At 43.2% G+C, this 45472-nt stretch carries 42 protein-coding genes and 1 other annotated feature (1 of these 43 cut by a window edge); of the genes, 12 read left to right on the top strand and 30 right to left on the bottom strand.

Translation table 11 applies throughout. The features are described from left to right. Positions 1-101 precede the first annotated feature (101 nt). Positions 102-1976 carry a diguanylate cyclase gene (locus ACQKL0_RS14995; RefSeq protein WP_427688371.1) on the bottom strand — a complete coding sequence of 625 codons (1875 nt, stop codon included), beginning with the start codon at positions 1974-1976 and terminating at the stop codon, positions 102-104. Between the two features lie 481 nt (positions 1977-2457). On the opposite strand from ACQKL0_RS14995, the gene rpsD reads away from it, so the two are divergent. Continuing rightward, entirely contained in the window at positions 2458-3060 is a 603-nt protein-coding gene (rpsD, locus tag ACQKL0_RS14990; RefSeq protein ID WP_402874922.1) for a 30S ribosomal protein S4, read from the top strand. A gap of 94 nt (positions 3061-3154) precedes the next feature. Here rpsD and tyrS read toward each other — a convergent pair whose 3' ends face one another. Further along, on the bottom strand, positions 3155-4411 hold the full coding sequence (tyrS, locus tag ACQKL0_RS14985) for a tyrosine--tRNA ligase (protein ID WP_402874919.1): 1257 nt from the start codon (positions 4409-4411) through the stop codon (positions 3155-3157). A 72-nt stretch (positions 4412-4483) separates the two neighbouring features. Then, positions 4484-4703: a binding site (T-box leader), on the bottom strand. Between the two features lie 140 nt (positions 4704-4843). Here tyrS and ACQKL0_RS14980 point away from each other — a divergent pair. Beyond that, positions 4844-7732: a transglycosylase domain-containing protein gene (locus tag ACQKL0_RS14980; RefSeq protein WP_402957752.1), complete on the top strand. Its 2889-nt coding sequence runs from the start codon at positions 4844-4846 to the stop codon at positions 7730-7732. 77 nt (positions 7733-7809) lie between these two features. Here ACQKL0_RS14980 and acsA read toward each other — a convergent pair whose 3' ends face one another. Continuing rightward, positions 7810-9528, bottom strand: a complete 1719-nt coding sequence (acsA, locus tag ACQKL0_RS14975) for an acetate--CoA ligase (protein ID WP_402986628.1) — start codon at positions 9526-9528, stop codon at positions 7810-7812. A 323-nt stretch (positions 9529-9851) separates the two neighbouring features. Between acsA and ACQKL0_RS14970 the strand changes: the two genes are divergently transcribed. Genes ACQKL0_RS14970 through ACQKL0_RS14960 form a run of 3 tightly spaced genes read left to right on the top strand, consistent with a single transcriptional unit; the run spans position 9852 to position 12334 of the window. Next, a complete protein-coding gene (locus ACQKL0_RS14970; RefSeq protein ID WP_402874910.1) occupies positions 9852-10484 on the top strand; it encodes a GNAT family N-acetyltransferase in 633 nt (210 codons plus the stop codon). Between the two features lie 28 nt (positions 10485-10512). Then, positions 10513-11163, top strand: coding sequence for an acetoin utilization AcuB family protein (locus ACQKL0_RS14965; RefSeq protein WP_402874907.1), 651 nt, complete (start codon positions 10513-10515; stop codon positions 11161-11163). Continuing rightward, a complete protein-coding gene (locus ACQKL0_RS14960) occupies positions 11156-12334 on the top strand; it encodes an acetoin utilization protein AcuC (protein WP_427688368.1) in 1179 nt (392 codons plus the stop codon). Before ACQKL0_RS14965 ends, ACQKL0_RS14960 begins: the two co-directional genes overlap by 8 nt. Before the next feature lie 92 nt (positions 12335-12426). On the opposite strand, the gene ccpA is transcribed toward ACQKL0_RS14960, so the two are convergent. Continuing rightward, positions 12427-13428, bottom strand: a complete 1002-nt coding sequence (gene ccpA, locus ACQKL0_RS14955) for a catabolite control protein A (protein ID WP_402874904.1) — start codon at positions 13426-13428, stop codon at positions 12427-12429. A gap of 342 nt (positions 13429-13770) precedes the next feature. After that, complete coding sequence (locus ACQKL0_RS14950) at positions 13771-14847, bottom strand: bifunctional 3-deoxy-7-phosphoheptulonate synthase/chorismate mutase (protein WP_402874901.1); 1077 nt, start codon at positions 14845-14847, stop codon at positions 13771-13773. Positions 14848-15091: 244 nt separating this feature from the next. On the opposite strand from ACQKL0_RS14950, the gene ACQKL0_RS14945 reads away from it, so the two are divergent. Further along, positions 15092-17233 carry a cell division protein FtsA gene (locus ACQKL0_RS14945; RefSeq protein ID WP_427688366.1) on the top strand — a complete coding sequence of 714 codons (2142 nt, stop codon included), beginning with the start codon at positions 15092-15094 and terminating at the stop codon, positions 17231-17233. A gap of 69 nt (positions 17234-17302) precedes the next feature. Here ACQKL0_RS14945 and ytxJ read toward each other — a convergent pair whose 3' ends face one another. The 3 genes from ytxJ to ACQKL0_RS14930 all read right to left on the bottom strand — a co-directional run bounded on the left by ytxJ (position 17303) and on the right by ACQKL0_RS14930 (position 18884). After that, positions 17303-17629 carry a bacillithiol system redox-active protein YtxJ gene (ytxJ, locus tag ACQKL0_RS14940; protein ID WP_402874895.1) on the bottom strand — a complete coding sequence of 109 codons (327 nt, stop codon included), beginning with the start codon at positions 17627-17629 and terminating at the stop codon, positions 17303-17305. A gap of 117 nt (positions 17630-17746) precedes the next feature. Continuing rightward, entirely contained in the window at positions 17747-18328 is a 582-nt protein-coding gene (locus ACQKL0_RS14935) for a YtxH domain-containing protein (protein ID WP_427688364.1), read from the bottom strand. Positions 18329-18374: 46 nt separating this feature from the next. After that, positions 18375-18884: a DUF948 domain-containing protein gene (locus ACQKL0_RS14930; protein WP_427688362.1), complete on the bottom strand. Its 510-nt coding sequence runs from the start codon at positions 18882-18884 to the stop codon at positions 18375-18377. Between the two features lie 224 nt (positions 18885-19108). Here ACQKL0_RS14930 and ACQKL0_RS14925 point away from each other — a divergent pair, with 224 nt between their 5' ends. After that, the gene (locus tag ACQKL0_RS14925) at positions 19109-20221 is read left to right on the top strand and encodes an aminopeptidase (RefSeq protein WP_402874883.1); all 1113 of its coding nucleotides are present in this window, start codon (positions 19109-19111) and stop codon (positions 20219-20221) included. Between the two features lie 69 nt (positions 20222-20290). Here the strand turns inward: ACQKL0_RS14925 and murC are convergent, their stop codons facing one another. From murC to ACQKL0_RS14900, 5 genes are all read right to left on the bottom strand, one after another. Beyond that, positions 20291-21595: a UDP-N-acetylmuramate--L-alanine ligase gene (murC, locus tag ACQKL0_RS14920; RefSeq protein ID WP_402874880.1), complete on the bottom strand. Its 1305-nt coding sequence runs from the start codon at positions 21593-21595 to the stop codon at positions 20291-20293. A gap of 280 nt (positions 21596-21875) precedes the next feature. Then, positions 21876-24695, bottom strand: a complete 2820-nt coding sequence (locus ACQKL0_RS14915) for a DNA translocase FtsK (RefSeq protein ID WP_427688360.1) — start codon at positions 24693-24695, stop codon at positions 21876-21878. A 380-nt stretch (positions 24696-25075) separates the two neighbouring features. Beyond that, positions 25076-25876, bottom strand: coding sequence for a DUF1444 domain-containing protein (locus ACQKL0_RS14910; RefSeq protein WP_427688381.1), 801 nt, complete (start codon positions 25874-25876; stop codon positions 25076-25078). Positions 25877-25932: 56 nt separating this feature from the next. Further along, positions 25933-26244, bottom strand: a complete 312-nt coding sequence (locus ACQKL0_RS14905) for a thioredoxin family protein (protein ID WP_402874874.1) — start codon at positions 26242-26244, stop codon at positions 25933-25935. A gap of 139 nt (positions 26245-26383) precedes the next feature. Then, positions 26384-26893: a hypothetical protein gene (locus ACQKL0_RS14900; protein WP_407407254.1), complete on the bottom strand. Its 510-nt coding sequence runs from the start codon at positions 26891-26893 to the stop codon at positions 26384-26386. Positions 26894-27022: 129 nt separating this feature from the next. Here ACQKL0_RS14900 and ACQKL0_RS14895 point away from each other — a divergent pair, with 129 nt between their 5' ends. Then, complete coding sequence (locus tag ACQKL0_RS14895; protein WP_427688358.1) at positions 27023-27472, top strand: YtoQ family protein; 450 nt, start codon at positions 27023-27025, stop codon at positions 27470-27472. A gap of 86 nt (positions 27473-27558) precedes the next feature. On the opposite strand, the gene ACQKL0_RS14890 is transcribed toward ACQKL0_RS14895, so the two are convergent. From ACQKL0_RS14890 to ACQKL0_RS14880, 3 genes are all read right to left on the bottom strand, one after another. Continuing rightward, on the bottom strand, positions 27559-28422 hold the full coding sequence (locus ACQKL0_RS14890; RefSeq protein ID WP_427688357.1) for an AraC family transcriptional regulator: 864 nt from the start codon (positions 28420-28422) through the stop codon (positions 27559-27561). Between the two features lie 85 nt (positions 28423-28507). Then, positions 28508-29017, bottom strand: coding sequence for a DUF84 family protein (locus ACQKL0_RS14885; RefSeq protein ID WP_407407250.1), 510 nt, complete (start codon positions 29015-29017; stop codon positions 28508-28510). Between the two features lie 68 nt (positions 29018-29085). Further along, positions 29086-30159, bottom strand: coding sequence for a M42 family metallopeptidase (locus ACQKL0_RS14880; RefSeq protein ID WP_402874859.1), 1074 nt, complete (start codon positions 30157-30159; stop codon positions 29086-29088). 178 nt (positions 30160-30337) lie between these two features. On the opposite strand from ACQKL0_RS14880, the gene ACQKL0_RS14875 reads away from it, so the two are divergent. After that, entirely contained in the window at positions 30338-30655 is a 318-nt protein-coding gene (locus ACQKL0_RS14875) for a PepSY domain-containing protein (protein ID WP_402874856.1), read from the top strand. Between the two features lie 43 nt (positions 30656-30698). On the opposite strand, the gene ACQKL0_RS14870 is transcribed toward ACQKL0_RS14875, so the two are convergent. After that, positions 30699-31544 carry a YtnP family quorum-quenching lactonase gene (locus ACQKL0_RS14870; RefSeq protein WP_402957769.1) on the bottom strand — a complete coding sequence of 282 codons (846 nt, stop codon included), beginning with the start codon at positions 31542-31544 and terminating at the stop codon, positions 30699-30701. Between the two features lie 144 nt (positions 31545-31688). On the opposite strand from ACQKL0_RS14870, the gene ACQKL0_RS14865 reads away from it, so the two are divergent. Then, the gene (locus ACQKL0_RS14865) at positions 31689-32354 is read left to right on the top strand and encodes a sigma 54-interacting transcriptional regulator (protein WP_427688354.1); all 666 of its coding nucleotides are present in this window, start codon (positions 31689-31691) and stop codon (positions 32352-32354) included. A gap of 52 nt (positions 32355-32406) precedes the next feature. Here the strand turns inward: ACQKL0_RS14865 and trmB are convergent, their stop codons facing one another. Further along, the gene (gene trmB, locus ACQKL0_RS14860) at positions 32407-33045 is read right to left on the bottom strand and encodes a tRNA (guanosine(46)-N7)-methyltransferase TrmB (RefSeq protein WP_402874824.1); all 639 of its coding nucleotides are present in this window, start codon (positions 33043-33045) and stop codon (positions 32407-32409) included. A gap of 246 nt (positions 33046-33291) precedes the next feature. Here trmB and ACQKL0_RS14855 point away from each other — a divergent pair, with 246 nt between their 5' ends. Beyond that, complete coding sequence (locus tag ACQKL0_RS14855) at positions 33292-33570, top strand: YtzH-like family protein (protein WP_402986653.1); 279 nt, start codon at positions 33292-33294, stop codon at positions 33568-33570. On the opposite strand, the gene ACQKL0_RS14850 is transcribed toward ACQKL0_RS14855, so the two are convergent. From ACQKL0_RS14850 to ACQKL0_RS14820, 7 genes are all read right to left on the bottom strand, one after another. After that, entirely contained in the window at positions 33567-34349 is a 783-nt protein-coding gene (locus tag ACQKL0_RS14850) for a phosphotransferase (protein ID WP_402874818.1), read from the bottom strand. The two genes, ACQKL0_RS14855 and ACQKL0_RS14850, sit on opposite strands and share 4 nt — an antisense overlap. Positions 34350-35206: 857 nt before the next feature. Continuing rightward, positions 35207-36193: an NERD domain-containing protein gene (locus ACQKL0_RS14845; protein ID WP_402874816.1), complete on the bottom strand. Its 987-nt coding sequence runs from the start codon at positions 36191-36193 to the stop codon at positions 35207-35209. A gap of 24 nt (positions 36194-36217) precedes the next feature. After that, positions 36218-36772 carry an RNA 2',3'-cyclic phosphodiesterase gene (gene thpR / locus ACQKL0_RS14840; RefSeq protein WP_427688352.1) on the bottom strand — a complete coding sequence of 185 codons (555 nt, stop codon included), beginning with the start codon at positions 36770-36772 and terminating at the stop codon, positions 36218-36220. A 263-nt stretch (positions 36773-37035) separates the two neighbouring features. Continuing rightward, positions 37036-38268, bottom strand: a complete 1233-nt coding sequence (locus ACQKL0_RS14835) for an Nramp family divalent metal transporter (protein ID WP_427688350.1) — start codon at positions 38266-38268, stop codon at positions 37036-37038. 209 nt (positions 38269-38477) lie between these two features. Beyond that, the gene (dat, locus tag ACQKL0_RS14830; protein WP_427688348.1) at positions 38478-39332 is read right to left on the bottom strand and encodes a D-amino-acid transaminase; all 855 of its coding nucleotides are present in this window, start codon (positions 39330-39332) and stop codon (positions 38478-38480) included. A gap of 21 nt (positions 39333-39353) precedes the next feature. After that, positions 39354-40766 (bottom strand): dipeptidase PepV, encoded by a 1413-nt coding sequence (pepV, locus tag ACQKL0_RS14825; RefSeq protein WP_427688346.1) that lies wholly within the window; start codon positions 40764-40766, stop codon positions 39354-39356. Between the two features lie 218 nt (positions 40767-40984). Then, complete coding sequence (locus ACQKL0_RS14820; protein ID WP_402874802.1) at positions 40985-41470, bottom strand: DedA family protein; 486 nt, start codon at positions 41468-41470, stop codon at positions 40985-40987. Between the two features lie 219 nt (positions 41471-41689). On the opposite strand from ACQKL0_RS14820, the gene ACQKL0_RS14815 reads away from it, so the two are divergent. Beyond that, entirely contained in the window at positions 41690-42364 is a 675-nt protein-coding gene (locus tag ACQKL0_RS14815; RefSeq protein ID WP_427688344.1) for a VOC family protein, read from the top strand. 35 nt (positions 42365-42399) lie between these two features. On the opposite strand, the gene lepB is transcribed toward ACQKL0_RS14815, so the two are convergent. From lepB to ACQKL0_RS14790, 5 genes are all read right to left on the bottom strand, one after another. Then, complete coding sequence (gene lepB, locus ACQKL0_RS14810; protein ID WP_427688342.1) at positions 42400-42984, bottom strand: signal peptidase I; 585 nt, start codon at positions 42982-42984, stop codon at positions 42400-42402. A 268-nt stretch (positions 42985-43252) separates the two neighbouring features. Continuing rightward, entirely contained in the window at positions 43253-43675 is a 423-nt protein-coding gene (locus ACQKL0_RS14805) for a DUF4064 domain-containing protein (protein WP_402874792.1), read from the bottom strand. Between the two features lie 89 nt (positions 43676-43764). Further along, positions 43765-43941, bottom strand: a complete 177-nt coding sequence (locus ACQKL0_RS14800; RefSeq protein ID WP_402874789.1) for a DUF4083 domain-containing protein — start codon at positions 43939-43941, stop codon at positions 43765-43767. Positions 43942-44020: 79 nt separating this feature from the next. Beyond that, positions 44021-44824, bottom strand: coding sequence for a uroporphyrinogen-III synthase (locus ACQKL0_RS14795; RefSeq protein WP_427688340.1), 804 nt, complete (start codon positions 44822-44824; stop codon positions 44021-44023). Positions 44825-44981: 157 nt separating this feature from the next. Next, positions 44982-45472, bottom strand: partial view of a DsbA family oxidoreductase gene (locus tag ACQKL0_RS14790; RefSeq protein WP_402874783.1) — the 3' portion only. Its footprint extends 214 nt past the window's final position; the window shows 491 of its 705 coding nt (coding positions 215-705); the start codon falls outside the window, past its right edge — the gene reads right to left on this strand; the stop codon is at positions 44982-44984.

Below are 45472 nucleotides of genomic sequence, written 5' to 3'. Positions count from 1 at the left end.
TCAGTAAATTATTATAGAAATAGAAAAACAGGTGGAGAAAAACAACTCGTTTTTCTCCACCTGTTTTATTTTAGGGACTTATTAGACAGCCCCTTCGTCTTTTAAAGTCGCGATTCCTTTACATTCACCCTATTTTTCCCGGAGTTCTTCGCCATATACAACGCTTCATCCGCCCGTTTGAATACTTCCTTAACGTTATCGAACTGCTCTTTTGCCCAGTAAGAGACGCCACAGGAAATGGTCACTTTCGGACTGGATTCCTCCCCAACCTTATCTTTTAAACGTTCCGCAATCTTGACGCCAGTTTCCAAGGGTATGCGTGGGAGGTAAATGGCCATTTCTTCGCCACCCCACCTAGCCCCTATATCTGTATCACGGATGTTATGCTGAATGAGATTGGCAACCTGGATGAGGATATCATCCCCAACTTGGTGCCCATACGTGTCATTCACTTTCTTAAAGTTATCAATGTCAATAAGGATGAATGTCCCTTCTTCATCCACTTCCATCGACTGGGACATCTTATCATCGAGATAACTCCTTGAATATAGCCGAGTCAGATGATCTGTTATGACCATCTTTTCCAATTCTTCACGGAGCATGGAATTCGCCATGGCCAAACTTGAATGATGTATGAGTGATTGCAAAAGTTTGAACATTTCAAAGGAAAAGAAATAGGGTTCTTCGTGTAATACTAAGGCAAAACCCTTAACATCGTTGCTTTCCATCATCGGAACAGCCATCAGGGAGTGATACCTCACATCAACACCCGGGCATTTCACGCTTAAGTCCCCTATAAATAATGATTCCTTGTCTTTATCAATCTTGTCTTTCATGAATGATACATACAGTTCCGATTCCTCTGAATCAAAAAAATCAGAGCTTCCTGTCAATAAATTCACGTTTTCCCCTGGCAGAAGCAAGATAAAACCTGTCTGGTCTGCGTCAAAGGACTTCATGATTTGCTGTTTCATATACTCCATCGTCTCACTTAAGCGTAGATTGGAATTCAAATGGTGAGATGTTTCGTTAATCAACTGCAAATCCGATACGAGACGTTTCGATTGCTGATACAATTGGGCATTTTCCAGGGCACTTCCGGCAGTATTCGCCAATAACGCAATGAACTCGATTTCGCTTTCAGGAAACATGAGCGTGTTAGGCGCAATGACTTGCAAAACCCCATATACCCCCTGTTTACCTTTTAGAGGTGCATATAAGATAGAATGATCGTCAGAGGGGTGATCATCGAATTGTATGGTGCCTGTTACATAAGCTTGCAGGGCCGCCACATTCTCGCTATCATATTCTAGATCCTTAATCGGTAGATTTTCATGACTATCATTATCATGGGAGAGAAGCAGGAAATAATCAAAGGTTGGATACACGGTATGCAAGGTCGAAATGATTTCTCCCAAGACCGCATCCATATTCATCGAAGAATGGAACTTTTCCGTGACCTTGAACAACCGTTTATTCCGTTTCTCCTCGACTGACATCTTGGAAATTGATAAAGCCGATTTCAAGATGGTTGCGAATTCTCCTGCAAAATCAGTCCCTTGCTCCTCTGTCAGACTCCTGAAAGAAATCCCTTGTTCTTTCAGGGCTATCAATCCGTTGACCTTCCCCTGATCCCAAAGAGGAATGATCGTTTGGAAATCTCGGAAATCCTTCGGCATAAATACAAACGATGCTTCGTCATTCTTATTTTCGTTCATTGCCTTCTCAATATGTTCCTGTGCGGGCGCCTTCATAATATAGTCCTCAACACTGCCTGTCGAAGCCTCTTTATAATATTGTAGCTTCCACTCATCAAATTTAAAGAAAGATACCTCTTCCATATAAAGCTGCTCTTTTGTCTCTATTAAAAAAACTTCTAAAAACTTCTGGAAATGGAGGTCCCCTTCCGAACTTTTCATATGCTGAAAGAAAAGTATCCTTAATTCATTCAATAACTGCACTGTTTTAATCTTCATCTCCATCATCCCTATATCACAGCCTATTTTTAAGCAAACTTATAAATACGAAATATTTAAAAATTATTAGTCCAAAAGAACTACATGTAATCAAGATCATACCATATCTCCCTGAAATAATGGAAACGATTGACAATATTCATTTTAGGTTATTACTTTATTATAACGCTTCTACCCTGAAATTTCTCCCTTATTCTAGTATTTTTTATAAGATTTTGAATTTCATTCTCTACCTAAATCATAATTATCATCCGATTCCGCTTGACTCACTTGGCAGAGTATTATACAATATTCCTTGTGTAAAATATTGCAGCCTATGTGACAGCCTTTATGTTCTCATTTTGTTCCTCCATACAGAGGTGTATCTCGTAACTCTCTGCTGCTAGGGCGAAGGTACATGAAAACAAAATGGTCATGATTGTTCATTCACACACGGTTTTTATTTTACCAAAATAAAAACATTCGAAGGAGGAGTCATCCTATGGCTCGTTATACTGGCCCAAGCTGGAAACTATCCCGTCGTTTAGGGATTTCCCTAACAGGTACTGGTAAAGAATTAGAAAAACGTCCTTACGCACCAGGACAACACGGTCCTAACCAACGTAGAAAAATTTCTGAATACGGAATGCAACTACAAGAGAAACAAAAACTTCGTCACATGTACGGAATCACTGAACGTCAATTCCGTTCAATGTTCGACCGCGCTGGCAAAATCAAAGGTGTTCATGGTGAAAACTTCATGGTTCTTCTTGAATCACGTCTTGATAACCTTGTTTACCGTCTTGGTTTAGCTCGTACACGTCGTCAAGCACGTCAACTTGTTAACCACGGTCACATCACTGTAGATGGAAAACGCGTAGACATTCCTTCTTACAAAGTGTCTCTTGGACAAGTAATCAGCGTTCGTGAAAAATCACGTAACTTCTCAATCATCAAAGAATCAGTTGAAGCGACTAACTTCGTTCCTGACTTCCTTACTTTCGATGCTGAGAAATTAGAAGGTACATTCACTCGTTTACCAGAACGTTCTGAATTGCCAGCTGAAATTAACGAAGCTCTTATCGTTGAGTTCTACTCTCGTTAATACCTTCGGAACCTCATCCTTGGATGGGGTTTTTTTTATGCTTGGAATTCAATACAAATAAAAGCCGGCTGGGATTCAGCCGGCTTTCTCTATCTTATTTCACTAATGTGTATTTCTTTTTCCCACGACGTATTAGGATGAATTCCCCTTCAATCTTAGCCTCTTCGTTAACGATATATTGTAAATCAGTGACTTTTTCTCCGTTGATGGAGATGGCCCCATTCTGGATATCTTCACGTGCTTGACGTTTAGATGGAGAAATCTTCGCTTCTACAATTAAGTCCACTAACGAAATATCTTCGTCACTTTCACGTTCAAAACTTGGAAAATCTTTAAACCCGACTTTAATTTCGGCCGCACTTAGATTCTTCACGTCACCACTGAATAAAGCAGCAGAGATTTTGATCGCTTGATCTAGAGCTTCTTGACCATGGATCATCCGTGTCATTTCTTCTCCTAAAGCTTTTTGCGCTTTACGTAAGTGCGGTTCGGTTTCCATGGATTTCTCTAAGTCCTCAATGACTTCACGTGACAAGAATGTGAAGAACTTCAAGTATTTCACGACATCAGCGTCCGCTGTGTTAATCCAGAATTGGTAAAATTCATAAGGCGTCGTTTTTTCTGGATCCAACCAGATTGCTCCGCCTTCCGTTTTCCCAAACTTCGTGCCATCCGCTTTAGTTACAAGTGGAATTGTCATGCCGTAAGCTTTTGTCTCTTCATCATGCGACTTGCGGATCATTTCAAGTCCTGTGGTGATATTCCCCCACTGATCGCTTCCACCAATTTGCAGCTTACAGTTATGATTGTCGTACAAGTGGTTGAAATCAATGCCTTGTAAAATTGTGTACGCAAATTCAGTAAAGGAAATTCCTGTTTCCAAACGAGAAGCAACCGTATCTTTGGCAAGCATGTAATTCACACCAATATATTTTCCATAATCACGCAGGAACGTCACCATATCAATTTTGCCGATCCAGTCATAGTTATTAACCATCACTGCACCATTTTCACCTTCAAATTCGAAGATTTGGGAAAGCTGTCCCTTAATGCAGTCTGCATTATAAAGAACCTTTTCCAACGTTTGCAGCTGTCTTTCTTCTTTCTTACCACTTGGATCTCCGATGAGACCAGTCGCTCCGCCCACAAGCACAACAGGACGGTGTCCATGCTTTTGGAACCGGCGCAATGTTAAGAATGGAAGCAAATGCCCAATATGCATGCTATCTGCAGTTGGATCCACCCCGCAATATAGGGAAATCTTTTCTTTATCCAAAATATCCTTGAGTCCTTCTTCATCCGTTTGTTGGTACATGATTCCCCGCCACTCGAGATCCTTAAGTAATTCCATTCCATTTTTCCTCCTTCATATATATCCTGAAAATTTCCGCAAAAACCATACAAAAACGCCCCTTCATATAAATGAAGGGACGAATAAATTCGCGGTACCACCCAACTTGAGGACAAAAATATGCCCTCCGCTCGAGACGAATAACGGTCGTCACCCGTTTGTCGCTACTAATTTAGGTTCACAACAAATGCTCAAGGAAGTAATTCATCTCACTATTTGTACCGGTTTTCACCAACCACCGGCTCTCTAAAACAGGGATAGCTTAACTACTGGGTCCTATCATCGCTAATTCAATAAAGATAATACTAAATTTTTATCATACCTGCCGTACATTGTCAACAGCACCCTAGCTGAAGCCAGAAAAATGTAGAAGTTTCCTTTTTACCTAGATGTTATATGCTATAATATATGTGATTTCAGGGGGTTGATACGATGAATAATAATCAAAAAGATAGAATTCAATCGGCATGGAAACAAGTGAACCGATTTTTCAAAAGTGAAAAAACAATAAGGAATGCCAGAGTCTCCTACCAAGTGGTTTGGAATTTGACATTGATCGTAATTATTGTTGGAATTCTAGGCTTTTCATTCGCCGGTGGTGTTGGAGCCGGCTATTTCGCTGCCCTCGTCAAGGATGAGCCAGTGCGCTCAAAAGAAGATTTAAAAAAGGATATTTATAATTATGAAGAGACCTCTGAGATATATTTTGCAGATAAAGTATATCTAGGCAAGCTCACAAGCGATCTTGAGCGTGAAGAAGTGTCCATCGATAAAGTTTCCGATCACCTGAAGAACGCCGTCATCGCTACGGAAGACGAGTACTTTTATGAACACGATGGCGTTGTACCAAAAGCGATTCTCCGGGCGGTTTATCAAGAATTTTCGAACGCGGCCGTCCAATCCGGGGGAAGTACGTTAACACAGCAACTCATCAAGAACCAAGTGTTGACAAACGAAGTCTCCTTCGAACGAAAAGCAAAAGAAATTTTACTAGCACTCCGGGTGGAAAAGTTCTTTGAAAAAGAAGAGATATTAGAGACTTACCTAAATGTCTCCACTTTGGGAAGAAATTCATCAGGCAGAAACATTGCTGGTGTCCAAGCAGCAGCGGAAGGGATTTTTGGTAAAGACGCCAAAGACTTGAATCTCGCACAATCTGCTTTCATTGCCGGGTTGCCACAAAGTCCTTTTGGCTATACTCCCTATACGCAACAGGGAGAGATCAAGGATGATCTCGAACCAGGCATCAACCGGATGAAAACCGTATTGAAAAGGATGCACAGCAACGGATACATAACAAAGAAACAATACGAAAAAGCCAAAACATACGATATCACAAAAGACTTTATTGGCAAGAAAACATTACCTACCGAGAAATATCCATGGCTTACCTATGAAATTGAAAAACGATCTATCGATATCCTATCAGTCTACCTTGCAAAAGAAGATGGATATGAAGAAAAAGATTTAAAAAATGATGATTTGCACGAGCAATACCTAGCGCTAGCAGATCGAAACTTGCGTCAAAACGGCTATAAAATCTATTCGACCATCAATAAGAAAATCTATAATAAAATGCAGAAAGTGACGAAAAACTACCCGAACTTCGGATATGATAAAAACCAAACCATCATCGATCCCGATACGAAAGAATCGAAAATCGTTCAGGAACCGGTTGAGACTGGTGCCGTCCTCATCGAAAACAAGACAGGTAAAATCATCAGTTTTGTCGGCGGACGAGACTTTAAACGGGAACAGACCAACCATGCAACCGCAGCACTCCGCCCAAATGGATCGACGATGAAGCCGCTTCTCGTATTTGGCCCAGGCATCGATCTCGGGAAGATCTCACCAGGAAGCGTGACGTCCAATGTCCCTGTCTCCATACCGGATGGAAGCGGAAGGTTATGGAAGCCTAGGAACTACGGCGGTGGAAGCCTTACTGGTATAGCGACAGCCCGGGAGACTCTAAAGAACTCGTATAATATCCCGACCGCGCTATTTTATATGAAAATTCTTAACCAGAATCCTGTTTCCTATTTAGAAAAAATGGGCTTCACAAGCCTATCCAAATCCGATTACAGCAATCCATCCCTGTCTTTGGGCGCAATGACAAATGGCGTAACCGTAGAAGAAAATGTCAATGCCTATACCACTTTTGCCAACTCGGGTGAATTCATCGATGCCTACATGATCGATAAAATCGAATCCAAAGACGGCGAAGTCATCTACCAGCATAAAGTGAAGCCAGTTGAAGTTTTCTCACCACAGGCTGCCTACTTGACACTTGATATGATGCGGGATGTCGTAAACAGCGGTACGGCCGCTTCCGTCAAAAACCGCCTTGCCTTCTCCAGTGACTGGGCTGGCAAGACCGGGACCGGACAGGATTATAAGGATGCATGGTTCGTAGCCACTAACCCGAATGTGACGTTCGGCACTTGGATTGGTTATGATACACCTAAATCTTTGCAAGGAACATACAATGGCCTCCAGTACAATAACCGTAATATCTATTATTGGGCCGACTTAATGAATGCTGCCTATGAAGTGGATTCGAAGCTGGTGGATCCTGACAAACGCTTTGAAATGCCTGGGGGAATCGTCAGTCGTTCCTTCTGTGCAGCAACAGGACTTCTGCCATCAGACTCCTGTCAAAAAGCAGGGCTTGTTAAGACAGACTTATTCATTTCAAACCAAGTCCCAGCTAAAGGCGACGCTAGTTTGATAGATGGTCAATATGTTTCAGTCGGAAGCAGACGTTATGCTGCCCTTTCAGAAACACCAAGTGAATTCACAAGTGGAGGGTTTATGTTGGATCCCAAGTCCATTGATGAAATCGGATTAAAATACGTGGATGATCCCGGCGCCTTGATACCAGGTGGCGAGAAATGGGGAGATATCGCGGGTACAAGTGCGACGCTCAACGATAATGGAAAAGTGCCCGATCCCCTTTCCGTCACGGTGACTGATACGATCATTACCTGGGGTCTCCATCCTGAAGGAGATGTGGTTGGCTATCGCGTTTACCGTAATGGACAGAAAGTCGCCAGCATCAGTGCCGGTTCAGATTTGGTCTATAAGGCAAGTGCTGATGGAGGTTCTTATTACGTAACCGCCGTAGACATTGTCGGGAAAGAATCCGCTCCATCACAAAGCGTTCAGACTGTCGCTAAAAAGTCGAGCACCTTCGTGAATAAGAAGGATACGGAAACTGATTCCAGCGATCAAGAAAAAGACGAAAAAAAAGAAGATACAAAAGATAAAGATCACGACATTACTGATAAAGTCGAAAAGGATATAGCGGAAGAAGAGGAATGAAACACCCCTGCTTCCCATCTGAAAAAGAGGCAACCGGGAAGTTTCCGGTTGCCTCTTTTTTTGATAATGTAGCACTTTTAGTCTTCCATGGATGATAAATCACCAGTCGGCAAATCCAGTTCCCAAGCTTTCAGGACACGACGCATGATTTTACCGCTTCTGGTCTTAGGAAGCTTATCACGGAACTCGATTTCACGAGGTGCTGCATGGGCCGCCAATCCATGCTTCACAAATTGCCGGATTTCATCTATTAATCCATCATTCGCAACATACCCATCACGGAGGGCAATGAATGCTTTAATAATCTCGCCACGGACTGGATCCGGCTTTCCAATGACCCCTGCTTCCGCAACGGCCGGATGCTCAAGCAGCTTACTTTCCACCTCAAACGGACCGACCCTTTCACCAGCTGTCATGATGACGTCATCGACACGACCTTGAAACCAGAAGAATCCCTCTTCATCCATGAAGGCAGAGTCCCCTGATACATACCAGTCACCTGGCATGAAGTACGATTCAAACTTCGACTCATTATTCCAGACCGTCTTCATCATGGATGGCCACCCTTTTTTAATAGCAAGGTTCCCCATTCGATGTGGAGGCAGTACGTTTCCTTGATCATCCACGATAGCCGCCTCCACGCCTGGAATCGGTTTACCCATCGAACCGGGTTTGATTTCCAGGCAGGGGTAATTACAGATAAGCTGGGCGCCAGTCTCCGTCATCCACCACGTATCATGTATGCGTCGATTAAATACTTTCATTCCCCAACGCACCACTTCAGGATTCAACGGCTCCCCTACACTAAGGACATGACGAAGTGAACCCAAATCGAAACGTTTGACGATCTCATCCCCTGCCCCCATCAACATCCTGAAGGCAGTCGGTGCGCTATACCAGACCGAAACCCCGAATTCCTCAAGCGTCTTGTACCATGACTCAGGCTTGAAACGACCACCTACGACCACATTTGAAGTACCGGTTAGCCATGGTCCGAAAATACCATAGGACGTCCCTGTCACCCATCCGGGATCCGCTGTGCACCAATATACGTCATCCTCCTGTAAATCGAGGACCCATTTAGCCGTTTGATAATGCTGGATCATCGCATTATGTACATGAAGCACCCCTTTTGGCTTACCCGTTGACCCGGATGTGTAGTGAAGAATCAATCCATCTTCACGATCCACCCATTCAATGTCAAAGTGCTTGTCGGCTTCTTTTACTTTTTTATTGAAGTTATGGTATTTCCCTTCCTCCTGGATGTTCTCCCCCACTAAGAAAATATGTTTTAAATGGGGCAGGTCGTCTACCGGTACACGAGGCAACAATTCAGGTGTCGTCACCAATACGCTCGCTTCACTGTCTTCAAGGCGATCCCGCACCGCCCCCTCCATGAAGGCTTCGAATAGTGGCCCGACGACAGCTCCCGTTTTGATTGCACCGAGCAACGCAAAATAAAGTTCCGGGGACCGTGGCATGAAAATGAAAACGCGGTCTCCCTTCTTCACTTCAGCAAGGTTCTGAAATACATTGGCCGCTTGGTTTGTGTATTCTTTCATTTCCTTAAAGGTATACTTCTCGTTTCTTTTTTCATCTTTAAAATAAAGGGCGATTTTATTCTTTCTGTATGTCTCAGCATGTCGGTCAATGGCTTCATAAGCAAGGTTCACTTTTCCGGTTTCGGACCAGGAGAATTCCTTCTCCGTTTCAGACCAGTCAAAATGCTTGTACTTCTCATCGTAATTCAATAAATTATAATTGCCCTGCACTGCTGGTAGCGCTTTCATATTCATACAAATAATCCCCCTTCTTTTTGCTTTATAGCTCTTATTATAGTATAAAAAACTATTTTTCTCAATTTTTAAAATATTTACCTTTTTATAAATTCAAGGAAAATATTTCTTGATATTTTTGAACATTCAGGGTAAATCTTGGTATAGTTAGTTAGGAATGGCTTTATCCTTTCATTCTTCAGGCTCAACTGTAACAAAAGGTTCAAAAATGAGAGAGCTTTCATCATCTTGTCACTTGTTTTTTATGTATAATTCATGTAAGGTTTCCATCTATTTGGATGAATCAGTATACAAGATTGGTATTTTACTAGGGCGGTGAAGAAATGGAATATAGCAAGACCTATTACAAAAAAGAACTCCAGACATCAAGCGGAACACTTCTGATTGAAGGGCCCCTAACCGGAGAAATGATGGCCGGATACGATTTTCATGAAGACTTGGTCGCCTTTCGCCCTCCTGCACAACAGCATAAGGCATTGATTGAAATCGCCGATTTACCTGAGGGCCGAATCTTTATAGCCCGCGAGGAACGGACCATCGTTGGTTATGTGACCTATCTATATCCCGACCCATTGGAGCGCTGGTCAGAAATCAAGATGGATGACCTGATCGAGCTTGGTGCAATTGAAGTCATTCCCAAATACCGTGGTGCCGCTGTAGGAAAGAATTTAGTTCAGCTGTCTACGGAGGATGATTCGGTAGAGGACTTCATTATCATCACGACTGAATATTATTGGCATTGGGACTTGAGGGGGACGGGATTGAACGTTTGGGACTATCGAAAGGTCATGGAAAAAATGATGAGTGCTGGCGGGCTGGTTTATTATGCAACGGATGACCCGGAAATCAGTTCACATCCAGCAAACTGCCTGATGGCGCGTATAGGAAAGAGAGTGCCTCCGGAGTCCATCGAAAAGTTTGACCAATTACGTTTCATGAATCGTTTCATGTATTAAAGAGGCGAGTAAAGAGGAGGAACTACGTATGATTGTTGAAAAAATAATGAATGAAGATGTCATTGCCTTAACACCAACAGATACCATTCATAGTGCTGTCTTAATCTTAAAAGAGAAACGGATTCGCCATATACCGATTGTCGATGAAAGCTTTCACCTCGTCGGATTAGTTAGTGACCGTGACATACGAGACGCTTCTCCTTCTATTTTTCGCACCGAAGAATACAAAAAGGATTTAGAAAAATCACTGGGAAGTATCATGAAAACCGATATCATCACAGGACATCCCCTAGACTTTGTAGAAGAGATTGGTGCCGTTTTTTGTGAAAATAACATCAGCTGTCTTCCCATCCTAAAGGAAAAAAGGTTAGTGGGCATCATAACCGGAACTGATTTGCTTCATTCTTTCGTTGAACTGACGGGAGTCAATCAGCCCGGTTCCCAAATTGAAATCAGGATTCCCAATACGGCGGGAACGCTACACGACATTACCTCCATCTTCAAATTGCGCAAAGCGAACATTCTCAGCACGCTTGTCTATCCCGAAAAAGATGAATCCGATTACAAGATTCTCGTTGTCCGGGTACAAACCATGAATCCATTCATGGTCGTGGAAGACTTAAAGAAAGAAGGCTATACCGTTTTATGGCCTTGCCTGCCAGGTGCGTCTCATGACTGATGAATCCTTGTTTGTCTATTCCGATGAATTGCTGACCTACAAATTCAATGACGAGCACCCATTCAATCAAAAACGGCTTCAGCTCACGCTGGACCTCCTAAAAAAACACCATGCCATCCGTGAAGATCAGATCATCAAGCCGCGAATGGCGACCGATGAGGAATTACAACTGGTTCATGACCAGCATTATGTAAACGCTGTCAGACTGGCTGGACAGGGAAAGCTTCTTCCCGAAAAAGCGGGAAACTATGGTTTAGGTACAGAAGATACCCCCATCTTTCCTAATATGCACGAAGCAAGTGCCCTGCTTGTTGGCGGAACCCTTACGGCGGTGGATGCCGTCATGACTGGTCAGTCCCTACATGCCCTTAACCTTGGCGGGGGGCTCCATCATGGTTTTCGAGGCAAAGCTTCAGGCTTTTGCATTTATAATGATAGCTCGGTCGCGATTAAATATTTACAAAAAAAATATGGTGCACGCGTCCTCTATGTCGATACGGATGCCCATCATGGTGATGGTGTACAGTGGTCCTTTTATGATGACCCTGAAGTCTGCACCCTATCCATCCATGAAACGGGACGCTATTTGTTTCCCGGTACAGGCAATATCAATGAACGGGGGCAGGGCAAAGGCTATGGCTATTCGTTCAACATCCCGGTGGATGCATTCACGGAAGATGAATCATGGCTCGAATGCTATACAGCCGCATTCAAGGAAGTGATTGAATTCTTTAAGCCAGACGTCATCTTGACGCAAAACGGTGCTGATTCTCATTATTATGACCCACTCACCCACTTGTCGGCTACCATGAAGATTTATAGGGAAATCCCGAAATTAGCGCATGAAATGGCCCATAAGTATTGTGATGGGCGCTGGATTGCCGTCGGTGGCGGTGGCTACGATATCTGGCGCGTCGTACCACGCGCCTGGTCCAGGGTCTGGCTCGAAATGACCAATAATGATATATCTGGGCCCTTATCAAGGGAATGGATCGACACGTGGCAGCCTGAGGCTCCTGTGACCCTTCCGGATGAGTGGGATGACCTACAGGATATTTATGAACCCATTCCCCGGAAGCCGGCCATTACCGAGAAAAATGCCCAAACGCTCGAAAAAGCGCTCTACCCCATCCGTTCTAACAGACAAACGACCACCAGCACGGAGGATTAAATGGCCAAAAAAAGAGTGTTTCCATTCTCCATTTCAAGACAAGTTTCACCTTATGAAAAAGAGAGTGCCCATAAGGACACTCTCATACTGGATTATTTCGTTGATTGACGTTTTTCGATGCGGTGCGGCAGAATCACTTTTTCTTGCCCCTCCACCAATTCCTGGTTCATCAATTTAGTTAGCAACCTCATGGATACGGCCCCGATATCGTATAAAGGCTGAACGATGGTCGTGATCTGCGGGCGGACCATCAAGGTTAACCGTGTATTGTCGAAGCTGATTACCTCAAAGTCCCCTGGTACATTAAACCCTTTATCCTGAGCAGCATGAACGATGCCAAGTGCCATTTCATCGGCTCCGACTATGATTGCTGTCGGCCGATCTTCGGCTTCAAGAAACTTATCAAATGATTCTATTCCTGAATCATATGTATAATCGCCTTCCACCAGTAAACTTTCATCGAAAGAAAGCCCCGCTTCTTTCAATCCCTGTTTGTAACCAGTTAATTTCTTCTCATTAATAGGCGCGGACAGATTCCCGCTCACATAACCTATTCGCTTGTGGCCATTTTTGGCAAAGGACATCACGGCATCAAACGCTGCCGCTTCATAATCAATATTGACCGATGGCACTTGCCCGCTTTCTTCGACGGAACCGGCCAATACGATGGGAACCGGTGAGTTCTTAAACTCCTTGACATGCTCGTCCGTGATGTTTCCACTCATGAATACGATACCATCTACTTGTTTACCTAGCATCGTATTCAATAAATGAAATTCCTTATCTATGTTTTCGTCAGAACTGCTGAGAATGATATTGTATTTATACATGGACGCTATATCTTCAATACCACGTGCCAACTCCGCAAAAAAGATGCTGGAGATATCCGGAATCACGACACCTACCGTCGTTGTCTTCTTGCTGGCTAGCCCACGTGCGACTGCATTAGGGCGATACCCTAACCGGTTAATCACATCTGCGACTTTTTTCCTTGTCGCAGGTTTAACATTCGGATTCCCGTTTACTACGCGAGAAACGGTGGCCATCGAAACATTTGCTTCGCGGGCCACATCATAAATGGTTATATTATTCATTATTGCATTCCTCCATTTGTTTCATTTTTTCCAATAAAGCATCAAATATTTCAAAGAAGATTCTATTATACGTATTTTTCTTATACGGAAAATTAATCGGTTAACGGAAATCTTTCTATTAATTTTTATATAAGCATAGCTTATATAGATATCTTCATTATGTATGATTCTAACTCAAAACAGTCCTCATCTTTTAACTTATCATACGATAGTAGAATGCTTCCTGCAATCCAATAGTGTCTTTTTCAGGACTTTTTCTGCAAAAACAAGTATTTTACCATTAAAAAAAGCCCTTGCCAAGATGGTAAGGGCCGAATGTACATATATTTCAAATATTCTTTCTTAAACCGTTACCCAGTTCAATCGTTTAATTTCGTTATAGAAATCATCAAATTGCTTGAAGTCCATCTGCTGTGCAGAATCAGATAAAGCAACAGAAGGATCTGGATGAACTTCCGCCATCACTCCATCTGCACCAATGGCAAGAGCTGCTTTAGCCGTTGGAAGAAGAAGGTCACGACGTCCGGTAGAATGGGTTACATCCACCATGACAGGTAAATGCGTTTCTTGTTTCAAGATCGGAACAGCAGAAATATCAAGCGTATTTCTTGTTGCTTTTTCGTACGTACGGATACCACGTTCACAAAGGATGATGTTTCCATTACCCTGCGACATGATGTATTCCGCTGCATGGATGAATTCTTCGATCGTAGCTGCAAGTCCACGTTTTAGAAGGACTGGTTTGTTTACGGCACCTGCCGCTTTCAATAAATCGAAGTTTTGCATGTTACGTGCACCGATTTGGATGACATCGATATGTTCAACCGCTGCTTCCATATCATTTGCACTTACGATTTCACTGATGACTGCCAAACCATATTCATCTGCAACCCGCTTAAGGATCTGTAGTCCCTCTAAACCAAGTCCTTGGAAGTCGTATGGCGATGTACGCGGTTTGAATGCACCACCACGCATAAGCTTCAGGCCTTTTGCTTTGATGACTTCAGCAACTGCAGCCGTTTGTTCATAAGATTCCACGGCACATGGACCGAATACGAAACTAGGAATCCCGTTCCCGATAAGTTCACCTTTGATGTCGATGATTGTATCTTCCGGTTTTTGTTTTCTGGAAACAAGAAGCGTCTTCTTCTGATCATCTTTTTGAAGTTCTAAGCCTAATTTAAAGATTTCCTTGAAGATATGTTTAATCGAACCTAGGTCAAGAGGACCTTGATGATTCGCTTCAATAAGATCCAACATGATTCTTTCACGGACTGGATCGTAGCGGTTTACGCCCTGTTTTTCTTTAACGCGGCCGATTTCCTGTACTAGTCCCGCCCGTTGATTAATCAGTTGCAATAACTGAAGGTTTACATCATCCAATTGATTACGCAATCCATCAAGCTCTCTATTGCTCATTCCAAATCCATCCCTTCGATTTTAAAAATATCAACGATTTCACGATGGAAAACCCGTACTTTTTACCTGTTCGAATTTTCACTCATTTCAATCGATAATTTAAGCTATGAAAATTTTATAATAATTCATGTATAATTAAAAACAATTATAAATGAAATTCTTGTAAATGTCACTACTTTTTTCTTTATTAATTAAACGCTTTTAAGTACTAAAGTAATATATTACATAAAAGAAGGTGTCACTGATGCACGAAAAACTGTTTGCCTTGGACATTGGAACGCGTTCCGTTGTAGGAATTATATTAGAAAAAGAACAGGAAAGCTATAATATTATCGATATTCTATCAGAAGAGCATTCGGAGCGGGCCATGCTGGACGGTCAAATACATGATGTTCTAGCTGTGGCTAAAGTCATCTCTCACATTAAGGGCAAACTGGAGGAAACTCACGGACCCCTAAGAAAGGTTTCTGTCGCTGCAGCCGGTAGGGCCTTGAAAACCGAACGGGCGAAGACGTCTGTCGATATAGTTGGGAAACCGATGCTGACACATGAGGATATCCTCCACCTCGAATTCAGTGCTGTCCAGGAAGCCCAGGCGACCGTGGCAGAACAATCAGACTCCCGGTCCACTTATTATTGTGTTGGTTATTCGGTTTTATACTATCGCCTCGATGGACAGGAAATCGGAAGCCTGATCGATCAGAGCGGGGAAGAAGCGTCAGTTGAGATCATCGCCACCTTCCTGCCCAAGGTCGTTGTTGAATCCCTTTTAGCTGCCTTGAAAAGATCGGGATTGGAAATGCAGGCTCTTACGCTTGAGCCGATTGCGGCCATCAATGTCCTCATCCCGGCCTCCATGCGCCGCCTTAACGTCGCCTTGGTCGATATAGGGGCGGGGACTTCCGATATCGCTTTGACCGATTCAGGGACCGTCATCGCTTATGGAATGGTACCAATCGCTGGGGATGAAATTACCGAGGCCATAAGTGACTACCTGCTCCTGGACTTCCCTCTTGCAGAAAAGGCGAAAAGGGAATTGCTCGATCAAGATTCGATAATGGTCACTGATATTCTTGGATTTTCCACCGAGATTGCCAAGAGTGATATCATCGAACATATTCATCCTGCACTCGATAGGTTGGCTGAAGCCATCCGTTTAGAAATTCTCTCCTTGAATAATGAGTGTTCACCAAAAGCGGTGATGCTTGTCGGAGGTGGAAGCCAAACACCGGAATTATGCCGACTTTTAGCTGAAAAACTAAACTTGCCAAGTAACCGTGTGGCAATCCGGGGCGTCGATGCGATCCAGAACCTAGGCATTTCGTCTGAAATCCAAAAAGGGCCTGAATTAGTAACACCGATTGGGATTGCCATTGCTGCCGATAAAAACCCGATTCAATACATGAGCATCACCGTTGACGGGCACCCCATCCGCTTGTTTGATATGAAACGAACAACAGTGGGGGATTGCCTGCTCACAGCAGGTATTAAGATGAGTTCTTTATATGGAAAACCCGGCATGGCCAAAATCGTCACCATCAACGGAAATCAATTTACCCTTCCCGGAAATCATGGAAAGAAATCGGTGATTACCTTAAACGGAACGGAAGCTTCTTTAGATGATGAAGTGAAGGATGAAGACGTCATCGTAACCTCAAAAGGGGAAGACGGTGAACCGGCCATTTTGCGCATACTCGATGTATTGGATGATATTCCGAGAAAAACCGTGATCCTTAACGGTACAGAGTATACCATCGAAGCCTCCATTACCAGAAATGGCAAAGCCGCCTCCATCCATGAATTAATCGAGGATCATGATCAAATAACTTGCAGGATACCAGTAACGATTGACGAGTTGATCAAAGAGCTTCACTTATCCGAACTTCTTGCTTGCCTTGAACCGTTATCTATTAAATTGAACGGAAAGTCCATTCAGCTTCCCTCGTGGACGGGTAAAATCAGCAAAAATGGACTGGCAACAAAACGGACGTACTCCTTTGAAGATGGCGATGAATTAGAAGTGGTAAATCCAGCCCCCCCTACTTTATTAGAGGTGATGGAAGCTTTACAAATCCAGCATACCTACAACGTCCCTGTTTTTTTTGAAGGCAAACAAGTCATTCTGTCTAAAAATCTGGCAGAATTCAGACGCGGTGACGAGCGATTGAAAGATACGGACATCATCCAGCCAAATGATGACCTCAGTATGATTGAACATAAGGTGGAACCTTTTATCTTTCAAGACCTTTTCCGTCATGTTGAAATCTTTATGCCTACCACAGGGAATAGCCGATTCATTCTCATTAAAAATGAGCAGGAAACTACTTTTCACGATGAACTTGCCCCCGGTGACCAATTAAGAATCCTTTGGCCCACCACTAGTTGACATAGAAACAGTCTCATAAAATGAAAAAGGCAGGCTTGTTGATTCAACAACACGCCTGCCTTTCATCATTTATTGAGAGATTGCTTTGCCTAGAGAGTCTTCTGTAATTCTCCAATGGGATTCATTCCATGTAGGCGTGCCATTTTTAAATAGGATGGCTTGGGGGGATTGATGTTTGATTTCAAAAGTTTCCGCCACATGGTTGGAAAGCGGACGCGCTTCTTGCACGGCCAAGTAGGCCGTCTTTAACTCCGGGTGTTCAGCGATGAACTTTTGATAGTGCTCAAAAGCTTCCGCACTGACTGGGCAAGTAACACTATGCTTAAAAAGTAAAAAAAGATCTTCCGTTACGAGCTCATTGAATTGTTGTTCCGTTTCGATTTTAGTAAGTGTCATGTATATTAACCCCTTTCGATTTCAGAAAAAAGACGATGAAGTCATCGTACCACTTCATCGTCTTTTTTGACAATTATTGTGCATACCTTCGCAAATATTGAGCGATTGAAGCATACATTATTTTTTTAATTTATTTTCGGTTTCATCAAAAGCTTTTTTTGCTTCATCTAATTTTAGCTTTGCCGTATTTTTGTTTCCGCTAGTCGGGTCGGCTTGTGTATTTTTTGACTTATTGTCTTTACTTTCAGGCATATTGGTTTCAACGGATACGATTTTCGAATCGGAAGTTCCCGTTACATCAATATCCTTATTGCTTGAGTTCGTAGTATCATTAGCTGCATCGCCATTTTCTTCTTTGCCCGTTTTTAGGCTCTTCACTTTATTGACGATATCTGAAGATTTACTAGAAACCAATTCAGTAACCGTTCCTGTTTTTTCTTTAGCGGTATCAGCCAAAACCGTACCTTTTTCCATCGCGGTTTGTCTTAGCTTCTCTGTTTTCTCGGAAAGGCTCTTAGCTTGTTCGTTGAAATCATTTCTTAATTCCTTGCCTGTTTTTGGAGCCATGAATAAAGCTGTAGCCGCTCCGATCATTCCGCCGATCAAGGCGCCGATCATGAAGTCCTTCGAATTGATGGAATCGCGTGCTTCCTCGTATGATTTTTGATATTCGCTTGTAGGATATTCTTTTTGCGTCATGTAACATTCTCCTTTCAAATTTGGGAATATTTTTATTTACCTGGTGTTAAGATCTAGATCGTAAAAACCTTTTTTTTGGTAGGTTATCTGTTTCAAGTGCTTCTCTTTCTATCTCTGCCTGTTCATATGCAGTTGGAGCGGATTGCTTGTTTCTGGCCTTCCATTTATCACGGATTTCCATGGCCACGTTACTCCATTGAACGATTTGGGAAATTCGTTCTTGGTTGTTATCGATTTCTGCCTGCACTTTATTAGAAACCTTTTGGACGGATGTATTGAAGCTAGAGATGGAAGTCCCTACATCTTTCACTGCATCCACCACTGTGTTCAGATTTTCAGATTTCTGTTGCAAGTCTTCTGCTAACGAGTTTGTTTTATGTAGTAGCTGGGTAGTTTCAACCGTTATGCCTTGCATTTGGCTTTCAAGTCCCGTCAGCGTCCGGGCCACGCTGTCCAAGGTAGTTTGTAGTGATGTGAGTACCTTTGTTAAGAAGATAACAAGGACCAGGAAAGCGATTGCTGCCACTGCAGCACTTACGTATAATATGATCTCCATTGGAACACCTCCGAAAAAAAATCGACATATTTAGTAACTGTTTAGTTATTAATTACCCCTTCCCCGTTATTATAAACGTATTTAATTTGTGAATATACCCTATCTATACCTGTTTTGGAAATATTGATAGCGAAAAATTTCGACTAATTGGGACCAATGGATGAAATTTCTACAGCTAATCAGGTATGATAGAATAATAAAACTAAATATTGGAGGTATTCTACATGAAAGATCCTAGAATCGAGATACTTGCACATAATCTGATAAATTATTCAGTGAAACTCCAAAAGGGTGAAAAACTCTTGATAGAAAACTTTGGATTGCAACGCGAACTGGTCAACGCCCTTGTAAAAGAAGCGTATGCAGCTGATGGGTACCCATTCGTCCTCTTAAAGGACCATCAAGTGGATCGCGCCTTATTAATGGGTGCACAGGAAGAACAATACAAGATGATGGGTGAATTCGAAGCGAACGTGATGAGCCAGATGGATGCATATATCGGGCTTCGTGCCGGAGATAATATCAATGAGCAATCCGATGTGCCCGCAGACAAAATGGCTATTCATGGTCAAACGATCGGAAAAGTACATAGAAATATCCGCGTTCCGAAAACGAAATGGGTCGTGCTCCGTTACCCGACGAATTCTATGGCTCAATTAGCCAAAATGAGTATAGAAGCTTTCGAAGATTTCTATTTCGAAGTCTGCAATCTCGATTATGGAAAAATGAGCGTAGCCATGGATAGCCTTGTTGATTTGATGGATAAGACCGATAAAGTCCGCTTAACTGGTCCCGGAACAGACTTATCTTTCTCCATCAAGGACATTAAAGCCATCAAATGTGCAGGTGAACTGAACATTCCTGATGGTGAGGTGTACACAGCACCTGTTAAGGACTCGATTAATGGGGTCATTTCTTACAATACTCCATCTCCTTATCAGGGCTTTACTTTCGAAAACGTGAAGTTAACATTCAAGGATGGAAAAATTGTTGAAGCGGTGGCCAATGATACTGAACGCATCAACAAAATCTTTGATACAGATGAAGGCGCCCGTTATGTCGGTGAATTTGCTATCGGTGTAAATCCTTATATTCTACATCCGATGCAAGATATCCTCTTTGATGAGAAAATTGATGGAAGTTTTCACTTCACCCCTGGACAATGTTATGATGACGCCTTTAATGGCAACCATTCGAGTATTCACTGGGACTTAGTCAATATCCAGCGCCCTGAATACGGCGGTGGGGAAATTTACTTTGACGATGTGCTGATCCGAAAAGATGGACGCTTTGTTCTACCTGAACTTGAATCATTAAATCCAGAAAATTTAAAATGACCTACTTCACGCAGATCATGCTTGTGATTCCATAAAAAATGACCAACCCATTTATGGGTTGGTCATTTTTTATTTAACTTGCAGCGACTCCTCATAAGCAGCCTGGAATTTTTGAATATCCCCTGCACCCATGAATAGGACTACACTGTTTTTATGTTTTTGTAATTGCGTTGTTGTTTCTTCTGTAATAAGCTCGGCACCAGGAATTTTCTCCTGAAGATCTTCAATCGATAGTTTTCCATGATGTTCACGGGCAGATCCAAAGATTTCACATAAGTATACTTTATCGGCTAGATTCAGGCTGTCGGCGAACTCATCCAGGAATGCTTGCGTTCTTGAGAAAGTATGCGGTTGGAAGACCGCTACTATTTCACGCTCTGGATATTTTTGACGCGCTGAGTCAATGGTTGCTGAAATCTCTGTAGGATGATGGGCATAATCATCAATGATGATTTGACTCTCCATTTCCTTTTCGGAGAACCGGCGTTTTACGCCTTCAAAAGTGAGTAACTGAGCCTTCACGGCTTCCGTATCCAGGTTTTCATATTTACACAGGGCAATGACACCTAAAGCGTTCAACACACTATGCTTGCCAAAAGTCGGAATGGAGAAAGTATCATAATACGTGTTCCTCACATTCACATCGAATGTCGTTCCCTCCGGAGTGACGGAAACATTTTTCGCCTGAAAATCGTTTCCTTCCGCAAATCCGTAAAAAATGACCGGTACTTTTGCTTGAATATGCGGTAAATGCTCGTCGTCCCCGCATGCAATGATCCCTTTATTGACTTGTAGGGCCATCGTTTGGAATGCCTCGAACACGTCTTCCACATTGGCATAGTAATCTGGATGATCGAAATCAATATTCGTCATGATTGCATAATCAGGATAATAAGAAAGGAAGTGACGGCGGTATTCACATGCTTCAAATACGAAGTAAGTAGAATCCACGATCCCTTTTCCAGTTCCATCCCCAATCAGATAGGATGTTGGTTTGGCACCACCCATGACATGGGCCAGCAAACCTGTTGTCGACGTTTTACCATGTGCACCGGTAACGGCAACACTTGTAAAGGTCTTCATGAAATCACCAAGAAAACGGTGATAACGTATCACTGGTAAACCAAGTTCCATTGCTTTCACGATTTCCGGATGGGTATCCGGGAACGCGTTACCTGCAATGATGGTCATTCCAGGCTGAATGTTTTCCTCGTTGAAAGGAAGGATTTTTATCCCAGCTTTTTCTAACGCTATTTGTGTAAAGAATTCTTTTTCATAGTCGGAACCTTGCACTTGAATATTCATATCATGCAATATTTGAGCAAGCGCACTCATTCCCGAACCTTTGATACCCACAAAATGGTAAGCAGTCATATAACGAACCTCCACCAATCGTCTATCTGTATGACAGTATATGACGTCATGTTTATTTGTTTTTTCATTACGAAAACTTGCTCGAATTGTACTTTTCGCCTAGGTTTTTATACGTACTTTTTATTTATTCATCGACAAAAATATATTATATCACCTTTTTATTCATACATCCATGTCAGGGAGATGCCATTTTATCAAATCATTGGCTTTTCTAATCCATTCGCTTTAGAATTTATATCTCGCCCTTCACATTATATACAGAACCCTAGTATAGGTTCTCTTAATTTACGTGTAAAAATTCAAGTTCTTCCTCGGTAATCAGTACATCCCGTGGCCTGCTTCCCCTCGATTCAGAAACGACGCCCTGCTGTTCCATCATTTCTATCAGACGAGCTGCACGGTTGTATCCTACTCGGAAACGCCTTTGGACACTAGAAGCCGAAGCGGCCTGCTGATGAACGACGAATTCACATGCCTCAAAGAATAACTCGTCCGCTTCTTCCGTCACTTGGGCACGATTCAACAAATCTTCCTGTTCAAATAAATATTTTGGCTTCTGTTCCAGTTTCACATGATTGACCACTTGATCGATTTCTTCATCGCTTACAAAAGTCCCTTGCAGACGGACCGTTTTTGATGAACCGTTTTCCGCAAACAACATATCCCCTTTTCCTAACAGTTTCTCTGCCCCACCGCTATCAATGATGGTTCGCGAGTCGACTTGGGATGAAACGGAAAAAGCGATTCGAGTCGGGATATTCGCCTTGATTAAACCAGTGATAACATCCACGGACGGACGCTGTGTCGCCACAATTAAGTGAATGCCACAAGCACGGGCCTTTTGAGCAATGCGGCAAATCGCTTCCTCGACATCTGCCGGGGACATCATCATTAAATCGGCCAATTCGTCAATGATTACCAAGATATACGGCAGCTTATTGGAATATTGTCCGGCTTTTTCAGCCTGGTCATTAAAACGGCTGATATCCCTAACTCCTGCATGGACAAATAGTTCATAGCGGCGTTCCATTTCCTCCACTGCCCATTTCAAGGCCGCAGTGGCAGCTTTCACATCTGTGATGACCGGACTAACCAAATGGGGAATTTGGTTATATGGAGCAAGCTCAACCATTTTTGGATCAATCAACATCAATTTCAGTTCCTGAGGCGTTGCTTTATACAGTAAACTAACCAACATCGTATTGATGCACACGCTTTTTCCCGATCCCGTTTGCCCGGCAATCAGGCCATGCGGCATCTTTCTTAAATCGGTGATGATCGGCTGGCCGGAAATATCTAGTCCCAGCGCAACAGCGAGCGGTGATTCATGCTCTTGAAACTCAGTACTCTCCAAAACCTCACGCAAAAATACAGGCTTGCTCTTCCGATTCGGAATTTCAATGCCGATGGTATGCTTACCTGGAATTGGAGCTTCCATTCGCATATCCTGAGCCGCCAGACTTAACTTGATATCATCCATGAGGTTCGTCACTTTATTCACTTTCACACCCGGTTCAGGATGGACCTCGAAACGAGTGACCGCCGGACCTTGCGTCACGTTCACGACTTTTGCCCGGACATTGAAGTTTTTCAGTGTCTCGTCCAGCAATACTGTCTGTTCTTCGAGCCACTCATCATCATGTTCGGCATATGTGGGAGGAGTCAATAACTCGATCTTTGGGAATACATAATACGGATTTTCCTCATCTTCTACAGAATCGACTAGTCCCGTACTGACGGGATGGGCTGCTTCCATAGGCTCTGGAACAGCTACCTCCTGTTTTTCTTCATGTTCAACAACTTCCGCTTCTGGAATAACCGGAGAAATGGGAACCTCGTTCGTCTCGAAATGCGATTGTTTCTCGTGCTCAGGTAGCGAAGGAGTTACGGGTTCATACCGAACTTCCTCAGCCCTTTGTGGTTCGGCTGTATCCGTCCGTTCTTGAATGGCTTCTTCCTCAACCTTCACTCCTGTAGCAACGGGTACGGGTTCGCTTTCCAACGTAGTCCATAATGTTACAGGCTTTTCAATGGGGCTCGTTTCAACAGCCACTACTCCCCTTTCGATTTCAGGGCTTTTTTTTTCCGCTTTAAAAGGATTTAGGAATGTAGCCTTTTCTTTATCCTGCTTTAACATCATGACATTAAAGGGGATATGCTTTTTCGGGCGTTTAGGCGATTCCTCGGTTTTGGGTTCCGTCCCCTGATCAAGGACTTCGGAATCAACAGGATCCTCGGCGATATATGCCGGGGCCTCAGGCTTACCTTCTTCGGCTGGAACGACAGTAGGTTCAACGGCTTCCATTATCCCGACCGCCACTTCCTGCCCAAATTCCACTTGCTCCGTTTCTTGCTCTTCAACTTCTTGGTCTACCGGAAATTCTGAAGCAACTGGTTCCTGTTCACTTGTCGCCGCCTTGGGGTCCGTATCCTCATTCCGGCGCATATAGGCAGGAACCTCGGAAATGGCTTCTTCTTTTTTTTCCTCTATCTGTTCTGGTACAAGAACGGAAGGTTCACGGGTCAATTCCTCATAAACCTCTTCCTTTACCTCGTTCGGAATAATCCTTGGAACCTCAGGCTCTTCTTTTTTAAGAACAGGAAATTTGCTCTCTAATTCAAATTCGACCGATTTGACCACTTTTTTTTCCGGTCGCCGAAACCCATAAACAGGTGAGGGGATTTCCGTCGGTCGGAACGGGGTATTGGATGGCAGGATCTTTTGAGTAGCGATCCGTTCAGCGTTCTTCCGTTTCTGCTCGGGACTCTGCTTAGGCCTTTTGGATTCATAAGATTCCGTATCCTGTTTATGCTCCCGCTCCTCTCTTCTCTTTTCCCTAGGCTTTCTCACACGTTGTTCCTTATCAGGTATCAGAGGGAATTTAAATTCCCCTTTTGGATATTGAAACAAGATCTTCGTATCCGGATCTTTCGTTTGGGACATTTTTGCCACCGTTTGATTGTATGCTTCGATTTCTTCCTTCTTTGTCTTGGGAAGTTTAGAAAAGTCCATCTTCTTTAACGTCTCTTTATCGATCGGTTCATCTATTATTATTTCTTCAATCTCAATAATTTCCTCTGCTTGGAACCACTTTTTCATTTTATTTAGCCACTTCAAACCTATCACTCTTTCTACTATCTGTAATTATGTAACTAATTCTACCAGTATTTTTTGAAATATCGAGAGAAATTAAGGTTAATAGGGATATATATGTAGTTTTTTGCAAATTTCCGCAGGAAACATCCCAATTTCACATAACTCTTAACCTATTTAAACCCCTTTTCATATGAGTTTAAACACGTTCTAATTATATAGTCTACTATTTAATTAAAACACCTCTGTTAAACAGAGTTTACAATGAGATTAAGTTTTAATACAAAATATTATATTCCCTAGGGTATAACAAAATAAGCCCCTGCCGAGTTTGGAAATCCATCCAAAGAGACAGGAGCCCTATCATTATTCATCCATCCGCTTACTTATTGTTCACGCTTTTTATTTTTACCCATAATGAAGACCGGCTCTAGCTCATCTTCCTCATAAAGGAAAGATAACGCCGTAATCGGTACGTGGCCACTGGCGAAAAAGCTCATCGCCATTTGTGCGAGTACATCATAGCCAGTATCATTTTGCACATCGGCAATGATGATGACATCTTGATGAGGAATGGCCACTGCCATGGTCCCCAATATCTTTTCCTTCATTTCACGAAGCCATGATTCATTAAGAATCCGGCTCGCATCATAGCCATCATTTGTATTCAAGAAATAAAAGGTGTTCCCCGCTACGATATCCGACTTCAATTTAGTCGAGAGGGAGCGGACGTTGAAACGGGCAATCTCCCGGATCCTATCTCCCTGCCAGTCTTCGCGCTTGAGCATTTTCTCATCGATCAAACGGTAGGTCTTGCCCAAATCCAACGCATAAAAGACACGTGTCTCCGCCGTATGGTCGTCGAACAAGAAGGGATTGCCCTCTTCTGCCTCCATTGGAAATGAAGTCGATCGGATTACAGGAAAAATGAATTTCTCCTTGCCCTCCATGCTATGTTCTTCCCCCATTACATTCAGTGCCTCATCTACGTAATAGATGACTTCATCAATGGCTTTTTCTTGGATATTTTCGTAATTTGCAAGCACCGGTGGAAGTTCAACCGTGATGCCTTTACCGGTCTTTATATTTTCAATCCGTAACGTGTCCTTCTGGCTATCGAATTTGAACGTACGATTTTCATCCGCTAAGCGTTCTTTTAATATGTTCTTCAGCTTTATGCTATCCATTTTCATGGCTGACCCTCCTATCCATTGAAAAATCCCCTAAAGAAGGGGACCTTTCATTATAATGATGAAATGAATTCTTCAATCTGTTCTTGTGTTTTACGGTCCCTGCTCACATATCTGCCTAGCTCTTTACCGTTTTCATATCCGATGAAGCTAGGAATTCCAAAAACATCATTAGCAGCGCATACATCGATGAATTTATCGCGATCCACATGAATGAACGTGAATTCAGGGAACTTCGCTTCTATTTCCGGTAGGATTGGTTCAATCACTCGGCAATCGCCACACCATGTTGCCGAGAAAAGGAAAATATGTTTTCCTTCATTTTTTAATGCATCGTATTGTTCAACAGTTTGTAAGTTTTCCATCTTATTATTCCTCCAGCTCTTATGAAATCCATCTAGTTATTTTATAATTCCATCATACCAGACTCCGCTTCAATCAACCATCAATACGGATTGTAATAGAGAGCACAAAAGGTCCGGTATGGGTACGCCGAACCTTCTTTCACCTCTGTGGAACGGAAGAAACGATTTCCATCATTTTCTCCGCCTCATCCTTTAAATCCTCTTTCCCCGTCTTGGTTGTGAGCTTGACCCCGCCGCTTCCTACGGAAAGCTCATATTTCTCTTCCGATAATTCCATGATGGAAATAAAACCGAACTTATCATCATTCTGAAAGGATTCCAGTGTCAAATAATGAGTTTTCTGCTCCTTTGCTGTCAAAAATAATTGCGAGCTTTCGCTGTTTTCATTTGGATTGACAAATAATATATAAGCCTGTTGACCACTTTTCAGGATCAAGTTATTCTCATGTTCCTCTTCTATCTTGAAATTTTTAGGCAGATACACCTTTATAAGCCCCACTTTTGTATTCGGTTGCGGCGCTTCATCCCGAAAAGCGGAAACCGTTGCTGTCACGGCCTTATCCACCTGCCTTTCAATGCCTGAACAACCGACTGCCAGGATGCTCATCAAAAAGACGATCAGAATTTTTTTTTGGGGTGGGACCTTCAAGACTTCCCCCTCCTTTTCAAAAATCTACCGTTACCCTCTTGTCTTTACTTATATCCTAATTTATGAAATCCATCCATTTTCTTAAAACATGATACAATGTAAGCAAATTAGATAATAAGGAGGATCATCATGAAAGTAACGGTTTACCTGGCTGGAGAAATCCATTCAAATTGGAGAAGTGAATTAAAAGAGAAGGCGGCCGCTTTAAAGCTTCCTTTAGAATTTGTCGGCCCCATGGAAAATCATGAACGCTCCGATAATATCGGGGAAGATATTCTGGGGAAACAGCCGACCCCCGTTTTAAAGGATATGGCAGCTTCTCAAATCAATAATTTGCGTACAGGTCTTTTGATGAAGCAAGCTGACCTTGTCGTTGCCCTATTTGGAGAGAAATATAAGCAGTGGAATACTGCCATGGATGCAAGCACCGCGGTCTCACTTGGCAAACCACTTATCTTGATCCGCCCAGAATCCCATCACCACGCGCTAAAAGAAGTATCTGAAAAAGCAAGCGTCACAGTCGAATCGGTGAACCAAGCCTTAAAAGTCCTTTCTTATATATTCGAAGATGGAAAATGAATGAAGTTATAGGCACTCTTATGGAGTGCTTTTTACATGGATAAAAAAAGCTTGTAGGACACAGTCTTTGCCTACAAGCCCATCCTTTATCTCTTAATAGGGATCCATATCTCGGAGTAATAATCTGCGGCTGAAGCATCATCTTCAACGTATACTTCCATTTCCGGTGTTCCTGCATGTTCATGTCCGCTTGCCGGAAACCATTCGGAAAAGATGTGTTTCCAAACCTTTTGCATTGCCTCGGGCATCGGTCCATTGACCTCGAACACAACCCACTTGGATGCAGGTATCGTCAAGCCCGAATAATCTTTTGGGACGCTTCCGTCATACTCCGTGGCCACCCAATAATCGATTGAATTCCGCTCATCTTCAGGGGAATCGACACATATCCCTAGCAACCCTTTAATTCGGCCGTTATTCAATTTTCCTAACCGATTGCTGGTACCATCCAAGTTCACTTCGTCCCAAAGCTTCGGGATTCCTATCAGATTTTCTTCGTTCTCTAGTGAAAACTCCCGCTTGATACCGACCACTCGAAAAGAATCTCTTTCCACGATATTATACTTCATCGGTTCCGCCCCTTTTAGAAGCACCTGGATAACCAGGCGTTCATAGAATGTCAGCTTTCCCATATACTTTCGGGCTTCGCTAGGAGGTACTCCATGCTGCCGCCGAAAAGCTTTTGAAAAAGCCTCGGGAGTGTCATAGCCATATTTATAGGCTACATCAATGACCTTGCCATTGGTGCTTACAAGTTCCTGGGCAGCCAATGTCAATCTACGGCGCCTGGTGTATTCTCCAACGGAAATGTCCGTCAAGATGGTGAACGTCCGCTGAAAATGAAAGGCTGATGCATTCGCCTGACTAGAAATGTTCTCGATGGTCAAGTCGTCGATTAAATGCTCCTCTATATAGTCAAGGGCCTTCTGAATGGATTCTACCCACCCCATATGGCTTTCCCCTCCCTTGTTTTCTATATTATCAGCACCGATATCCTAAATCCTGTCTGTTTCTGCTTTGTTCTGACAGTCTCTTTTATTGATGGTTTTTCTTATATTCATACTGCCCCGCAAGCATTTCCATGATATTTCCGAACATATCGGCACGGGTAATCCGTTCATTCGTAAATACCCCGATAGCCCCTTCTTTCTTGCGGATATTCGCTTTCTTGGTGAAATCGTCCATAACCGGACCGAGCTCTTCCCCGTCTTCCAAGCGATCCGCAATCATTCCAGGGAGGGGAATTCTCGCGCCTCCGGCAATGAAGATATTGCCATCCTTCGTGGCCATTGCCCCCCAGTTGCATACGAATAAGCCGCGTTCCATTTTAACCACGCCACCTTCGAGACCGATTCCGATATCGGCCCCCTTTTCAAGCAAGCAATTTCTGGCCCGGTTCACAGCCCCGTTCATGGTCTCTTCATCTGAAAATGGTTGTTCCGACACCCCACTTTCCACCTGTAGCGAGATGACTTCTGCTTCTTTATAGATGTTAATCACGGCCTGCACTTTCGCCGGGTTTGTACTGCCTACTACAATTTTCATATGTATGCCCTTCCCTCTATGCAAAAAAAGCTGATGGAAGGGTGTCCCCTCCATTTCAGCTTTCATTATCATCCGTTATTCTTCAATGTCTCAAATGTCGTTTTATCGCAAGCGCGGACCAACTTCCCAATCAATTCACGGGCAGCCGCATAATCATCAATATGGATCATCGATGCATGGGTATGAATGTAACGGGAGCAAATCCCAATCACGCCGCTCGGAATCCCATCATTCGCAATGTGGACCTTCCCTGCATCCGTTCCGCCTTGAGAAACAAAATATTGATAAGGAATATCATTGGATTCGGCCGTATCGAGGATGAATTCCCTCATTCCGCGATGTGTGACCATCGTCCGGTCTAAAATACGCAATAACGCACCTTTACCCAGCTGTCCGAATTCACTTTTATTGCCGGACATATCATTTGCCGGGCTTGCATCCAAAGCGAAGAAGATATCCGGTTTGATCATATGAGCAGCCGTTTGGGCGCCCCGTAATCCCACTTCTTCCTGAACCGTCGCACCCGAATATAAAATATTCTGTAATTTTTCATCCTTCAAGTCTTTCAATAGTTCAATCGCAAGACCGCAACCATAGCGATTATCCCATGCTTTAGCAAGGATTTTCTTTTCGTTGGCCATCGGCGTGAAAGGGCAAATCGGAACAATCTGCTGACCAGGCTTAACCCCGATCCGCTTCACATCCTCCTGGTCATCCGCACCGATATCTATCAACATATTCTTGATATCCATAGGTTTCGAACGCTGCGATTCATCAAGCAAATGCGGAGGTATGGAACCAATGACCCCGATTACCGGCCCGTTGTCCGTGATAATTTCCACTCGTTGTGCCAAAAGAACCTGGCTCCACCATCCTCCAAGTGTTTGGAAGCGGATCATGCCATTTTCCGTAACAGAAGTGACCATGAAGCCCACTTCGTCCATATGTCCAGCCACCATTACAGTTGGGCCTTCTTCATTTCCTCTTTTTACGCCAAAGATACTTCCAAGGCGGTCCTGAACGATTTCATCTGAATATTTTTCAAGCTCACTTCTCATAAAATTACGCACGGCATGCTCATTTCCTGAAGCCCCTGGTAATTCCGTCAATGTTTTAAATAGTGTTAAAGTCTCTTGATCCATATCTCTACCCCTTAACTACTTTTATTTCCTATCTATTTTACCTAACTTAGACGATAGTTACCACCTAGCATGTTTTAATTTATCAGTAAATGGGTAAAATTTCAAATCGTTAGTCAAAGAAAGACTTCTTATGTATACTAGATAGAGTGAGTAATAAAAAGCAATGGAGGAGAAATTCATGAATTGGAAAACGTTTCTATTGGGGGCAGCAGCCGGCTTCGCTACAGGCTATGCTACAAAACAAATTTTGAATCAAACAAATACGCCTTCTCCTGACAAAGTATTGGCGCAGGTGAAGGAAACAGTCAGAAAAGATGGAAGTATATATGGATCTTGGATTTTAATGAAACCCGAAACCTATCAAAAAAATGATTTGGACTACCAAGTATATAAAGGCGGCATCACTAGAAATACCGATGGTAACCGCGAACAATTTGAATTCATTGCAGATGCTACTACCGGGACGATATTGGAATTGAATGCACAACATGATTGAACAAAAAAAGGAGGCGACCCAAATCGCCTCCTTTTTCTATGACTTACCGTTTCCGTTTCACTTCATCCTTTACCTCTTTACCCGTTTCATCCCACTTGATGGCACAATACTGGGCATCATGATAAAAGCTGTACCAGGCCCCGTTCTCCAGACCATATTTCATCCACTTTTCCTTTGCCGAGATCGAAGTCATTGGGTAGTCGTCATAAGCCAGTACCCACAGGACATTCGCATGGGCGTGCGTTGGCATGATATCGGCTAAATGGATCAGCTTGTCCTTACCGTCTTCAACCAGGATGATGGCATGTCCATCACTATGTCCGCCGGTATGAATCATTTTAATGCCTTCCGTGATTTCACGTTCTCCTTCAAAAGGACGGACAAGGTGGGCAATCGCCTCCCAGTTTTCCTTCCAGTATGTACTTTTTGAGCGGATATTGGGTTGTTGCATTTCATCCCATTCGATTTGGGTCGTGATGATTTCGGCACGTTCGAAAACCGGGACCAGTGAATCTCCTTCAGGCTTAGTCAACCCACAGGCATGGTCGAAATGTAGGTGGGTCATTAGAATGTAATCGATTTCATTTGGTTTGATCCCGAGCCGACCTAAATCCTCAATGAGCCCGGACTCGTCCGTCACGCCAAAATTCCGTTTCTGTTTGTCGTTCAGCTTTCCATTCCCGATCCCGGAATCTATCAACATATTTAATCCGTTAACTTGAACGAGTATCGGATCTGTCCGCAATTCAATCTGGTTATTTTCATTGACCGGGTATTTCTTGGACCACAGTGGTTTCGGTACGACACCGAACATCGCTCCACCATCCAGGTGGGTCACGCCACCATTCAGCCATGTTAATTTTATTTCCCCTATTTGTAAAGTTTCCATTTTATCCCCTCCTCACCCTTTAGTTTAACATCTGCTCCCATTTATTGAAATTGATAACATGTAACTCTTTCCCAGAAAAAAACAAGACACCTAAAAGGTGCCCCTACTTTCCAGCCGGTAATGCTTGCGGAAGGTGGCACTCTCTTGCTTGACGAGATTGGTGAAATGCCGCTATCCCTTCAGGTAAAGCTTCTACGCGTATTACAGGAAAAAGAGTATGAGCGCGTCGGCGGCACTAAAACACGCAAATCTGATGTTCGGATTCTCGCATCGACCAACCGGAACCTCCTCCAGCTCATTAAAGAAGGGAAATTTTGGGAAGATCTCTATTACCGGCTCAATGTCATCCAACTTGAAATCCCTCCACTCCGAAAAAGACTGGAAGACATACCGATTTTATGTGAGCATTTCATACAAAAATTTCAGCGCTATAATCCTAAAGGCGTCATCGGTGTAACGACGGATGCCATTCAGAAGCTACAAAAATATAATTGGCCAGGCAATGTGCGCCAGCTTGAAAATGTGTTAGAACGTGCCTATCACTTTTGTTCAGAAAACTGGATAACCGACTACCATATCCAATTAGAAACCACTACCCCGCAGCCAAACCAAAACACACTAAACCCATCTTATCCAACCAAGACCCTTTTCCCAAAGAAACAAATTGAAGATACCGAAAAAGAAATTTTACTTGAAGCTCTCGCACAAACAAAAGGAAATAAGACAGAAGCTGCACAATTACTTGGCATCAGCCGATCGAACATCTATCAAAAGTTGAAAAGATACGGAGTGATCACTACTTTCCAATAAAGGCTACTCCAAACAAAAAAACCAGACGCCCATCGCCTGGTTTTTTTGCATGTTACCGGTATTTTGCTTCTAAACGGTAGATCACATTGCCTTTACTTGAGAACTTCTCTTCGTATTCCGTCATGATATTGCCTTCGAAATCACTGTTATGCAAATCAAGACTCACATATTTCAACAGCATGCCATACTCGGAAATGCTCTTCAAGGATGACTCGAACAGACCTTGGTTATCCGTTTTAAAGTGGATTTCCCCTTGATCCGGAAGAATGCTTTCATACGTTTCAAGGAAGGTCTTATACGTTAACCGGCGCTTCGCGTGACGCGACTTCGGCCATGGATCGGAAAAATTCAAATAAACGCGGTCCACGTCACCTTTTGCAAAGTAATCTGCTAAATTGGCTGCATCCACGTTCAACAGCTTTAAGTTTGGCACATCCGCTTCAATCAGCAAATCCAGTGCCGCAACGATTACACTTCTATATACTTCAATTCCAATGAAATTCACATCAGGATGGGCTTTTGCCATTTCTGTAATAAAACGGCCTTTTCCCGTACCTACTTCAATATATAACGGATTATCGTTACCGAATACTTCATGCCATTTACCTTTATGGCTCACTGGCTGCTGAATCACATATTGCGGATATTCATTCAAACGGTCTTCAGCCCAAGGTTTATTTCTTAAACGCATGATGACACCCCTATTTATAATATAATCGTTCAAACCATAACACGAGATTATGGATTCCTGCAAGTTCATTTTCTCGTAATCGGACTGCTCCATTCCCTCATTAAACAAAAAAACTGCCGGCCATCCAGGCGGCAGTCTCTGCGATTATCATGTATAAAACTTTTTGCAACACACACCATAATCAAGAGAACAGCAAAAAAATCTTTAGGGATCCAGTTGATTTCATAATTAGAAAGGAGCGATAATATGCCGCTTTCCCATGAAAACCAATTACATCTGTTAAAAGACATTTTATACAACCAAAACACGGACTGCTGCGGTTCCGTCGCCGAATATGAACAAGTTGAAAGGCTTGTCAAATCATTGATGGTCAATGCCGATATCGATCAAAATGTAAAAACGATACTAAAAGAAATTTACGAATATAGCCAGACAGGCATCGGAGCCTCGGATTCAGAGGCACATATCAATTCCCATCAGGACGATTTGTCCCAATGGATCGATGACATCGATCAATTTAATTAACCGTCCATTAATAGGGATTCTAGTTTCATCAGTAAATCATTTCTTTCCTCGTACCGCTCTCTACTATGATGCCACTGGATGGAAAGCACGAGTTGGGAAACTGTGTGCCATTTCATCCTCATTTCCAATCCCGCATCCAGCTTTTTACCGTAACGGGCTAACCATTGTTCCCATTCGCCGCGTGGCACATAAGAATACAATAGCATGCCAAGATCGATGGCTGGATCACCAATGACCGGCGCATCCCAATCAATTAAAAACAATCCGTCGGTTTCGGTCATAAGCCAATTATTATGGTTCACGTCGCAATGGCACACGACATTCTCATCGCATTCAATCAACAGTAGGTTATTCTCTAGAAATTGAATGGCCTGCTTGATGATCATTAGGTTATTTACCTCTAAAGATAAACCGTTTTCTATGTCTGTAAGTATACTTTCAGGCCGTAAAGGACTTTTACCAAGCCTTTTAAGCATGCTTAATAAAGGGTCGGATTGATGTATTTTCTGAAGCAGTTTGGCAACCCTCTCTTTGGCCATTTCTGCTTGAGTTAGCTCCCTACCTTCCATCCAATGCTGGGCCGTAATCACATCCCCATTTGCGAGGCGTTTTGTCCACACTAACTTTGGAACAATGCCCTCGGCCGAAAGAACAGCTAAAAATGGCGATGAATTTCGTTTCAGGAACAGCTTTTGCCCATCTTTCTCGGCAATGAACGCTTCTCCCGTAGCTCCTCCAGCAGGGGATATATCCCACTCCTGACCTATTAAATGTTCCAACTGGCTCACCTTCGATTTCCTCGCTTAATCATACAAATGTAAGTACGTTCACCTAGTGTATGTAATACCACTACCTAATGTTTATTAAAGAACCCGCCTGTTGGCGTAGCTGCATGTATACGTGCATCGGAACTAATCCCGCAATAAAACATCATTATGATAAGAAAATAAAAAATAGCTATTGAGCAATCTAACAATAGCCATAAATTAAATTTTAGTTGAAATATGGTTTCTTCGTCAAGTACTATAAAACGATTATACCCATAAAACAAGTACAAAGGAATCATTTCGAAACGGATAAGCATTGACTACCCTTGAACATGACCCGAAATTTCTCCTTCAGGACCCCTACTTCTACCTCATTCATCCCGACATTTTCTCCATCTGCCTGACCTTTGGCGGACCCGAAAATTCTAAACGGCTCTCACTTTACCGGAAATAGAGTCCACGTTCTTCATTTACACCTTTCCATCATGCGTTCAGGAAGCACAATCCATGCTTTATAAAGATGGAGATATCATCGACTGTAGGTAGCTCGTAGCTCAAGGGAGCTCTTTCCCCATCAGTCCTTAGGCCCTTGAAGGTATGTAAAAATAATTTTTCGATAAAATGAATAGATAAATTAATTTACCCGTTTTTATAAAATTCAACCATTTATTTAAGGGGGGAACGGTTCACTCCATAGGTGATTGCAGACATCATACAAAAAATAAGAAAGCGATTCATTCGATTAGCCGTTTCTGAACACCTCTTACATAGTCCTTTCCGAACCACCTGGAATGGGGGGCCAGTGGTTGCATAAGGGAATGAATCCGCTCCGTTTATGACTTCGTGTAGCAGACCAACCCCTCCAACGATTATGAATCCTGTTGTTGATCGGCATCCCATTCCGGACGTAGGCTTGAAGTCGTTTGGCAATAATCCAAGAGAGCCTGTGCCCCTTTTAGCTGTTGCGCCTTAAGCGGGGAAGATATCGACCGCATCCTGTCAAACCATTCCGGAAAAGTCCGCTTATCCAATAAATCAATGTCGTATGGAGTCTCCGGGTAATCCATATAGCCATTCCGCGAAAGGACCACTTTTTTTATCGGTAGATTCACTTCATACAGTTCAAATAACTGGGAAACAATACTTCCCATCCGGTTAACGGCCAAGAAAGGATTGAGAACTTTTTTGTCCGGATACTTATGATGCCGCCGTAGCCAAAACCGATCGCTCGATCCAATAAAGGCTGCATCCTCTTCCGCTTCGAGAAAGGTGATGCACCACACATCCACCGGCGTAAGCAAAATGACATCGACTTCGATCGGAGCATTTTTCAATAGAAAGATAGGTTTATATAAAACAAGAAATGTATCAGGAAAACGCTGCAGGAAAAAGCGGAGTTTTTCTTCTAGAAAGAATGATTGGTCCACATAAGACCTTTCACGAAGCGTCGAGCTGCCCCATTTCATCTGAAAACGAAGTAACTGGTTTAAGAAATTCTGCTTAAGTTCATCCAAGTTTGCTGGATTTGCAGGTACCCTTAACGAAAAGACATTATGATTGATCACGGGATTCGGTATATGAATTTCTTCGGCCTCTTTCTCTTGACCGTCCGACCTTTGGAACAATCCTTTTACTTTACGGAAGAGCCCCTTTGGCTCTTCCTCCGTCGTCGTGCCTTTGAACAGGGTTTGTTCTTCATCCGGTTGACTGTACAGCTGTTCTAGCTCCCCTGCGTGATAGGCGGCCTGCAGTTTATCCCACTGTTGTTTTTTTAACTTTGCAAATTGTGACGGATATCGATAAATATCCTGCTCATACCGGGAAATATAATCCTGTATTTTTATGAGCTGTGCCATTCGACCACCACCCATCTTCCTCTATTATTGAAGGTTTATTGTATATACTGGTTCGTATGAGGGGGATGCCCCAAGATGTGTCTGATAAAGGGCTATTTGGGAAGCTTGAAATGCTTTCGCTTCCGGATTTGCCAGCTGACGGGCCTCATTGATGGAAAAAGGGGTCTCACCCTCGAATTTCCTGGCCAGAGTAATATGCGGTTTGAACGGTTTTTTGTCCAATTCAAAACCTGCCTCTACGCATGATGCATAGATTTTCTTTTGGATGAAAGTCAGCCTTTCTTCCTGTTTGACGCCTGCCCACAAAATACGCGGGCTCTCTTTTTTACCAAAAACATCGATCCCCTCTACCTTGAGCTCAAACGACTGTTCATTGGCGAGTGCACGTTTTATTTTTTCCAAAGCTTCTTCTTTCATTGTATCTTCGGCATTTCCCAGAAATGCCATCGTAATATGATAATCGGCTGGATGTAACCATTTCTTAAATGGAAACGCCGATTTCACTTCATCTGTCTGGTTATGTAAATGACGCTTAATATCATCTGGCAGTACTAAAGCAAAGAAAAAATGAGTATTCATCGGACACTAACATCCCTTCCCGTTTTCTATATAATTTTACCATAATTCCCACACAAAAACTTCCCTAGTAGCATCAAACGCGGAGACCTTCTCAGTCTCCCCTTTTCCCCATTATTCATGCCACCTTATGACTACAACCATTCGTATATCCATCGCTCTTCCATTAGGCTACCCCCGCTTCTTACACCTTCCATAGGAAAGGAAAGCAAAGGGGGAGGACCATCAGCTGGTCCTCCCCTTTGCTTTACCCGATTTTAATGGCATTACCCAAGTAGCGTCTCATATAGCAAAAACAGGTTCAGTCCGATAATGAGGACTGCGATGATCCAGGCAAAGCTGGACGTCACTTTGTGATTGACTAGATTGCCCATGATTTTCTTATCACTTGTAAACCGTATGAGCGGAATGAGCGCAAATGCAATCCCAAACGATAGTACGACTTGACTCATTACGAGCGCTTTGGACGGATTCACTCCCATCAAAATGATCACTAATGGAGGAATCGTCGTGATCAGCCTTCTCAAATAGATGGGGATATGTTTTTTTATGAACCCCTGCATGACGACATCCCCTGTGAGCATACCGACGGACGAGCTTGATAGACCGGCAAACAATAAGCCGATTCCAAAAAACATGGCAACAGATGGCCCTAGCATCAAGGCAAATTGGTCATAGGCCACATCCAAATCTTCTACAAGCACCCCACTTTTATGAAACAATGCAGCCGAAACCACTAGCATGGCAGCATTGATGGCACCCGCTATGAGCATGGCAATGACGATATCAATAAACTCAAAACGAAAAATCCGTTTCCGTTCCATTTCGTCCTTCCCAACGATTCGCTTTTGCGTCAGAGAAGAATGTAGGTATATTGCATGTGGCATGACAGTCGCCCCAAGCATCCCAGCTGATAGCAAAATGCTATCGACTCCTTCGAACTTGGGTGTGAGAAGACCCATAAGGAGTGCTGAGGTATCTGGTTTTGCATAAAAAACTTGAGCGCCAAAAGCAAGCACTACCACGAATATCATCCCTGTGATCAACGCTTCGAATGTACGGTATCCCCTGCGCTGAAACTCTAAAATGGCAAATGACCCGATTGCCGCAATAAGCGCAGAAGTGATAAGCGGAAGATCGAACAGTAAATAAATCCCGAGTGCGGCTCCGATAAACTCGGCTAAATCCGTCGCCATTATGACGATTTCGGCTTGAATCCATAAAAAGAACGATGACTTTTTGGAAAATGTCTCACGGCATAGTTCAGGAAGGTTTTTCCCTGTTGCTATGCCTAATTTTGCAGACAAGGACTGTATCAAGACCGCCATTAAATTGGAGGCAAGAATAACCCATAATAACGTATAGCCATATTTCGAACCCGCAGCAATGTTCGTTGCATAATTCCCTGGATCAATGTAAGCAACGGCGGCTATAAAAGCTGGCCCTAAAAAGGGGAGCAGCTTTTTAAAGCCTCTCGTATCTCCATGTAAAGAAGACATGCACTCCAACTCCTTTTTATACGTGGCTTAAAAAGTTGCATAAGGTAAACTTTTGATATGAAAAAGTATATGCCTGTAGTTTGAAAATGTCAAAATGGATGCTTACTAAAAAAGGACCGTATAGGGAACGGGTTCATGAGCATGTTGCGTTTCGAAAAATGTACACATAGAAATCCCCCTGCCTCCATTCAGACAGGGGGATTCGGAATCTATTCAGTTAAACTACCACATTGCCGCTCGATTTCCTGTGTAAATAACTTTTGTAGTTGGAGCGTGATACTTCCGACCTTTCCATCCCCAATCAATTGCCCATCGATTGCAGTGATTGGCGTGACTTCAACGCCTGTGCTTGTATACAGGACTTCATCCGCATCCATCATGTCCGAGAGGGTGAACGGTTCTTCCACATAAGAAATGCCATTATCGTTGCACAGCTTAAGTAGGATCTGGCGGGTGATCCCGTTCAGAATCAGGTTCGTCGTTGGGTGCGTCTTCAGCGTACCCTTCACGATGATTGCCACATTGGATGAACTTCCCTCCGTAACCGTTCCATCCCGATGTTGGATCGCTTCGTCACAGCCTGCTTCAACGGCTTCCTGCTTAGCCAATATATTACCTAGCAAATTCAAGCTCTTGATGTTGCAACGTAACCAACGGATATCCTCAACCGTGACAGCTTTGACCCCAGGCTTACTTCCTGTATATGGCATGTCCTTGGTATAAGCGACAAAAACAGGGTCTACTTCACCTATTGGAAAGGCGTGATTACGGGGCGAAGTGCCTCTCGTCAATTGCATGTAGACAATACCATATTCCAGATTCTCTGCAGTAATCAGTTCTTTTGTCCTTTCCTTGATCTCTGCCACCGTAAAAGGAACCTTCAGTTGAATCAGTTTCGCGCTGTCCATGAGTCGGTTTAGGTGCATGTCGGCAGCAAATAGTTTTCCGTTATAAACACGGATGACTTCATAAACACCATCGCCGAACTGGTATCCTCGATCCTCGACATCTATCTGGATGGCAGACCGGTCTTTCAATTCACCGTTATAAATGATCTTCCCCATGTCTTACTCCTTCTTACCCTCTTATTTGGCTAGTTCATGAATGGCACGGGCATAAATGGCCGTTGCCTTCAGCATATCTTCTATATCGATATACTCATCCTTTTGGTGCGCGATATCCTCACTACCTGGGAATAGAGGGCCGAATGCGACGCCTTCCTTCAATGAGCGGGCATATGTTCCGCCGCCGATGGAAAGGAGCTCCGCTTGTTCACCCGTTTCCGCTTCATACACTTCTTGGAGCGTCTTGATCAAGAAGCTATCACTGTTCACATAGTGAGGAGTCGAAAGCGAATTGGATTCCACACGTAGATTATATGTGGAAAGCTTTTGTTCTAACGCTTCTTTTTGCTTTTCCCATTCATATGTGACCGGGTAACGCATACTGAATCCGATGGAGCTATCGCCTTGTTTCGAATAATTGAATGTGCCCGCATTGATCGTCAATTCACCTGTTTGTTCATCCGTATAGGCGACACCCAACTTAGTGCCACGGGAATCTTCAAATAGATAATCCTTGATGAAAGTGAAATAGGATTTTGCATGGGGATCTAGTGATAAGTCCGCCAAGAACACAGCTAAATGCAGACCCGCATTGACTCCATTTTTCGGTTCCATCGCATGGGCTGAAACCCCATTCAGTTCTAGTAGGACTTGATTTTTTTGTGGCACAGCCTGTCCTTTCAGCGAATATCTTTGTAAATAGTTCTGGTAGCCTGCAACGATTTCAGCAGGGTTGGCCGCTTCCACAATGGCCGTTGCGAAATCGGGTACCATATTCGTTCTTCGGCCTGAAGAAAATTCCAAAACATTCACTTCTGAATTCGTTCCGGGTCCTGCATCCGCTGGCTGAATGATGGAATAATCCCAGATTCCTTTTTCCGCACTGATGATAGGGAAATCTGCATCCGGGGCAAAGCCCATCGTCGGCATTTCCTCCACTTCGAAATAGCGATCGACACAACGCCAATCTGATTCCTCATCCGTACCAATGATCATTCGAACACGCTTGTTCAATGGCTTGCCAAGCTCCCGGACAAGTTTCATGGCATGATAAGCCGCCATCGTCGGCCCTTTATCGTCGATTGCCCCACGCGCATAGATCCGTCCGTTGCGTATCTCGGCGCCAAATGGATCTGAGCTCCAGCCATCTCCTTCAGGAACTACATCGACATGACATAAAATCCCGATTAACTCCTCACCCTCGCCCATTTCAATATGCCCGGCAACATTATCGACATTTTTCACGGTAAATCCGTCTTTTTCCGCTAACTGGAGCATATAATCCAATGCTTCCTTGACTCCTTCGCCAAATGGAGCCTCCTCTGTTGCTTGGCTTTCATCCAATACACTCTTTATCTTCAATAGATTCTGTGTATCGACCAAAAGGTCCATTTTTCTTTTTTCTACTTCTTCGCGCCAATTCAATTCACTCAAATCATGACAACTCCCTTTTTCATATATTTCTCATTTTATCACTATTTCTATATTTATCGCCAAGTGTTGAGACCATTCTTTCTTATTCCCGTAATTTGACGCTCATAAAACAGGTACTTGATTCAATCGCATTCCACTCATAAAAAATAGACCCGCTTCCACGAACAGAACGGATCTCCATCATATATAAAGGAACCAGTCTTTGCTGCCATTATCCTTTAAGTCAAAACACCAATGAAATAGCCAACAGCAGTAAACACCAAGCACCAACTGAATGCCCCTACACCAGCAAAGATACAATATTTGCGTTTACCCATTCCATTCATTCCAGAAAAATAACTGGCAAAATGGCGGATTCCCGGAATGAAATAGGCGATGATAAGGGTCCACGGTCCGTATTTATTAAACCATCTCTCAAGACTCTCCAACCGTGTCGGAGTCATCCGAATCCACCTTCCATGTTTCCTTAGGAAAGGCTTGCCAATTTTTTTCCCGATGAAATAACTGACCAACATCCCCGAAACCGAACCTAGAAAGCTGACAAAGAATGCACCTTGTACATTCAAAACAGAAATAGAAGCCAAATAGCCGACAAACGTCATCATGAACTCATCGGGAACAGGCAACCCGATGATCCCTAATGCTAAAAGTCCATATATCGCAAAATAACCATAGTTTGAAATTAACTCTTTTACCATGTCCATTCTTCGTACTCCATCTCAGACACCCTATGTAAGAAGTAATCCAATTTCGGTACGGGTCTGGTTAACGTGATTACTTCTACCTTATAGAATAACCCAATTTAACCCAAATGAGTGGTTTTTCTAAAAAAAACTTCAAAATTTGCAGATAAATTTCCTTTTGGCGCTTATCCAGCCGAATTATTTTATAATGGAAGAAATAAGGAAAAGGGGTGTGAAGTTATGCTGATCAACAAAGTAAACCTCGCTTCAAATTCTCTAGCAAAAACAAAAGCTTTTTATCTGAACCGGCTTGGCGCCAAATTACTCGGGGAGACACCTAATAGCTTTTCGATAAAGATAGGGGCAAGTGAATTGATTTTCACTGAAGCCACTGGCGGTAGCAAGCCATTCTATCATTTTGCCTTCAACATCCCTTCTAATCAATTCAAGGAAGCGAAGAAATGGATCGCCGCACGCACTCCTTTAAATAGGGAAGAGGGGATTGACGAAGTGTACTTCAGCCATATCCATGCCCATTCGCTATATTTCACCGACCCTAGCCATAATGTTGTCGAGTTCATTGCAAGGCATTCCATCGCACCTGAGAGCAATGAGCCTTTTTCAATGAACTCTTTATTAAACATCGGGGAAATCAATCTGACGACTCCGGATGTCGAGGGGGTTGGCCAACAGCTGATCAACAAGGATATCCCAATCCGGGATGATGAATCCTTGAATCCCGATGGTCTTACTTTCATGGGTAGCGAAGGGGCATTTCTATTGTTGGGCAAACCAGGACGACGGTGGATTTTTTCAGAGCAATATGCAGAAATCCATCCTCTCATGATAGAAGTCGATTTCAAAACACGCATCATCCAAGATGGTGCAGGCGAAACGCGGATTTCTAAAACATAACGAAAGAACGGACTCGATTGTCGAGTCCGTTCCTTTTATTTCACGATTTTAAATTCCTTGATCGGCCAATACACCAAATTCGCCTTACCGACTATTTCCTCTATGGAAACGGGTCCGATTTCACGGCTGTCCAGACTATTCTGGCGGTTGTCCCCCATCACGAACAGGTGGTCATCCGGTACGGTCATGCTGCCTGACACTTCCTCAAGCTTGAAAGAACCAGTCAATGGCTCCCCGCCCATTTCTTCTTTATATTCATCTAAATAGGGTTCATCATATTTCTTGCCATTAATATAAAGCGTGTCATCCTTATATTCAATATGATCACCCGGTAGGCCAATCACCCGTTTTATGTAATCTTTATCTTCCGTTGCATGGAAGACGACAATATCAAATCGGTCAATGCTACCAATACTCGTGCCAAACTTAGTGAGCACAATTCTTTCATGATCTTGTAAAGTCGGCATCATAGATTCCCCATCCACGACTATAGGGGCAAATATATATGTTCGAATCAGAAAAGCCAATACGACCGCAATCCCAATCGCTTTAACCCACGAAAAAACCTCTTTGCTTTTTTCCAATCGAAGTCCCTCTCTCTTGTGTTTTAGTCTAGTCATTATATCACAGTAAGGACATAATCACTTCATACAAATGCCCACATTTCCCCCTAACTTTGGCATATTATTGAATTATTCGTTATAGCGGTTGAATTATCCTTTCAGATGGTAGAATGAGGCAACAGATAATAAACAGACAAAGGAACAATTGGTTCGATTCCTCCGTTCAGTTTGGTACTTTATGCAACCTAGCAAGAAGCGCATTCGATAAAGTAAATCGAATGCGCCCCTTCATTTGATGTAAGCAACTAGACATGGAGAATGATATTTAATACTGGTTATATTCAATCTCTTCATTTTGAATTCTTTCTTTCCTTACCAGGCACATAATTCCCGGCACGATGAAGAAGATCAGTGGCCATATATGGAATATAGTAAGAATGCCGATAATGATGAATACAATACCGGCCGCTTTCACTCTGCCTTTTTTCAAGAGAATGATGGCAATCAGTCCACCTAGCAGAGCAAACGCCAACGATACAATTCCTCCCCACAATAGTACATGGAACAGTTGGAGTGTCATCTCCATTTCGGAAGCCGCCATCTCCACGTCGGAACCTAATGAGTATTCAACCAGTTCCGTTAGGTCGACCGTGCTGGTGTAGACAGCCGTAATGATTCCCACAAGTAAGGAAATGGTTGCGATCGATACTCCAATAATGCTTAACACAAATTCACCGGTACGTTTCATATATACTTCCCCCCAAGAAAAAGTTACTTAGGTACTCTACCCCATTTAGGAAGGAAGTAAAGATTGTATGTAATATAACCGGGTCCTCTTCACTTTTTGTCTTTATCGATGCGTCCCTCAAGTTCTTTCGTCTTCTTTTCCACGCTGGAAACGCCTTTCGTATGTTTTTGAAAAAAACGAATGATTTTCACGATCATCACAACCAGTAATACAAGAAGTCCCAGGAAAAATAATTGCCACAATACATCACCAATAGTCCATTCCATATAAGGCTTCCCCCCTGTCATCAATCGACGGCTTACTGAATGAAAGATTAGAAGACTAACGCTTTACGATAGATTTCATTTAACTCGTATAAAACTTCACCAGCTCGACCATCGCACTGCCCATCCGTTGATCTTCTGGATAGATGACCCGGTCAATCCCTGCCTCGATGATGACTTGCGCCGTCACTTTACCGACAGCCAGGGCCACGACATCCGTTGCAAAGCGGTCAATTAAGCGTTTTTCCACACCTAGTTCACGGGCAAATCTCATCAAATTTCGAGGCTGGGGCGCACTCGTGAACACAACGGCATCTATTTTCCCATCGAGGATTTCCCCAATTAAGAGATGCATCGTTTCGGTTTCCGGGGCAATATGTTCATAGGGCAATATCTCTTTATGTTCGACTTTTTGTTCATCCAACCAGTTCATCAAAAGCGGTGCCGGATCTCCATGCAGTTGCAAGGCGACTTTCACACCGCCGAGCAAATGTCCATCAAGATTGCGAACCAATCCTGCCGTACTGCCATCATCATCACGGACGTCAGGCTCCAGGCCAAACTTCTTAAGCAGGTTTTTCGTTTTATACCCACGAACGGCAATCTTCATTTTTTGCAAAGCTTCTATAAAACGGTCCCCCGCTTCCATTCTTACAGCGGTATTATATAAGAGTTCCGTGCCCACTCCCGTCGTAAGAATGATCCAATCGAACTCTCCTTCTATTAAACGGGTAACATCCTCCTCCAGATGGGAATCATCCAGATATACCGTGCCTTGTGCTGACCGGACAAGCGGGACGCCCCCTAGATTATCAACGATTTTACTGAGTTCTTCCATTTTCCTTGCTCCCAAAAGAGCAACTGTCCTGCCGTTAAGCTTACTCATTCATGACCCTCCATATGTATGCTTCATCTATAGTCTTATCCCCATTATACAAATTTTCAGTCTATGAAACTATAAAAAAGAAGCTTCTTTCCGTATCCCGGGATCCTTTACATAAAAAAAGAGACTCAGAACATGTCCAAGTCTCCATTCGTAGCGTTTACTTTTCCGGTACGCTACAAGAACCATCCGTGCAAGCATCCCCTGTTTCATTCACCATTTGCAACGGGTTTTCCTCTGCCCATACCTTCCTCAATGTATCTAAAAACGCTTCGGCAGGCTGAGCTCCTGAGACGCCGTACTTTCGGTTGATCACATAGAATGGAACTCCCGTAATCCCAAGCAAACTTCCTTCTTGTTCGTTGCCCCTTACTTCCGCCGTGAAGGCTGTGCCCGCTAACATCTTTTCCACTTCAGACTGATCAAGACCGACTTCTTCTGCCAAATCCGCCAATGTGGCATGGTCGCCGATATGCTTGCCTTCCGTGAAGTATGCTTTGAACAGACGTTCATTCATTTCTTTCCCTTTTCCTTTTGATTCGGCAAAATGCATCAAGCGGTGAGCATCAAAGGAATTCGTCAAGACGACTTTGTCTAAATGATAGTCAAGCCCCAACTCTGCAGCTTGTTGGGTCATATTTTGGCTGTTGG

The organism is Peribacillus sp. NPDC097264, assembly GCF_050277925.1.
GTDB lineage: Bacteria > Bacillota > Bacilli > Bacillales > DSM-1321 > Peribacillus.
Note: the sequence above shows the minus strand (reverse complement) of the source record. Positions and strands in the feature narration are given on the sequence as shown.

Bases quoted from the DNA above. Each gene is read 5' to 3' on its own strand.
- ACQKL0_RS14995 (WP_427688371.1), bottom strand. From the start codon at position 1,976: ATGAAGATTAAAACAGTGCAGTTATTGAATGAATTAAGGATACTTTTC.
- rpsD (WP_402874922.1), top strand. From the start codon at position 2,458: ATGGCTCGTTATACTGGCCCAAGCTGGAAACTATCCCGTCGTTTAGGG.
- tyrS (WP_402874919.1), bottom strand. From the start codon at position 4,411: ATGGAATTACTTAAGGATCTCGAGTGGCGGGGAATCATGTACCAACAA.
- ACQKL0_RS14980 (WP_402957752.1), top strand. From the start codon at position 4,844: ATGAATAATAATCAAAAAGATAGAATTCAATCGGCATGGAAACAAGTG.
- acsA (WP_402986628.1), bottom strand. From the start codon at position 9,528: ATGAATATGAAAGCGCTACCAGCAGTGCAGGGCAATTATAATTTATTG.
- ACQKL0_RS14970 (WP_402874910.1), top strand. From the start codon at position 9,852: ATGGAATATAGCAAGACCTATTACAAAAAAGAACTCCAGACATCAAGC.
- ACQKL0_RS14965 (WP_402874907.1), top strand. From the start codon at position 10,513: ATGATTGTTGAAAAAATAATGAATGAAGATGTCATTGCCTTAACACCA.
- ACQKL0_RS14960 (WP_427688368.1), top strand. From the start codon at position 11,156: ATGACTGATGAATCCTTGTTTGTCTATTCCGATGAATTGCTGACCTAC.
- ccpA (WP_402874904.1), bottom strand. From the start codon at position 13,428: ATGAATAATATAACCATTTATGATGTGGCCCGCGAAGCAAATGTTTCG.
- ACQKL0_RS14950 (WP_402874901.1), bottom strand. From the start codon at position 14,847: ATGAGCAATAGAGAGCTTGATGGATTGCGTAATCAATTGGATGATGTA.
- ACQKL0_RS14945 (WP_427688366.1), top strand. From the start codon at position 15,092: ATGCACGAAAAACTGTTTGCCTTGGACATTGGAACGCGTTCCGTTGTA.
- ytxJ (WP_402874895.1), bottom strand. From the start codon at position 17,629: ATGACACTTACTAAAATCGAAACGGAACAACAATTCAATGAGCTCGTA.
- ACQKL0_RS14935 (WP_427688364.1), bottom strand. From the start codon at position 18,328: ATGACGCAAAAAGAATATCCTACAAGCGAATATCAAAAATCATACGAG.
- ACQKL0_RS14930 (WP_427688362.1), bottom strand. From the start codon at position 18,884: ATGGAGATCATATTATACGTAAGTGCTGCAGTGGCAGCAATCGCTTTC.
- ACQKL0_RS14925 (WP_402874883.1), top strand. From the start codon at position 19,109: ATGAAAGATCCTAGAATCGAGATACTTGCACATAATCTGATAAATTAT.
- murC (WP_402874880.1), bottom strand. From the start codon at position 21,595: ATGACTGCTTACCATTTTGTGGGTATCAAAGGTTCGGGAATGAGTGCG.
- ACQKL0_RS14915 (WP_427688360.1), bottom strand. From the start codon at position 24,695: ATGAAAAAGTGGTTCCAAGCAGAGGAAATTATTGAGATTGAAGAAATA.
- ACQKL0_RS14910 (WP_427688381.1), bottom strand. From the start codon at position 25,876: ATGGATAGCATAAAGCTGAAGAACATATTAAAAGAACGCTTAGCGGAT.
- ACQKL0_RS14905 (WP_402874874.1), bottom strand. From the start codon at position 26,244: ATGGAAAACTTACAAACTGTTGAACAATACGATGCATTAAAAAATGAA.
- ACQKL0_RS14895 (WP_427688358.1), top strand. From the start codon at position 27,023: ATGAAAGTAACGGTTTACCTGGCTGGAGAAATCCATTCAAATTGGAGA.
- ACQKL0_RS14890 (WP_427688357.1), bottom strand. From the start codon at position 28,422: ATGGGGTGGGTAGAATCCATTCAGAAGGCCCTTGACTATATAGAGGAG.
- ACQKL0_RS14885 (WP_407407250.1), bottom strand. From the start codon at position 29,017: ATGAAAATTGTAGTAGGCAGTACAAACCCGGCGAAAGTGCAGGCCGTG.
- ACQKL0_RS14880 (WP_402874859.1), bottom strand. From the start codon at position 30,159: ATGGATCAAGAGACTTTAACACTATTTAAAACATTGACGGAATTACCA.
- ACQKL0_RS14875 (WP_402874856.1), top strand. From the start codon at position 30,338: ATGAATTGGAAAACGTTTCTATTGGGGGCAGCAGCCGGCTTCGCTACA.
- ACQKL0_RS14870 (WP_402957769.1), bottom strand. From the start codon at position 31,544: ATGGAAACTTTACAAATAGGGGAAATAAAATTAACATGGCTGAATGGT.
- trmB (WP_402874824.1), bottom strand. From the start codon at position 33,045: ATGCGTTTAAGAAATAAACCTTGGGCTGAAGACCGTTTGAATGAATAT.
- ACQKL0_RS14855 (WP_402986653.1), top strand. From the start codon at position 33,292: ATGCCGCTTTCCCATGAAAACCAATTACATCTGTTAAAAGACATTTTA.
- ACQKL0_RS14845 (WP_402874816.1), bottom strand. From the start codon at position 36,193: ATGGCACAGCTCATAAAAATACAGGATTATATTTCCCGGTATGAGCAG.
- thpR (WP_427688352.1), bottom strand. From the start codon at position 36,772: ATGAATACTCATTTTTTCTTTGCTTTAGTACTGCCAGATGATATTAAG.
- ACQKL0_RS14835 (WP_427688350.1), bottom strand. From the start codon at position 38,268: ATGTCTTCTTTACATGGAGATACGAGAGGCTTTAAAAAGCTGCTCCCC.
- dat (WP_427688348.1), bottom strand. From the start codon at position 39,332: ATGGGGAAGATCATTTATAACGGTGAATTGAAAGACCGGTCTGCCATC.
- ACQKL0_RS14820 (WP_402874802.1), bottom strand. From the start codon at position 41,470: ATGGACATGGTAAAAGAGTTAATTTCAAACTATGGTTATTTTGCGATA.
- ACQKL0_RS14815 (WP_427688344.1), top strand. From the start codon at position 41,690: ATGCTGATCAACAAAGTAAACCTCGCTTCAAATTCTCTAGCAAAAACA.
- lepB (WP_427688342.1), bottom strand. From the start codon at position 42,984: ATGACTAGACTAAAACACAAGAGAGAGGGACTTCGATTGGAAAAAAGC.
- ACQKL0_RS14805 (WP_402874792.1), bottom strand. From the start codon at position 43,675: ATGAAACGTACCGGTGAATTTGTGTTAAGCATTATTGGAGTATCGATC.
- ACQKL0_RS14800 (WP_402874789.1), bottom strand. From the start codon at position 43,941: ATGGAATGGACTATTGGTGATGTATTGTGGCAATTATTTTTCCTGGGA.
- ACQKL0_RS14795 (WP_427688340.1), bottom strand. From the start codon at position 44,824: ATGAGTAAGCTTAACGGCAGGACAGTTGCTCTTTTGGGAGCAAGGAAA.